Source organism: Yinghuangia sp. YIM S09857, from assembly GCF_051388915.1.
Lineage (GTDB): Bacteria > Actinomycetota > Actinomycetes > Streptomycetales > Streptomycetaceae > Yinghuangia.
In genome coordinates this window covers 1413-59083 of sequence record NZ_JBPKBH010000021.1, presented here as the reverse complement: position 1 = coordinate 59083, position 57671 = coordinate 1413, and the positions used below count along the sequence as shown (strand labels likewise).

The following is a 57671-nucleotide window of genomic DNA, read 5'->3' as shown; positions in this document are numbered from 1 at the left end:
CAAGTCGTCAGCGTCCACGATCTGGTACGCGTACCCCTGCTCGGCCAGGAACCGCTGCCGGTGCGCCGCGAACTCCTGGTCGATCGTGTCCCGCGCCACCACCGAGTAGAACCGCGCCGCCCGGCCGTCGGCCTTCGGCCGCAGCACCCGCCCGAGGCGCTGTGCCTCCTCCTGCCGCGACCCGAACGACCCCGACACCTGGATCGCGACCGCGGCCTCCGGCAGGTCGATCGAGAAGTTCGCGACCTTGCTGACCACCAGCACCGAGATCTCGCCCTGCCGGAACGCCTCGAACAGCCGCTCCCGCTCGGTGTTGCGCGTCTCGCCCTTGATCACCGGAGCGTCCAGGCGCTCGCCCAACTCGTCGAGCTGGTCGATGTACTGCCCGATGACCAGCGTCTGCTCGCCCGCGTGCCGGGCCACCAGCTCCGCGGTGACCCGCGTCTTGGTCTCGGTCGTCGCGCAGAAGCGGTAGCGCTCCTCCGGCTCGGCCGTCGCGTACGCCAGCCGCTCGGCGTCCGTCAGCGTGACGCGCACCTCGACGCAGTCCGCCGGGGCGATGTAGCCCTGGTTCTCGATCTCCTTCCACGGCGCGTCGTAGCGCTTCGGGCCGATGAGCGAGAAGACGTCGCCCTCGCGCCCGTCCTCGCGCACCAGCGTCGCGGTCAGGCCGAGCCGCCGCCGGGCCTGGAGGTCGGCGGTGAAGCGGAAGATCGGGGCGGGCAGCAGGTGGACCTCGTCGTACACGATGAGGCCCCAGTCGCGGGAGTCGAACAGCTCCAGGTGCGGGTAGACGCCCTTCCGCCGCGTCGTCACGACCTGGTACGTGGCGATCGTGACCGGCCGGATCTCCTTGCGCGTGCCGCTGTACTCGCCGATCTCGTCCTCGGTCAGCGAGGTGCGCTTGACCAGCTCCGCCTTCCACTGCCGCGCCGAGACGGTGTTCGTCACCAGGATCAGCGTGGTGGCCTTCGCGGTCGCCATCGCCGCCGCGCCGACCAGCGTCTTGCCCGCGCCGCACGGCAGCACGACGACGCCGGAGCCGCCGTGCCAGAAGCCCTCGACGGCCTCCTTCTGGTACGGCCGCAGCGTCCAGCCGCGCTCCGCGAGCTCGATCGGGTGCGCCTCGCCGTCGACGTACCCGGCCAGGTCCTCCGCGGGCCAGCCCAGCTTGAGCAACACCTGCTTGACCTGGCCGCGCTCGGACGGGTGCACCGCGACGCTGTCCGCGTCGACGCGCGCGCCGACCAGCGGCGCCATCTTCTTGCTGCGCAGCACCTCTTCGAGCACGGCCCGGTCGGTCGTGGTCAGCACGAGGCCGTGCACGGGGTGCTTGGCGAGGGTGAGGCGGCCGTACCGGCCCATCGTCTCGGCCACGTCGACCAGCAGCGCGTGCGGCACCGGGTAGCGCGAGTAGCGCAACAGCACGTCGACGACCTGCTCGGCGTCGTGGCCGGCCGCGCGGGCGTTCCACAGCCCCAGCGGGGTGAGGCGGTACGTGTGCACGTGCTCCGGCGCCCGCTCCAGTTCGGCGAACGGCGCGATCGCGCGCCGGCAGTCGGCCGCGGCCTCGTGGTCGATCTCCAGCAGCAGGGTCTTGTCGGACTGCACGATCAGCGGGCCGGTGGTCGGCTCTGACACGCGGTGCCTCTCTTACGGCGAATGGGGGACTCCCAGTGTGAACCACCCCGGGGACGGCTGTGTTCCGGTCGGTCGGGACGGACCGGACCAACCGGCCGAAAACCGTTCCGCACCGCCGATATTCCCCCGGGGAAGCAGCCCTACGGAACCGTACTGCGCAGGGATGAGCGGCAGTGCCCTCCTTGAGGAGGAACCACGGTTCGGTCCGGCGCTCTTACCCTGATATTCAATGGCCATTTTTCCGCCGCTGCCGGGCGTCCCCGGTGCCTCCGCGGCCTCCGACCCCGGCCCCGCGCTGCGTACGCACGGGCTGACGCGCGACTACGGTCGCGGCACCGGCGTTTTCGGCGTCGGCCTCGCCGTGCCCCGGGGCAGCGTCTACGGCCTGGTCGGGCCGAACGGGGCGGGGAAGACCACGCTGCTCTCGCTGATCAGCGGCATGCGGCGGGCGGACGCAGGCGAGGTGGACTTCGGGGTCCCGCAGGAGCGCATCGCGGTGTGCACCGACGTGCCCGAGTTCGAGCCCTGGCTGAGCGCCGCCGAGGTGGTCGAGCTGGCCGGACGCCTGGTCAACCCGGACCTGCGGCCCGAGTGCGTCAAGACCGCGCTGCACCGCACCGGCCTGGTCGAGGCCGCGGACCGCAAGGCCGGTTCGTTCTCGCGCGGCATGACGCAGCGGCTCGGCCTGGCCGCCGCGCTGGTCGCCGAGCCCGACCTGATGATCCTGGACGAGCCCACCTCGGCGCTCGACCCGCGCGGCCGTGCCGAGGTCCTGGACCTGGTGGCCGGCATGCGCGGCCGGACCACGGTCGTCTTCTCCAGCCACATCCTGGCCGACGTGCAGCGGGTCTGCGACCAGGTCGGGGTGCTGCGCGCCGGCCACCTGATCTACCAGGGGCCGGTGGCCGAACTGGTCACCGAGCACATGCGTCCGACGTGGCTGATCCGGCTGCGCGACGACGGCGCCGCGCTGTGCCGCACGTTCGCGGCCGAGGACTGGGTCGTACGGGTGTCCTCGGTGCGCCCCGGCCTGGTGCGGGTGCAGGCGCGCACGGTCGACGAGGGCGAGCGCAACATCCTCGGCGTGCTGGACCGCAGTGCCGCGCGCGTGATCTCCGTCGGGCCCGAGGAGTCGGACCTGGAGAGCGCGTTCCTGTCGATCACCGGCGCGGCCCGATGAGCGAGCGCGGCGTGGGACGGCTGAGTGCGGCCGGACGCGCGGAGACCGGAGCCGCCGCTGACACGGTCGCGGACCGCGGGCGCGGTCGCGGTCGCGCGGGCGGCGCGGTGCGCGGGCAGGCGAGCGGGGCGGCGCGTACGGCCGAGGCGGCGGGTCAGCGCGTCCGCCGGCCGCTGGGCCTGTGGCGCCTCGAAGTCCTGCGCGTCACCCGCACCCGCCGCTGGCTGCTCCTCCTCATCGCCTATCCGCTGCTCGGTGCCGCGGGGCCGCTCGTAGTCCGGCACCTCGATCGCATCCTGGAGGTCCTCGGCGCGGACGGGGCCGACCCGCCGGACGACATGGGCGCGCCCGAGGGCATGGCCGCGTACGTGGTGGCGTCCGGGCAGATCGGCCTGTTCGTCGCGCTCGGCATCGCCGCGGCGGCCCTCGCCGTCGACCACCGGCCCGGCCTGGCGGCCTTCTACCGCACCCGGACGCGACGCGCCCGGGACCTGGTCGTGCCGCGCTGGACGGTGTGCGCGGCGGCCGTCTGCATCGCGAACGCCGTGGCCACCGCCATCGTGTGGGCCGAACTGCGCTGGCTCTGGGGGCCGGTGCCGACCGACCGGATCCTGTACGGCGCGCTGTTCAACACGCTCTATCTGCTGATGGCGCTGGCGCTGGTCGCGGGCGCGTCGGCCTTCCTGCGGCGACCCGTCGCGCTGTTCGGCGCGGCGCTCGTCGCGCTGGTGCTGTCACCGTTGCCGAGGCTGTGGCGGCCGCTGCGCGGCTGGGAGCCGTCGTCGCTGGGCAGTGCCGGGGTCGAACTGCTGGAGGACGCCACGCCGGGCGAGTTCGTGGGGCCCGCGCTCGTCGCGGTGCTGGTGACGCTGACGATGCTGTCCCTCGCGGTGTGGCGGATCGGCCGCCGCGAGATGTGACGGTCCGACGGCCTCGACGGCCTCCGGGAAGAGACGTCGGTCGGGCCTCCCCGACGAGACGTCAGTCGGCGGGCTCCGCCGCCTCGACGCCGGTGATGCGGTGCAGCGGGTACGTGTGCAGTTCGCCCGCGGTCTGCTCCTGCGCGGTGACGTATCCGCCCTCCAGGCCCAGCGGCACGATGACGCGCTGCGTCGCCCGGCCCTCGCGGGTCACGTAGCCGATCCACACCGGCCGCCGCTCGGCCAGCGCCGATTGCAGCGCGAGCAGTGTCTCGGCCGCCGACGTGCGCGGCAGCTCGGCGGGCGCCTCGCCGTCGCCCGCACCGCGGGGCCGGCTGGCCGCCGCCCGGTCCCCGGCCCGGATCGTGCTGACCGCCGCGGAGATCAGCCCCGCGCTCGGGGCGGGCGGCTCGCCGGTCACGCGCGGCGGCAGCGAACGGGGCGGCGTGCGCCGCGCGTCCGGCCGGGTGACGACGACGTCGCCCGTCGCGGACTCGGCCATCGGCGCGTACCCGAGCGAACGCAGCGCCGACAGCACCGCGTCGGGCGCTCCCTCGGCGGCGAGCACGGTCGGCGCGAGGCGCCGCATGCGCAGCCCCGCGGCCCGGCGGTCGGCGAGCAGTTCGCTCAGCACGGACTCGTCGTCGCAGCGCAGGTACGCCGACGCCGCGCCGACGCGGAGCCGCCCGTGCCGCCGGGCGATGTCGTCCACGAGGTACGTCAGCGGCTGCGGCACGGGCGTGCGCGAGTGCGTCGCGAACAGCCGGTGCAGGTCGGCGGCGGTCCGCCCGGAGTCGAGCGCGCGCCGGATGGACGGCTCGCTGAACCGGTACACGGTGGCGCCGCCGGTCGACTCGACGTCCGCCGCCATGTGGAGCTCCTGGGCCAGTTCGACCACCAGAGGCCCGGGCGCGACGGCGGTCAGGTCCGCCTGGAGCAGCACATGGTCCAGCGGGACCGGGAGCAGCGGCGCGAGGGCCACGGCGGCGGCGTTCAGGTCGCCGGTCAGCAGCGCGCGGCCCGCGGTCGTGACGGCACCGCGGCCGGTGAGGCCCAGCAGCTCGGCCTCGACCAGCGTGCGGTCGGCCAGCTCGGAGCGCAGCCGCGCGGTGCGGACCGGGCGGTGCCACGCGAGGTCGGCGAGCAGGTCGGCGGCCGGCGCGGACGTGCCGGGCGGCAGTTGGGTCAGGCGGCCCAGCAGTGCGTGGCGCACCTCGGGGGCGGCGGTGCGGTCGATGCCGGGGCCGAGGGCGTTGACCGGCCGGTCCTTCTCGTCGCGCGTGCCGACCAGGCCCGGCACGCGCGTGGTCTCCAGCCAGACCCCGGCCAGCGTCGCCCAGCGCTCGGCGACCGGCCGGGCCCGCCACACGTCGTAGGCAGGGGTCGGCAGCCACTGCTCGTCGGCTTCGCCGTCGCCCGCGACCAGCCCCGCGGCGTACGCCAGCTCCAGCCACACCGCGGCCTCGGACTCGGGCACGTCGAGGGCGACCGCGACGCGCTTGAGATCGCGTACGCCCAGACCACCGGCCCGCAGCACGGGCGGCCCGCCGGTGCTCCACAGTTCGAGCAGCTTCTCGACCTGCCGCACGGCGGTGAACCCGGCGCCCGCGCCCGCGGCGTCCACAGCCTGTGGATCACGCGGCGTCGTCGCGATCTCCGGCGGGGTCGGCTCCAGCGTGCGGTGCACGCGGCCGCCGCGCAGCACGAGCGCGAGTTCGCGCGGAAGCACGACGGTCTGCGGGCCCGCGGGCACCAGCAGGCAGCGGGCGAGAAGCCATTCCACCGGGGAGTTCGCCTCGTCGGCGCGGACCGGCCGGTCGGCGCCGCGCACGCTGCCGGTCGGCGGCCCCCAGACCAGCTTGTCCAGGACTTCGAGCGCGGCCGGGGGAGCCTGGTCGAGCAGCGCGGCGACGGCCTTGCGGTCCCCGAACAGGCCGGTCAGCGCGGCGATCGCGCCCACCGCGTCGGCGGTCGGGGGCAGCCCGAGGTCGGCCAGCACCTCCTGCAACCGGGCGGGACCGGTCGCGCCGAGCGCCACGGCCAGCGGCGGTCCGAGCCCTGCGGGGGCCGCACCCGCGAGGTCGCGCACCGTGCGCACCACGCGCAGCGACGACACCGGGCCCCAGAGGAGGGCGCGGACGCGAAGCGCCTCGACGGCGTCCGCGAGCTGCGGTACGTCGTCCCCGACCAGGTCGTGCAGCGCCTCGTACGGGAAGCCGTCCGGCAGCACGACCGCGGCGTCCACAACCTGGAGGGTGAAGCGGTCCAGCCGCTCCAGAACGCGCGCGACCGACGCCCGGGTGGTCGCCCGCGTCGCGAGCTGGGTCAGGTCGACCGGCACCGGCGTGGTGAGATCGGGCCGCGCGCGGAGCAGCAGCGCGAGCTCGTCGTCGCCGCGCCCGCGCAGATCCTCGGCGAGCGTACGCGGCGCCCCGCCCCCACCGGGCGCACCGGCGGGCCCGTCCGAGGGTCTCTGGGTGGACATGGTCATCCCGACAACGTTAGCCGCAAAGCCGAAACCCCCCACCCCCAGAGCCCGCCCGCCCAGGAGAGAGGCCCGCAGCCGCCGACACCGGTCGCACGACGCCGTGGCCGTGCCGCCCCGACTCGACGTCATGCGACGCGATGCCAGGGGATGCGATGCGACCGACCCGACGCGACGGCCGCGCCCCGACGCCGTACGACCGGGCGCAACCGGCTCGACGCGACCGATGCGATGTCATGCGACCAAAGCGATGTCATGCGACCAAAGCGATGCGACGCGACGGCCCCGCCCGGCCCCGATGCAGGGCGACCGGATGCATCGGGCCGGACGCGATGCGACGGACACGATGCGACGCGACCGACCCGCCCACCCGCGCCCCCCAACTCGCCCGGCCCCGACGCGTCCGCCCCAACTCGCCCGCTCCAACTCGCCCGGCTTGCGGTCGGCCGCGCGTTCGGCAGCGTGACCGTCGAGGTTGCGACGCCACTCCGTCCTGCCCTCGGCTGTTCCGTGTGCTGCATCGCGCGGACGCGCGCGGGCGCTCGGGCCGGGTGGCCGGGGCCGCAGGAGGTCCCTCTCGACCTACAGCGCCGCGTGCTTCTCCTGTCGAACGTTCCCCGTACCCCGATCGGGGGAATGGATCGTCTGGCAGCACCCGCGGTTCTAAGCTGGCTGCTGGTCCGTCTGGGGCAACGAGGGCACTTCTTGGGGGCGAAAGGCCGGGCATGGACTTCGAGTGCGACCGTCTGGTCCTCCAATACCTGGGTGAAGTCGGGGACGCCGCGCAGCGCAAGTTGCGGCCCGCCGATCGGGCCCGGCTGGTCGAGCGGCTCCGCGGTGAGATCGAGCAGGAGCGCGAGCGCGGCAACGCCAACACCCCGGCGGGGGTCAAGGGCATCCTGACGCGGCTCGGCTCGCCCGACGCGGTGGTCGCCAACGAGGTCTTCCGGGTGCCGGAGTCCGGGCAGGCCGCGACGGCCGGTGCCGGGATGGACTCGTCGGGCGGTGCCGCGGTGCGCGGTTCGCGGACCGCGACCATCGCCGCGCAGATCGGCTTCCGGCCGGACGCCAGCCCCGTTCCGTCGCAGCGCGACGGCTCGGAGGAGCAGGCGATGAGCGCCACGCCGATGCAGCCGGTGGGCGACGGGCTGATCGGCTGGCCGGCGTACCCGATCGGGATCGCCCCGCCCGGGTCCGCGCAGTGGGAGGGCGTCGAGGAGATCGTCGGGCCGGAGCCGGTGCGCCGGGTGCCGCTGCGGGCCTCGGTGCGCGAGCTCGTCACGATCGTGCTGCTGGTGGTCGGCGCGATGGTCGGGTCCGCGGTCGTCGTGGTGATAGGACTGCTGGTCGCCTTCACCTCGGCACTGTGGTCGCTGGGCGAGAAGCGCATGGCCGGGTTCACGATCCCGCTGGTCACCGTGGCGGCGTTCGGCACCGCGATGTGGCTGCGCGCGACGGACCGCGCCGGGACCGACCTGACGGCCCGTCAAGCCTGGGAGCGCTTCGAGGACTTGCTGCCGACGATGCCGCGCGTCTTCGGTGCCGCTGCGGCGGTGTACCTGCTGGTGGTGCTGTTGCGGAAGCAGGCCGAGTCGGACGAGTAGCCCTGCTCAGGCGGTCAGTTCGTGCAGTTCGGACAGGACGAACTCGTGCGGGTCCGAGACTGTGCCCTGCGAGCACGAGGTGAGTCGCGAGCACCCGCTGCGCGCGGTGCGGACCGTGACGCGCAGCAGCCGCCCGTCCGCGTCGACGTCGACGGTCGCGCCGCCGTCCGCCTGTTCGGTGTGCGTGAGCGGGCGTACCGCGTCGATGGCGACGATGCCGGTGTGGCTGCGGGCGAACCACTCCGCGGCCTGCACCGCGGCCGGCACGCCCATGCGGCCCCGGTAGTGCGCGAGGTCGATCTCGCCGCGCAGGCACGCCGCGCCGACCTCGGCGGCGACCGGCTCGGTGACGAGTCCGTGGTACGTGCCGTGCGGCAGCGCGACCAGGTTGGCCGCGTAGCGGTCGCCGCCGACGTGCGTGGTCTCCCACACCGGGTCGCCGTACGCCGCGTGCAGCGCCCGCACCGTCGGCCGCCCGAACTGCGCGCAGCACGGCTCGCGCTTGCCGTGCGTGCACACCAGCAGCACCGGCTCGTTGTGCGGGGTGCCCCATCCGGGCCGCTCGCCGCGCGACACCGCGCCGAGGTCGAGGTCGAACAACTCGCGCAGGTCCGCCACTTCGCGCTGCTCGGTCCACGGCTCGCCGCCGCGCGAGCCGCCCGAGAAGGCGACGTACACCTGGTGCGGCGGCACCGGGCGGCGGGCCCCGGGGCGGCGGATGAGCTGGGGGCGGATGCGGTACGCCGGGAGGCGGTCGAGGAATTCGGCGACCTCGGGGGACAGCCCGGGCGGCCGGTCGTACGCGGGCCAGGGGCCGGGGTGCTCGACCAGCAGCCACGCGTCACAGGTCTCGGGGGCGCTGCCGAGCACCGATTCGCCCAGCGCGCGGGCGACCACGGCACAGCGGTCGGTGCCGCGTGCGGGCGCGGTCGGGCTCGCGGGAGGATTCAAGGCTGCCACGAGATTAGGTTAGGGTAACCTAACTCGCTACGCAAAGTCACAGCCGCAAATGAGCGTGGCTCGATGGGAGCACGCCGCTTCCGGGCGGCGCGCGACCAGCGTACAAGCCGCCCTCCACGGCGCCCGGAGCGGCACCGCGAGAGGGCCCGTACGCAACGCGGCCGGGGTCAGTCGGGCACGCTGCGTCGCTGTCCGCGCGCCGTCGCGACGACGCCGCCGATCAGGACGGCGAGGCCGACCGGCATCAGCACGCTCAGCAGGTAGACCGCCCGGGGCAGCGCGTCTGCGCCGATCAGGAACGGTGTCAGGGTCGCCAGAGTGGCCACGGCGCCGACGGCGAACACGATCGCGCCGACACGGACCGCGACGTCGGCGCGGCCCGCCTCGCGGGGCGCCGTGCGGGAGGAATCGATGGTGCTCACCACCCCACGGTACTTGGCGCGCGCGGCCGTTCCCGCTCGGGTATCCCCGTATGCCGCGTCGGTCGCGACCGTTAGCCTGGGTGGGTGAACGGGGGCGTCTTGGCGTACCCCGTTGCGGCATCACCCTGTTCTGCTCCGGTCCCGACCGTCCAGATGGCGACGTCCCGACACAGGCGAGGTCCTCCGTGCCTACCGGCAAGGTCAAGTGGTTCGACACCGAGAAGGGCTTCGGCTTCCTCTCCCGCGACGACGGCGGCGACGTCTTCGTCCACTCCTCCGCGCTGCCGCAGGGTGTCGACTCGCTCAAGCCCGGCATGCGGGTCGAGTTCGGCATCGTCGAAGGCCGCCGCGGCGAGCAGGCGCTGTCCGTGCGCGTGCTGGACCCGCGTCCGTCGGTGGTCGCCGCGACGCGCAAGAAGCCCGACGAGATGACCGTCATAGTCGAGGACGTCATCAAGGTCCTCGACAGCGTGTCCAACACCCTGCGCCGGGGCCGCTACCCGGACAAGGCGACCGCGCACAAGGTCGCCGAGCTGCTGCGTGCGGTCGCGGACCAGATAGAGAGCTGACCCCGCGTCCGCCGGTGCCACGCGGCGCCGGGTGGGCGAGAAGTCCTCGTGCCGTGGATCGGCGCGGGGACTTCGGATTACGGGGACGTCGGATTACGTGGCGGCGGGGCGGGCTCGGCGGTGGTGCCGGTTCCGGAACGGGTGTCCGGGCCCCGCTGTGCCCTCCGGGCGTCCTCAGCGCCCCGGGAACGCCAGCAGATCGTCGGCCACCGGCGGGACCAGCCCCGCGTCGGCCGCGCGCCCGAGAAGGCCGCGTACGGCCGCGTAGCCCTCGTCGCCGAGGTCGCGCGTGAACTCGTTGACGTACAGGCCGATATGGCGCTCCTGCACGGACGGGCTCATCTCCTGCGCGTGCTCCTGGACGTACGCACGCGACGCCGACGGGTCCGTCCACGCGTGCTCGACCGACGCGCGCGCCGCCGACGCCAGCGCCGCCAGGTCCAGCGACCGCCGTGCGACGATCGCGCCCAGCGGGATCGGCAGGCCGGTGTCGGCCTCCCACGCCTCGCCCATGTCGGCGAGGCAGGTCAGGCCGTACTGCTGGTACGTGAACCGCGCCTCGTGGATCACCAGCCCCGCGTCCACCGCGCCATCGCGCACCGCGGGCATGATCTCGTGGAACGGCATGACCCGGATCTCGCCCACCCCGCCCGGCACCGCCCGCGCCGCCCACAGGCGGAACAGCAGGTAGGCGGTGGACCGTTCGCTCGGCACCGCCACGACGCGGCCCGCCAGGTCGGACGGGGCGTGCGCCTCGCGGGCCAGCACGAGCGGCCCGCAGCCGCGCCCGAGTGCGCCGCCGCAGGGCAGCAGGGCGTACTCGCCGAGGACCCAGGGGAGGGCGGCGTACGAGATCTTCAGGATGTCCAGGCCGCCGCGCTCGGCGAGGCCGTTGGTGATGTCGATGTCCGCGTACGTGACCGCGACCTCGGGCGCGTCCGGCACCAGCCCGTGCGCCCAGGCGTGGAAGGCGAACGTGTCGTTGGGGCACGGCGAGTAGGCCAGCGACAGGGCCTCGGCTGTCATGTGCGCTCCTCCATGTCCGCTCCTGTCCGTTCCCCGCCCAGCACAGGCAGCACCGCCGACGTGGCGGCGCCGAGTGCGCGCAGGGCGTCGGGTATGCGCCACGCGTCGCGGTCGCGCGGGCCCACGAGGTTGGAGATCGTGCGCAGTTCGCAGTACGGCACTCCCGCCGCCGCGGCGGCGGTGGCGACGCCAAAGCCCTCCATCGCCTCGGCGGCGGCGTCCGGGTGGCGGCCCACCAGCGCGGCGGCGCGGGCGGCCGTGCCGGTGACCGTCGCGACGGTCAGCACCTCGCCGACGCGGACGTCTTCCAGCACGCCGCGGGCCGCCTCCGCCGCCCCTTCGACCAGGTCGGGAGCGACGTCGAACACACTTCTGCCGAAGCCGAGTTCGTCGACCGACAGGAACCCGTCGGCGGTCTCCGCACCGAGGTCTGCGGCCACGATGCGGCTCGCGACCACCAGCGACCCGACGGGCGCGGCCCCGGCGAAGCCGCCGCCGATGCCCGCGCTGACGACCAGGTCGTACGGGGTGCGCGCGAGTGCGGCGGCCGTCCCGGCGGCCGCCGCCGCGGGGCCGACCCCGGCGGCCACCACGTCCGTGACCGGCGCCGCGCGGCCGCCGTTCCCGGTGCCCGGGCGAGCGCCGGGAACAACCCCGAGCACGGCGTCGCGCTCGGCGGGGACGGCGGTGACGACGAGGATCCGCATGGGGGCGGGGCTAGTCCTTTTCGAGCGTGAAGGCCCAGGCACCCACGCGGTCGCCGGACTTGTCGACCTTGTAGACCGCGACGGCGATCTGTTTCTCGTCCTCGAACGCGTCGTCGGGGACGGTGAAGATGTTCTGGAAAGTCTTGTCCTTGATGACGTCGCTCTTGCCGTCGCCGATCTCCACCTGCCAGCCGGAGTCCGCAAGTTCCTTGTCGACGCCGATGCGCAGCGTGGTGCCCGTGGTCACCTTGAGGACTTTGCTGTCCTTGGCGCACTTCTCGAGCTTCACGGGGTCGGCAAGGTCGGATTTCGAGCAGCTCTCCTCGGAGGAGACCGAGTTGCTGCCGTTGACCAGCGTCACGATGGGAGTCGGCTTCTCACAGCCCGTCAGAGCGAAGGCCCCGAGGACCACTGCGCCCGCGACGGCGGCATGGCGGCGGATCATCATGATCCGAAGGTTACCGGGCGCCGCGCAGCCGGAAGCCGGGGGACCGTGCGGGGCGCGATCGGCGCGTCGTGAGGCGGCGTCCGGTCAGCACCAGCGCCATGACGAGCACGCCCGCCGCGATACCCATGCCGAGCGTGCCGTTCAGCGGCAGCACGATGCCCACGCCGCCGCCGACCACCCACGCGAGTTGCAGCGCGGTCTCGCTGCGCGCGAAGGCGGAGGTACGCACCTCCTCCGGGATGTCGCGCTGGATCATCGCGTCCAGCGACAGCTTGCCGAGCGCCTGGGCGAGCCCGGCGACCGCCGCGACCGCGAGCACGGTCGTCAGGCCGTAGAAGGACGCGGCCGCGACCGCGGAGCCCGCCGCGGTCAGCACCACGCCGACGATGATCGCCTCCGGCGCCTTCGACTTGAACCACGCGCCGAGCCCGGTGCCGACGGCGTTGCCGACCGCCGCCGCGACCACGACCGCGCCGAGGGCCTGCTTGTTGTCGAGCCCCGCGACGGGCTCCTCGCGCAGCAGGAAGCCCAGGAACATCACCAGGAAGCCGGAGAACCAGCGCAGCGACGCGTTCGCCCACAAGGCCAGTACGACGAGGGGGCCGACGCTGCGGAGGCGTCTGGTGGCCTTCGCGGGGGACTTGGCCGCGGACTTGGCGTCGGTCTTGGTATCGCTTTTCGCGTCGGCTTTGGCTGCGGCCTTGGTTGCGGCTTTGGCCTCCGCCTTGGCCGCAGCCTTGGCCTCGGCACGGGCGCGCCGCGGGTGCGGGAAGTGGCTTTCGTGGTCGGCACCAGGCGCCTCGCGCGTGAAGGACGCCTTGTCCTCCCCCTCCGGTGAGTCGACCTTCGCGGGCAGGGCGAACGACAGCCCGGCGCCGAAGACGAAGACGACCACCGCGGCGTACATGATCCACGGCGTCCCGGCCGTCACCTTCAGCAGCCCGGCGACCGGGGCCGCGAGCAGGGTGCCGACCAGGCCGAACATCGTGATCCGCGAGTTCACCTTCACCAGCGACATCGAGCGCGGCTGGAGCCGGGGCACGACCGCGCTGCGGGACACGCCGTACGCCTTCGAGGTCATCAGGACCGCGAACGCCTCGGGGTAGAGCTCCAGGCCGCCGTTCTCCACCGCCCCGGCCATCATGAACGCCAGCACCGCGCGCACCAGCATCGTCACGGCCATCGCCACCCGGCGGCCGCGCCGCAGCCGGTCCAGAAGCGGGCCGATCACCGGGGCCATCAGCGCGAACGGCGCCATGGTGATCAGCAGGTACAGGGCCACCCGGTCGCGCGCCTCGCCGGTCGGCACCGAGAAGAAGACCGTGGTCGCGAGCGCGATCGTGACGAGGGCGTCGCCCGCGTTGTTGATCGCGTGCAGCTCGATCAGCTTGCCGAGGCCGCTCTCCTTGGCGCCCTTCGAGTCGGCCGCGCGGCGGAACCGTCCGCCGGCCGCCTTGGGGAGGCCGCCGAACCAGGACACGCCGCGCCGGAACCGCCCGGTGCCGGCGGCGCTGCTGCCGCGTACCCGCACCGCGCCGGTCCGGATCTCAGTTCGTGTCCGCAAGGCTCCCACCCCTTGAATCCTGCCCTTCTTCACCGGGGATACGTGTATTGGTGACACGCCGAAGGGGCGCGCCGGTTGCGCGCTCCGTACAGGATTCCGTGCCTCTTGAGGGTAGCCCTCGCCATCGCGCCCGGAGGTTGAGAGAGAATCACTCTCGTGAGTGCCCCGATCCGTAGTCGAATCCCCGATCGCCTGTGTGCGGAGGCGGTCGAACTTGCCCTTGCCGCCGCCGAGGATGTCGCTGGCCCGGGCAGGGTCGGCGAGCATCTCGGAGTGGCGGTGGACGGCGATCGCGTCGTCACCCATCTCTTCGCGTGCCGTGAGGACGCGTACCAGGGCTGGCGGTGGGCCGTGACCGTTGCCAGGGCCCCGCGCGCCAAGCTGGTCACCGTCGACGAGACCGTGCTCGTGCCCGGCCCCGACGCCCTGCTCGCACCCGAATGGGTGCCGTGGAGCGACCGCCTGCGTCCCGGCGACCTCGGCGTCGGCGACCTGCTGCCGACCAAGGAGGACGACGAGCGCCTCGAACCCGGATACGCCGACGTGGACGCGGAGACGGCCGAGGAGCCGGTGGGCTTCGGCCCCGGCGCGGTGGCGTACGAACTGGGCCTCGGCCGCGCGCGCGTGCTGTCGCCGCTCGGCCTCGGCCTGGCCGCGGACCGCTGGGAGGAGCACTTCGGCGTCCGTACGCCGATGGCGCAGGCCGCGCCCGCGCACTGCGTCTCGTGCGGCTTCCTGGTCAAGATCGGCGGCCCCCTCGGCCAGGCCTTCGGCGTCTGCGCGAACGAGTACGCCCCGGCCGACGGCCACATGGTCTCCCTGGCCTTCGGCTGCGGCGGCCACTCCGAAGCCGCCGTGATGCCCGCCGTCCCTCAGGTCGCCGACCCCGTGGTCGACGACTACGACGTCGAACCGGTCCGCGTCCACCACGACGCGGGATCGGTGGACGACAAGGAGCCGGGAGAAGACCTGGGCCACTCCTAGGCGGAGGGCCCCGGGCCCCAACGGGCGACGGCGCGGCCGACGGGCGTGGCCACGTGTTCTCGGCGATCGTCGCCCCGCGGCGGGTCGCCGTGGGCCGGCCCGCGAAGGAGCCGAACTCCGGCCGCTCGCCGCAACGCGCGGCGCGACCGGGGGATGGCCGGCCCGGGCGCACCCGACTCCGCCGAGTTCACCGCGCCCACGGGGCCGACGCGCCGGGCGGAGTCCCACCGGTGGACGCGGCCTGCGTGCGCTGACGCACTCGTCGACCTCCTGCAGTGGGCGCGATCGGTCGCGTGGTCGACCGGATCGCTTCGGGGCGGTTCCGACTGACGTGGACTTCGGCGCGCGGCGCCCAGCGGCGAGCGGCGCGACCGGGGGGGATGGCTGGTGTGCGCCGTTGGGCGCAACCTGCGTTACACGGGCGGAGCGTGGGCTGGGGACGGCGGCTGCTGGGCTCGCGGCGCTGGGTGCTGTGCGACGCGGCTGGGCTGGGTGGCGGTTTGGGTGGTCCGATCACCGTCGCTCCCCCTCATCTCCACCCGCCTTGCGTGCGGTGATCGCCGGTGCCTTGCACGCTCCCGGGCCTGCTCTGCCGCGCAGCGGCTCGGTGGCTGGATCTGGGCTGGGTTTTGTCGGGTGTACGGGGGTTCGGGGGCGGGCTGGGGGGCAGGATTTGCCAAGCGGGGTGGGGTTGCGGGGAAAGTTGTGGGCATGGGCACCGAGGACATCTTCGCGACGGCTGGGCTCCGGCGGGCGGTTCTGGATGCGTGGGCCGCACAGCCCGCGCGATTTCGGGAGGACGCCAATGCCGAGGAGGAGCTGGCCCTCGGCGGGTACCGCGACCGGTTGGTCGTGGAGTTGGCGCAGAACGCCGCGGACGCGGCGGCGCGTACCGGGGTTCCCGGGCGGCTGCGGCTGACGTTGCGCGACGGCGTCCTCACCGCCGCGAACACCGGTGAGCCGCTGCACGCGGACGGCGTCCTCGCGCTGTCGACGCTGCGCGCGTCCGCGAAGCGCGACGAAGGACCCGGCACGGTCGGCCGGTTCGGGGTCGGCTTCGCCGCAGTGCTGGCGGTGTCCGACGAGCCCTCGGTGCTCTCCCGCACCGGCGGCGTCCGGTGGTCGCTGCGCGAGGCGCGCGAGCTCGCGGCAAGCGTGCCCGGGATCGCCGACGAGGTCGCGCGGCGCGACGGTGCCGTTCCCATACTGCGGCTGCCGATGCCCGCCGAGGGCACGCCGCCCGAGGGCTACGACACCGCCGTGGTGCTGCCGCTGCGCGACGGTGCCGCGACCGATCTGACCGCGCGCCTGCTCGCCGAGATCGACGACGCGCTGCTGCTCACCCTGTCCGGGCTCGGCGAGATCGTCGTCGAGACCGCGCAGGGCGTCCGCACGCTGTCCCGTCGGGACGACCAGGGGACCGTCGTGGTCGCCGACCGGGGGCAGGAGACGCGCTGGCGCGTCAGTTCGGCCGTCGGTTCGCTGGACGCCCGCCTGCTGGCCGACCGCCCCACCGAGGAGCGCCTGCGCGGTACGTGGTCGGTGCTGTGGGCGGTGCCGGTCGACGCGGCCGGGGCCCCACTGCCCCTGCACGGCGGCGGAGCCGAATGGCGGGCGGGCGGGCCGCCGTTGAGCCTCGACGCGGCGAACGACGACGGCACGCCGCGCGGTTCCGTGCCGGTACGCCCCGTCCTGCACGCCCCCACCCCCTCGGACGAAGCGCTCGGCCTGCCCGCCCTGCTCGTCGCCTCGTTCCCGCTGGACAGCACACGGCGGCACGTCGCGCCGGGAGCCCTCCGCGACTTCCTGGTGGAGCGCGCCGCGGACAGTTACGCCGCGATGGTGCGCGACTGGCCGACGCCGTTCACGCGGGCGATGCTGAGCCTCGTGCCCAACACGGCGCCGGACGGCGAGTTGGACGCGCTGATGCGTCGCGCCGTCCTGGCTCGTCTCGCCGAAACGCCTTTCCTGCCCGCGGCGTTCGCGGACGCCGGTGCCGGTATCGGTGCAGACGGCGCGGCGAACGCCGTTGGTACCGAGGCGGCCTCGGCCGTCGCCGCCCCGCAGGACGGCGAGTCGTCCACCTCCCGCGGCGTCCGGCCGCGGGACGCGGTGGTTCTGGACGGTGCGTCCCCGGGACTGGTCGCCGCGCTCGCGCCCGTCCTGCCCGGTCTGATCCCGGCGGGGCTGGACAAGTCCCCCGCGCTGCGCGCGCTGTCCGTGCGCCGCCTCCCGCTCGCCGAGGTGGTCGACCAACTCGCCGCCCTGGAACGCGAACCCGAGTGGTGGCACGGCCTGTACGCGGCCCTCGACCCCGCGGACCGCGACGCGCTCGGCGCGCTCCCGGTGCCGCTCGTGGACGGCCGCCTCGTGCGCGGCCCGCGACACCTGCTGCTGCCGGGCCCGGACACCCCCAAGCCCGCCGTCCTGGAGCCGCTGGACCTGCGCATCGTGCACCCCGACGCGGTGCACCCGCTGCTGGAGCGATTGGGCGCGCTCCCGGCCGCGCCGCGCACGGTCCTCGCGGATCCCGCGGTCCGGGCCGGGGTCGCCGCCGCCGACGACCACGACGACCCGGACGCCTTCACCGACGCCGTCCTCGAACTCGTGCGCGCCGCACACCTCGCCCCCGGCGAGGAGCCCTGGCTCGCCGAACTGCCGCTGCCCGACGACCAGGGCGACCTGCTCGCGGCCGGCGAACTCATGTTGCCCGGAAGCGCGTTGACCGCGCTGGTCGAACCCGGCACGCTCGGCGTCGCGGACGCGGAGCTGGTCGAGCGCTGGGGGCCCGACGTGCTGCGCGCGGTCGGCGTACTCGACACGTTCGGCCTGGTCGCGGAGGAGGACGTGGTCCTCGACCACGACGCCTGCGACCACGACCTGGACCTGGAGGAAGACTGGCTGGACGATGTCCTCGACCACCTCCCGGACCCCGAAGTGCCGCCCGTACTCGCGTCGTTCAGCGCGGTCCGCGACCTCGACCTGGTGGCCGACGACGCGTGGGAGGACGCGCTCGACCTGCTCGCCGTCCCGCCGCTGCGGGCCGCTGTGGTCGAGCCGGCGCGCGTCCTGCTGCCGGACGGGGGACGCGCCGAGATCCCGTCGTACACCGCGTGGTGGCTGCGCGGACACCCGGTGCTCGACGGCCGCCCGCCCGCCGGTCTGCTCGCGGCGGGCGCCGATCCCGCGCTGCACGGCCTGTACGACGAGGTCGACTCGCACCTCGACGACGTGTTCCTGCGCGCGCTGGGGGTGCGCACCACGCTCGCCGCGCTGCTCGCCGAACCCGGCGGCCCCGACGAGCTGCTGGACCGGCTCGCGAAGCGCTCCAACGACGTCGGCCGCGACCAGCTCCGGCTGCTCTACACGGCGTTGGCCGACGTCGACATGGACCGGGTGGACGCTCCGCACGAGGTGCGTGCGGTCGTCGCGGGCCGCCTGACCGTCGTGGACGCCAGCTCGGCCGCCGTCGCCGACGCGCCGGACCTGGCCGCGCTGTTGGCCGAGGCTCCGGCATGGGCGCTGCTCCCGGTGCGTCCCGACCGCGCGACCGCGCTCGCCGAGCTGCTGCAACTGCCCCTGGTTTCCGAGGTGGTGCCGGGCACGGTGCTGTCCGAGGGCACGCGCAACCCCGTCCCGGAAGCCGTCCTCGCCGCCCTCGCCGGCGCGCCGACCGAGTACGTCGAGCACGGCGAACTGCTCGTGGCGGGCCCGGACGGCGCCGAACTCGAAGCGGAGTGGCGGTTCGTCGACGGCGAGGTGCACGCGACGACGTTCGAGGGCCTGGCCCGCGGGCTCGCCTGGGCCGCCGGCGAGTGGCACCGCCGCTTCGAGGTCGCGCAATTGCTCGCCGACCCGTCGCTGGCCCATGTCCTGGACGCCGAACGGGACTTCGACAACCCGCTGTAGGTCAGGCTCCCTTTGCGGTCCCGGCCGGGGCACCGGGGTGGTGCGCGGTGCCCGGGTGTCTGCGTTGCAGCCACCCGGACACGTGCCAGCCGAACTCCAGGATCGCCATCCCGGCGACGCCGATCCCCACCGCGATACCCCAGTTGGGCAGGTTGTCCGGGTAGAGCGCGAAGAAGTCGGCGAGGAACGGCACGAACATCGCCAGCAGGTAGCCGCCGCCCATCGCCGCGATGAGGACGACCTTCCACCACGCCAGCGGCCGCGCGACGATCGCCAGGATCCACATGGCCACCAGGAACAGCGTGATGGTCGCGCCGGTGCGGTCCTGCGCCAGGCTGGAGCCGTGGTTGAGGCGGGCCAGCGAGTAGGTCAGGAACGTGGCCCCCGCAGCCACCACGCCCGCGGGCACCGCGAAGCGCAGCACCCGCGGCACGAACCCCGGACGGGCGCGCTCGGTGTTGGGCCCGAGCGCGAGGAAGAACGCGGGCGTCCCGATCGTGAGCGTGCCGATCAGCGTCAGGTGCCGGGGCAGGAACGGGAACGGCAGGCCGGCCACGCCGGTCAGCAGAGACAGCAGCAGCGCGTACACGGTCTTCGACAGGAACAGGTTGGCGACCCGCTCGATGTTGCCGATGACCCGGCGGCCCTCCGCGACCACCGACGGCAGTGTCGCGAACTTGTCGTCCAGCAGCACGATTTGGGCCACCGACCGGCTCGCCGCGCTGCCGGAGCCCATGGCCACGCCGATGTCGGCGTCCTTGAGGGCGAGGACGTCGTTGACGCCGTCGCCGGTCATCGCGACCGTGTGGTCCCGGGACTGGAGGCCGGCCACCATCGCGCGCTTCTGCTGCGGGGTGACGCGTCCGAAGACGGTGTTGCCCTCCAAGGCCTGGGCGAGTTCGGCGCGGTCCTCGGGCAGGTCGCGGGCGTCCACCGCGTGTTCGGCTCCGGCCAGGCCGAGCTTCCCCGCGACCGCGCCCACCGACAGCGCGTTGTCGCCGGAGATGACCTTCGCGGCCACGTCCTGGCTCGCGAAGTACCGCAGGGTGTCGGCCGCATCGGGGCGCAGCCGCTGCTCCAGGACCACCAGCGCGGCGGGCGTCGCGGTCTCGCCCGCCCGGTCGCCCAGCGGGCCGTCCGCCTTGGCCAGCAGCAGGACGCGCAGTCCCTGCGCGCCGAGTTCGTCGACCTCGCGCAGTACCGGGTCGCCCTGCGGCAGCAGGACGTCCGGTGCGCCGAGCAGCCACGAGCCCTCGCCCGCGAACGTCGCGCCGCTCCATTTGCGGGCCGACGAGAACGGCTCGACGCCGGTGACCCGCCAACCGTCGCCCTCGGGCGCCGGGTGCGCGTCGATGATCGCCTGGAGGCTCGCGTTCGGCCGGGGGTCGGAGGTACCGAGCGCGCCGAGGGCTTCCTTGACCGGTAATCCGCTTGCCAGCGTGCGGACTTCGCCGACGTCCATGCCGCCCTCGGTGAGCGTGCCGGTCTTGTCCAGGCACACCACGTCGACGCGGGCCAGCCCCTCGATCGCGGGCAACTCCTGGACGAGGCACTGCTTGCGGCCCAGGCGTACCACACCGACCGCGAACGCGACCGAGGTGAGCAGCATCAGGCCCTCGGGGACCATCGTGACGACGCCGGCCACCATGCCGGTCATCGCGCCCGAGAAGTCGTCCTTGTTGCTGCGGAGTTGGCTGATCAGCAGGAGGACGCCGACCGGCACCATGAGCCAGGTGACGTACTTGAGGATCACGTCGAGGCCCGCCCGGAGTTCGGAGCGGGTGAGGGTGAAGCGGCTGGCCTCCTCGGCGAGTCGCGCGGCGTAGGCGTCCCGGCCCACCTTGGTGGCGCGGAAGGCGCCGTTGCCCGCCGCGACGAAGCTGCCGGACATCACCGGGTCGCCGGGACGCTTGTGCACCGGGTCGGACTCGCCGGTCAGCAGCGACTCGTCCAGCTCCAGCCCGTCCGCCTCGACCACCACGCCGTCGACCACGATCTGCTCGCCCGCGCCGATGTCGCACACGTCGTCGAGGACAAGTTCGCGCGGGGTGACCTCGGTGGTCCGGCCGTCACGGCGGACCCGGGGCTTGGCCTCGCCGACCACGGCGAGGGTGTCCAGGGTCTTCTTGGCGCGCAGCTCCTGGATGATGCCGATCGCGGTGTTGGCGACGATCACCAGGCCGAAGAGGCCGTCCTGCGGTGAGCCGAACACCAGGATGACGACGAACAGCGTGCCGATGATGGCGTTGAAGCGGGTGAAGACGTTGGCCCGGACGATCTCGCGGGCGCTGCGGCTGGAGCGGGCCGGGACGTTGTTGACGGCGCCGCGCGCGGCGCGTTCGGCGACCTCGGCCGAGGTGAGGCCTTGGGCGGACGTCTCGGCGGGCGGCGAGGCCTCGGCGTCGATCATGGATCGACGTTACGTCATGAAATGTCGGATTATGTGGTGGCTTGGCGAGTGGCGGCGGGGCTTCGCCGGTGCGGTGGAGCAGCCTTGGCCGCCCCCTCGGTAGCGGCCGCCGCGGTCCGCGGGTGCCCCGGTCAGCGGGCCTGGTCCTGATGGCGGGCCTGGTCCTGGCGGCGGCGGATCGCGTCGCGGCGGCGCCGGACGTACCAGAGGCCCAGCAGCCCGAGCCCCGCGCCGGCCAGTGCGCACCACGGCCACCACTCGCGGCCGTCGCGCTCCAGGGTGTCGCGGAACGGGAGGGACAGGAGGAAGAGGCCGAACCAGACCAGCGTGCCGATGCCGACGATCTTGACGTCGTCGGCCTCCAGCGGCTCGGGGTCCGGACGGCGGACCCGGCCGGACGCGGCGGGCGGTGGCTCATCGGAGGCGTTCTCGCCGGTGCGCGCGACCGGGGCGGGGCCCGAGCCGCCGTCGCCGGAGCCGGTACCGGAATCGAAGCCGGAATCGGAGCCGGACCCGGGCCCGGAGCCGGCGCCGGAACCGACGCCGCCGCCGGGCGTACCGCCCCCGTACACGCCCCCGCCGCTCTCCGCGCGCGCCGCGAACGCCTCGGCGCCGTCGTAGGAGCCCGTGTCGTACGCGCCCGTGTCGTACTCGTCCTCGGGCGACACACGCCGTCGCTTCCCGTGCCTGCTCACAAAGGGCAAGGCTACTGGCCCTCCCACCGCACTAGCCGCAGGCCCCGTCGCCCCCGCGGCGGCCGCCGCTCCCGTCCTCTCGGGTGAGTTCCGGGGAGTTTCCGCCGAGTACCGGGAGTTGCGCCCGGATACGGCCGGGCGGTCGGTGTAAGGAGTGATCAGCGGGACCGTGCCCGGTCCCGCCGCCCGTACCCCCGAACGCACCCCGAGGGGGCCGCCATGACCGCCGATGCCCCCGCACCCGCCGACCCCCGCGCCGCGCCACCCGGCCGCGGGCCCGCCGCCGTGCTCGACCGCTTCTTCGCGGTCTCGGCGCGCGGGTCGTCGCTGCTCCAGGAGACCCGCGGCGGCATCGCCACCTTCTTCACGATGGCGTACATCGTCGTCCTGAACCCGATCATCCTCAGCGGGGCCACCGACAAGTACGGCGAGCACCTGTCGCACGGCCAACTCGTCACCGCGACCTGCCTGGTGGCCGGGGTCATGACGGTGATCATGGGTGTCGCGGGCAACATCCCGCTCGCCATCGCCGCCGGGCTCGGCCTCAACGGCGTCGTGGCCTTCCAGATCGCCCCCGAGATGTCGTGGCCGGACGCCATGGGCCTTGTGGTGTGGTCAGGCCTCGCCATCGTCGTGCTGGTCGTCACCGGCCTGCGCGAGCTGATCATGGACGCCATCCCGATGGCCCTCAAGCAGGCGATCAGCGTCGGCATCGGGCTGTTCATCGCGTTCCTCGGACTGGTCGACGCGGGCTTCGTCACCCGCACCCCGGACTCCGCCGGATCGACGGTGCCGGTCACCCTCGGACCCGACGGGCAGTTGCAGGGCTGGCCGACCCTGGTCTTCTGCGTCGGCGTCCTGCTGACGTTCGTGCTGCTGATCCGCCGGGTCCGCGGCGCGATCCTGATCGGCATCGTGTCGATGACCGTGCTCGCAATGGCGGTCAACGCGGCGGCGGGCGTACCCGACGCGGAATGGGGGCTGATCACCCCGGACCTGCCGGACGGGGTCGTCGGCACCCCCGACTTCGGCCTCGTGGGGGACTTCAGCCTGCTCGGCGCCTTCGCCGAGGCCGGGGTGCTGACCGCGGTGATCTTCATCTTCACGCTGATGCTGTCCGACTTCTTCGACGCGATGGGCACGATCATCGGCGTCACCAACGAGGCCGGGCTGCTGGACGCGGACGGCAGGCTGCCCGGCATCGGCCGCGTCCTCCTCGTGGACGGGTTCGCGGCGGTCGGAGGCGGCGCGGCGTCCTGCTCGTCCAACACGTGCTTCGTGGAGTCGACGGCGGGGGTCGGCGAAGGGGCCAGGACGGGCTTCGCCAACCTGGTCACCGGCGGGCTGTTCCTCGGGGCGCTGTTCCTGACCCCGCTGGCCACGGTCGTGCCGTACCAGGCGGCCACCCCGGCGCTCGTGGTGGTGGGCTTCCTGCTCATGACCCAGGTCAAGGACATCGACTGGACCGACTGGGGGCTCGCGGTCCCGGCGTTCCTGACGATCGTGCTGATGCCGTTCACCTTCAGCATCACCAACGGCATCGGCGCCGGGTTCCTCGCGTACGTCGTCATCCGGGCCGCCACCGGGCGTGCCCGCGAAGTGCCGTGGCTGCTCTGGGTCGTCGCCGCGTTCTTCCTGGTGCACTTCGGCATCGATCCGGTCGAGCAGGTGCTCGGCGTCGAGTAACCGCCGGTACGCCCGCCCCCCGGCGGGGGCCGGGCGGGGGCGTACCGGCGGTTGCCCGACGCCGGGCGAACGGTGCGGTCGGATCCCGGACGGGTCTTGTGTCGTCGCGTCGCCGACGCCAGGATCGGCCGCGTGGGCATGGAGCGCGGGACCATCGACGACGTTCCCCTCGCGGCGCTGTTCCCCGGCGCGCCGACACACGACCTGGACCACGTGCGCCGGGTCGCCGCGGCCGTCGACACGTTGCGGCTCGCGGCCGAGCCGCCCGAATGGGAGTGGTTCCGCGACCACGCGGCATGCCCCGAACCCCTGCCGGAGGGCATCACGCCGCTCGTGCTGACCACGACCGTCGCGCTCGTCCACGAGGAGACGGGCGTCGACTGGCTCGAACTCGAACTCGACGTCGCGTGGATCCGCCCGCACACCCTGGCCGCGCTCGCGGCGGTCAGCGTCGCGTGCTGGTGCGACATCGACCACAACACGCACTACCCGGTCGAGACGGTCGTCGACGTCGGGAGCGCGCTCCCGCTGGGGGATGCGTTCGAGCACGCCGCGAGCCGCCTGCCCGCCTGGCTCGCCTGCCCGCGCGACCCGGAGTACTGGCGGGCCCAGGCGGCGCTTCCCGCCCGCCCGAAACTGCTGCCGCGGCTGCGGCCGGAGTAGCCGGGGACGACTCGGGGGAGCCGCTCGTCCGGCCCTTTCGCGGCCTGTCGTGCCCCCCGGCGTGACCCTGTCGTGATCCCGTGCATGACCCCGTGCGTGACCGCTGTCGCGACCCCTGCGTGACCCCTGTCGTGGCCTTGTCGTGGTCCCGTGCGCGAGCGACCGCCTGCGGAATATCCGCCGCCGGGCAAACCGTTACCGTTAGCGAAAGTAATGATCTAAGCTAACGAAGGTGTCCTTGTCCGATGCCGACCGCGCCGCGGTCGCCGTGCTCCGTGCGTCCGTGCTCAAGCTGGCCCGCCGCCTGCGCAATCAGCGTGCCGACGAGACCTTGAGCCCCACGCAACTGTCGGTGCTGACCATCCTGGTCGCACGTGGCGCCATGACGCCGGGCGAGCTCGCCCGGCACGAAAAGGTGCAGCCGCCGTCGATGACCCGCGTCATCGCCGGGCTGGAGGAACGCGGGCTGGTCCGCCGCGACCCGCACCCCGAGGACCGGCGCCAGATCACCGTCACCGCGACGGAGCCGGCCGCCGAGGTCGTCGCCGAGAGCCGCCGGCTCGGGAACGCGTGGCTCGCCGCGCACCTGGAGGGGCTGACCGCCGAGGAGTTGGCGGCCCTGCGCGCCGCGGTGCCGGTGCTGGAACGGCTCGCGCAACTCTGACCGCCCCGCGGGCGGAGGTCGGACAAGGGACGGCGGGATCGACTCGCGCCGCTCCCGCACACCCGACCAACCGCTCGATGAAAGGGGCGTCTTGACGGCCACCGCGCAACCGGCCACTGCCCGAACCTCGATGTTCTCCTCGCTGCACAACCGCAACTACCGTCTGTTCGCCGCGGGGCAGATGGTCTCCAACACTGGTACGTGGATGCAGCGCCTGGCGCAGGACTGGCTGGTCCTCAAGCTCACCGGCAGCGCCATGGCGCTCGGCATCACGACCGGCCTCCAGTTCCTGCCGATGCTGCTCTTCGGCCTGTGGGGCGGCGCCGTCGCCGACCGCTACCGCAAGCGCCGCCTGCTCATCGCGACGCAGGCAGCGATGGGGATGCTGGCCGCGATCCTCGCCGTACTCGACCTCGCCGGCGTCGTGGACGTGTGGCATGTGTGGGTGCTGGCGCTGGGCCTCGGCTTCGCCACCGCGATCGACAACCCGACCCGCCAGACCTTCGTCGTGGAGATGGTCGGCCGCCGCGACCTGCCCAACGCGATCAGCCTGAATTCGGCCAACTTCCAGCTCGCCCGGATCACCGGTCCCGCCGTCGCGGGCCTGCTCATCGCGGCGATCGGCACGGGCTGGGTGTTCGCCGTCAACGCGGTGTCGTACGTCGCCGTCATCCTCGGCCTGCTCGCCATGCGCGAGCGCGAGCTGACCCCGACCACACCGGTCAAGCGCGAGCCGGGGCAGCTCCGGGAGGCGCTGCGGTACGTCCGGGCCCGTCCGGACCTGCTCGCCGTCTTCGCCCTCGTCGGGTTCGTCGGCACCTTCGGCTTCAACTTCGCGGTCACCCTCGGCGGCTTCGCGAACCAGGTCTTCCACGCCGGTCCGGGGGCGTTCGGCCTGCTCAACACGGTCTTCGCGCTCGGCTCCCTCGGCGGCGCGCTGCTCGCCGCGCGGCGCGGGCGGTCGCGCATGACCATGCTGATCGGCGCGGCGTTCGCCTTCGGCGCGTTGAGCATGTTGGCAGCGGTCATGCCCGCGTACTGGAGCTTCGCCGTCGCGCTGGTGCCGATCGGCATCGCCGGGATCACCTTCAACACGGCCGCGAACTCCACGGTGCAGCTCGGCGTCGACGCGGAGCTGCGGGGGCGTGTCATGGGCCTCTACATGCTGGTGTTCATGGGCGGCACGCCGCTCGGCGGACCGCTCGTCGGCTGGATCGCGGAGGCGTACGGCCCGCGCGTGGCCCTGCTCTTCGGCGGCTTCGTCTCGGCGCTGACGGCGGTGGCCGTGGGCCTGATCCTGGCCCGCCGCACCGGCAAGCGGCTGCGGGTCTCGGTCCGGCCGCACCCGGCCCTGCGCGTCGTGGACCGGGTGCCCGCGGCCCGTCCCGATCCGGTTGCGGTGTGATGCGGAACGCTTCGCTCAACATCTGACACGGCGTCAAAATCGTTGCAGGGAACGGCAAATGTTTCGCCGTCAAGGATCCGTTCGGGTGACGGAAATCATCGACACCGGTCGTTCCGGGCTGGAACGATTGATTCATGGACTATGCGAGATTCCAGGATTTTGTCCGGGCGGAGGGGCTGCGCCTGGGGGAATCGGCGGCGGCGGGCCTGGACAACCCGGTCCCGTCCTGCCCGGGATGGACGGTCGCGGACGTCGTGGGGCACACCGGATCGGTGTACCTGACGGCGGCCGAGTGGCTGCGGCTCGGCCGCCGCCCGGAAGCCCCCGAGACCGGTGCCCCGAAGGGCGACGTACTGGCGTGGTACGGCGACGCGCTGGCCGAACTGCGCGCCGAACTCGCGCGCCGCGGCCCCGGTCACCCGGTCGGCGAGGACGACGGCGACGGCGCGGTCGGCTTCTGGTACCGGCGGCTGGCCCACGAGGCGGCGATGCACCGCACCGACGTCGAGATGGCGGTGGGCGAGCCCGAGCCCATCGACCTCGACCTCGCGATCGACGGCATCGACGAGGCCCTGCGGGTGCTGCTGCCGCTGCGGTACGACGGAGGCGGGCCGGACGCCGCGGTCGGCCGCACCGTCGGCGTGCACTGCCACCACCACAACTGGCGGCTCACCCTGCACCGCGACGCGGTGGAGGTGTCCCGCGCACCCGGCTTCACCGACGCCGCCGTCCGCGGTGAGCCTGCCGAGCTGCTGCTGTACCTGTGGGGACGGCGCCCGGGGACGGTCGTCTCCCGCACCGGCGACACCACGGTCCTGGCGGCCTTCCGGCGCCGGCTGGCGCTGTCGATGATCTGAGAAGGGGAATCGGCGGGACCGTAAGGCGGGGTCGGTGGGTGGGTGAGTGCGCGTGTGTGTTGTTCGCCTGCCGGCTCGTACGCCCGCGCGGCCACCTCGCGGCGCCGTGGCCGCGCTTCGCGCCGGTGCGTTCGGCCCCAACCGTGGTGTGTGCCGTCGCCCGGTCCGCCCGAGGGTCGGGGCACCGGGCGGCGCGGGTTAGGTTGGTGGGGTGAACCCGCGTACCCGTACCCGCATCGTTTCCGCGGCGCTTGTCATCCTGCTGATCGCCGTGGCGGTCGGTGCCGCGCTGAGCTGAGCTCCTGCCCACGTCGTGCTCGCCCGGACCGCGCCGGGCGGCGCGTCGGCGACAGCTGTCGTTCCCGGCTGTGGTTCCCAAGCTGGTTCCGGCTGCGTGCCCGGGATCCGGGTCCGGCTGCCCGCCCGGGATCCGGCGGTGCGTTCGCACTTTGGCTCGGCTTGACCAGTTCGTGATGCAACCGTGCGTCGCGCCCGTCGGTAGACCGGGTGGGTGGATGAACGACGGACCCGGGACACCGCGTCCCCGGGCGCGGCGCGGAGGTGGACACGAGTGGTGGCACGTACGGCCGGACCGGGCCCGACGGCGGCCGGCGAAGCTGTGGGATCATCGGTTCTTTGGCCGACCGCTCGGCCGTCCCGCGATGCCGACCACCCTGCGGCGGATGTCGAAACCGTCGTCGAGACGGTCCACGGCCCGGGCCGGTCGCCCGACAGCGAGGGATCCGAGATGACCGAGGAGGAGTTCGACGCGTTCTACCAAGCGTCGTTCTCCCGCCTGGTCCATCAGCTCTACGCGCTGACCGGCGACTTCTCCGAGGCCCAGGACGTCGTGCAGGAGGCGTTCGTCCGCGCGTGGGACCGCCGCGCGCAGTTCTTCGCCGCCGAGGCGCCGGAGGCGTGGATCCGCACGGTCGCCTGGCGGCTCGCGGTCAGCCGGTGGCGCCGCGCCCGGCGCGGATGGGAGCTGCTGCGCCGCAACCACGTCGAGCAGCCGGTCGCCGGTCCCGACCCGAACCACGCCGCACTCGTCGCCGCTCTGCGGAAGCTTCCCGAGGCCCAGCGGCAGGCCGTCGTGCTGCACCACCTGTGCGACATGACGGTCGATCAGATAGCCGTGGAGACCGACGTGCCCAGCGGCACCGTCAAGGCCCGTCTCGCGCGCGGCCGCGCGACACTCGCCAAGATCCTCGCCGACCGCGAGGGGGAGGGGGAGGAACACCGTGCGCATTCGTGACGGGTCGCGCGGCGGGCGCGGTGCGGGGGGGCGCGCAGGGGTGCGTGCGGGGCTTGGCGCGCGGCGCCGCCTTGTTCTCGTCCCGCTCCGTGCCCCTGTCGTTCCCGTCCCCGGCGTTGCCGCCCCCCTCGCGTCCGCGGCACGGGGAGGAGGGGAACGCCTTGCCCACGCCTGACGACCACCTCCAGGACCCGCAGCTCGCGCGCGCGTTGCGGAACCTCGACCTGCCGGGGCCCGTCACGCCGTCCCTCACCGCGCAGGAGGTACGCCGCAGAGGAGCGCGCCGCCGTACTCGAAGGCACGCGGCGTGGGCGGGTTCCGGGCTGGTCGCGGCGGCGATCGCCGGTGCACTCGTCGTGGGGCCGTTGACCCCGGACCGCAGCGGCCGGGGCCCTACCTCGGCGGCCGTTTCCTCCGGGCCGGCCGCCCCACCCGTGACCACGGCGCCGCCCGGGAGCCCTGGGACTTCTGAGCCGACGGGCGAGGGCACGGAGGAACCGCGCCGATCGCCCGTGGCGACGCTCGACCTCGGCGCCAGGCGCCTGAACATGCGCGGCGACGACGGTGCCGAGGACGGTCGCTGGTTCGACGTCTACATCAGCGGTGCGGCGTTCGACCAACTGGCCAAGAACCCGCTGACACTCCAGATCACCGGTCGGCACCGGACCCTGGACATGGACGGCTACGGGGCGGAACTGGGCAAGGACACCGCCGTGGCGGTGCCGTGGGTGATCACCGCGACGGCCCCGGACGGCACCGAGCTCTACATAGGTTCGCCGCCCAGGTGCCTGCCGACCGCGGAGCAGTGCCCCGCGGACCCGGGCCGCCAGGGCCTGATCGGCTTGTTCGGGGAGGACCGGGCCAGGGAGTTCTACGATTCCGTCGGGTTCGGCGGCCGTATCGAGGTGGTGGGCTCGTACGACGAAGGCCCCGTCACCACCAGGGACGTCGGCGCGCCTGTCAGGGTCGAGCCACGGGCGACCACTCCGCCCGCCTCCTCGGGCGGCGGCGTGTCGGCCGTGCCGTCGGCGACGCCGTCGGCACGGCCCACCGAGTCCCGGGTACCGGCATCGGCCACCTCGCCCGAGCCGTCCAGGACCGCGAGCTGACCCGTGGTCCGGGCGGAATGTCCGGTCTGTCCGGACGCCCGCCTACCGAATTCCACCGCGCGCCCCCGACTCCTGGCACTGTTTCCGCTATGAAGTTCCGCGCATCACCGCTGGTCGCCCTCGTCGCGGCGGCGCTGCTGGCGTCGGCCGCGGCGCCGCCGGCCACCGCCGCACCGGCCGCGCAGGACCCCGACGTGGTGACGATCCAGGACGACCGCATCACCGAGTCCAGCGGGCTGGTCGCGAGCGCGCAGCACCCCGGCGTCTACTGGACCCACAACGACAGCGGCGACGAGCCGCGGATCTTCGCGGTCGGCGCGGACGGGGCGACCAAGGCCGTGCTGACCCTCCAGGGCGTCACGCCGCGCGACTGGGAGGCCGTCTCGATCGGTAAGGACGAGGCCGGACGTCCCGCGCTGTTCATCGGCGACATCGGCGACAACCTCAAGGGCAAGTGGTCCGAGGTGTGGATCTACCGGATCCCGGAACCGGCGGAACTCAAGGACGCCACCGTGAAGGCGGTGAAGTACCGGCTGACGTACGAGGACGGCCCGCGCGACGCCGAGGCGTTGCTTGTGGACCCGCGTACCAACAGGATCTTCATCGCCAGCAAGGAGAACGAGGGTGGCCTGTACGAGCAGCCCGCCACGCTGTCGACGACCGCCGTGAACGTCTTCACGCGCGTCGGGTCCGCCCCCGCGACGGTCACCGACGGGGCGTTCTCGCCGGACGGGACCCGGTTCGTGCTGCGCGGCTACATGGTCGCGATGATGTTCTCGGCGCCGGGCAAGGAGGTCGACAGCGTGTACGTGCCGGTGCAACTGGGCGGCCTGCAAGGCGAGTCCGTGACTTTCTCGGCGGACGGGCGGTCCGTCCTGTTCGGTCACGAGGGGGCGGACAGCACCATCAGCCGGGTCGAACTCAACGGCCGCAACCGGCCGGAGTCGGTCGCGGCGGCCCCCGACGCGAAGCCGGGCGGCACGCAGGGTGCGCAGGGCGACGCGGCCCCTCTGGGCGGCGGGGATCCGGACGGGGACGCGGGCAAGGAGAAGAACGAGGCGTACGGCCCGGGTTTCCTGGCGGTCCTGTTGATCGTGGTGACGGTGTACGGCTACATCAAGTTCCGGGGGCGGCGGTCGGATTCGTCGTGACGGGGGGTGGCGTGGGGGTGGGGTCGCCGGCCGTCGAATCGCCGCTGCTGTCCGTGCCCTCTGCGGTATCCGTGCTCTCTGTGCTCTCTGTAGTGTCCGTGCTGTCCGTGGCGGCGTTGTCGGCGCCGGTGCCGCCGCCGCTGAGCACCAGGGCGGGGACGGCCAGCACGAGGAACACCGGGACCAGCCCGAACGCCCGCCACGTGTCCAAGGTGTCGGCGAGCAGGCCGAGCAGGAACGGGGCGCCTCCGGCGGCGAGTGCGGTGGCCAGGGCGCTGCGGGACGCGGCCAGGTCGGAGCGTCCCTCGGACGCCGCGATCGAACGGGCCATCGCCAGCGGGAACTGCACCGACATGCCGAGACCGGCCACGAACAGGCCGGTGAAGGACAGCCAGGCGGTCGTACTCAGCCAGAGCGCGGCGAAGCCCGCGGCGTTGACGGCGAGGGCCACGGCGTAGAGGCGGCCGTGCGGGTGGCGGAGGGCGAGGCGCCCGCCGACGATGCGGCCGACGCACAGGCCCGCGACGACGGCCGTCATCGCGGTCGCGGCGGCCCCCTCGGACAGTCCGGCGCGGGCTTCGAGCAGGTCGGACGCCCAGAGCGACAGCGAGAACTCGACCGCGACGAGGCAGACGAGAAGCAGCCAGGCCCACCAGTAGCGGGCGGGGAGGCGGTTGGGGCCAGGCTGTGCCTGTCGGATCTCTGCGCCACTCACGGCCCCTGGAACCGCGCTTCGCGGCGTTGCCGGCGCAGGAGGGCCGTCAGGGCCCGGCGGGCAAGGGTGACCGAGTGCGAGTGTCGGGCCCGCGCCTCGCGATGCACGGCGCCGGAGAGTGTGGGTGCGTTGCGCGGGGATGCCGGGTTGGGGTTCGGGCGCGGTGTGTGCGGGAGTTCCGGATGGGGTGCGTGCCGGGGCCGGCGTGTCCGTTGGGGTGTCTCCGGCCGACGGGGATGGCGTACGCGTCGGCTCCGGGCCGTGCGGGGGCGGTGAGTTCGTGGTGGTCCGGCGGTCGGGGCCGGGTATTCGGACGCGGCGGAACACCGCGTACAGGAGTGCCGTCAGGACGGGCGCGGCCAGGAGGCCGTAGCGCCAGCCGAGGCCCGACGCCTGGGCGCCGCCGATCGCCAGCGGGGCGGCCATGCCGACCGCGGCGCCGATGCCGTGCGCCTCGCTCAGCGCCCCCGGTCCGGCGACCTTGCCGTGGTGGTCCATGATCGCCGCGGCGGCCAGGTTGACGGCCGCGAATCCGCCGAGGCCGCAGAGGAGGGCGCCGACGAGGGAGAGTGCGAGCCACGGGCTGAGGGCGTACACGAGCACGCCTGCGGCGAGCAGCGCGAACCCGCCCCACAGCGCGGGGCCGCGCCCCCACCACACGACCGGGCGGCTGCCGAGGACGCCGACGACGGCCCCGCCGACGGCGTAGGCCGTGCTGTGCAGGCCCGCGACGGCCTTGCTGACGACGAGGTCGTCGCCGAGCAGCGGGACGGACGGCCCGAAGCCGTAGAGGAAGTACGCGAACACGGCGGTCTGAAGGTAGAGCAACCGGGTCGCCTGGTCTCGGACGAGGCGGATTCCCTCGGCAGGGGCCGTCGCCGACGGCGGAACGGCCGCTTCGTGGGGATTCACCCGAAGAGGTTACCCAGCAGACACAGCGGAGCCCTCCCCGTCGGGGGAGGGCTCCGTCGTCGCCGGTGTGCGGAGTCGGTTTCCGGACCGGTGTGTGGTGTGCCTTGGGGCTGGACGGGTGTGGCGCCTTCGTCATTCCGGGATGTTCCGGACAGTGCGGGGTGGAGTGGCGATTGCGCCTGGTTCCCGCCCCGTCCGGGCGGGGCCGGGGTGTCAGGCCAGCTTCTCCACGACATAGTCGATGCACGCGGTCAGGGCCTCGACGTCGGCCGGGTCGACGGCCGGGAACATCGCGACGCGGAGCTGGTTGCGGCCCAGCTTGCGGTACGGCTCGGTGTCGACGATGCCGTTGGCGCGCAGCACCTTGGCGATCGCGGCGGCGTCGATGCCTTCGGCGAAGTCGATCGTGCCGATGACCTGCGAGCGCTGCGCCGGGTCGGTGACGAACGGCGTCGCGTACGCGGACTTCTCGGCCCAGTTGTACAGCCGCGAGGACGAGTCGGCCGTACGCGCGACCGACCACTCCAGGCCGCCCTGCCCGTTGATCCACTCCAGTTGCTCGGCGAGCAGGAAGAGGGTCGCGAGGGCGGGGGTGTTGTAGGTCTGGTCCTTGGACGAGTTGTCGATCGCCGTCGGCAGGCTGAAGAACGGCGGGATGTAGCGGTCGGTCGCGGCGATGCGCGCGGCGCGGTCGAGCGCGGCGGGGGAGAAAGCCGCGATCCACAGGCCGCCGTCCGCGGCGAAACACTTCTGCGGGGCGAAGTAGTAGACGTCGAACTCGCGCGGGTCCACGGGAAGGCCGCCCGCGCCGGAGGTCGCGTCGACCACGACGAGGGAGCCTTCGTCGGCACCCTCGACCCGCTTGATCGGCATCGCGACGCCGGTCGAGGTCTCGTTGTGCGTGAGGCCGTACACGTCCACACCGGCCTCGGCGACGGGCAGCGGGTGGGTGCCCGGCTCGGACTTGACGACGCTCGGCTCGTCCAGCCACGGCGCCGCCTTGACCGACGACGCGAACTTGGCGGAGAACTCGCCGAACGACAGGTGCTGCGACTTGCGTTCGACCAGTCCGAACGCGGCGATGTCCCAGAACGCGGTGGAACCGCCGTTGCCGAGCACCACCTCGTAGTCGCCGGGGAGGCGGAACAGGTCGCGGACACCCTGGCGGACCCGGCGCACCACGTTCTTCACGGGTGCCTGCCGGTGCGAGGTGCCGAGCAGGGAAGTACCGGTCGCCGCGAGGGCGCTCAGCGCCTCGGGGCGCACCTTGGACGGGCCCGCGCCGAACCGGCCGTCGACGGGCTTGAGCTCTTCGGGAATCTGGATCTCGGCCACCCGGCGAGCGTAGCCCGGGGCCGGTCATGGGAACGTCAAAATCCACCAAGTGAGACGATCCGGACCACATACCGGTCGCGCGCATGACAGTAGGTGAGACGACGGCAGGTGGGACACCCGGCGCCGACGCCCGTCCTCCGCCGTGGCGGTCCCGTCGTCGACGCCGGTGGTTGCGAGACTTGCCTGCGTGTCTGAACTCGATCCGAGCGCCGACCCCGCGGCCGGTGCGTTTGTGCGCGACGAGCGCCTTCGTGACGCACTGGCCCGTGACCTGCGGTCGCGCGTCCGCGGCGGGGTGCGCTTTGACGCGCAGGCTCGCGCGCTGCACTCGATGGACGCCTCCAACCACCGGCACGTGCCGCCCGGCGTGGTCGTTCCGGCCGATGTCGAGGACCTGGTCGCGGCCGTCGCGGTGTGCCACGAGCACGGCGCGCCCGTCACCCCGCGCGGCGGCGGCACCAGCATCGCCGGGCAGGCGACCGGCACCGGCGTCGTGCTCGACACGTCCCGTCACCTCACCGCCATCGAGGCCGTCGACCCGGACACCCGTCTCGCGGTGGTCCAGCCCGGTGTCGTCCTCGACGACCTCCGCGCCGCCGCCGCGCCGTTCGGGCTGACGTTCGGCCCCGACCCTTCGACGCACAGCCGCTGCACCCTCGGCGGGATGATCGGCAACGACGCGTGCGGGGCGCACTCCGTCGCGTGGGGGCGCACCTCCGCCAACGTCGAGTGGCTGGACGTGCTGACCCCGGACGGCGTCCGGCTCCGCGTCGGCCCCGGGGACGCCGTCGTCTCCGAACCCGGCTCCGAGGTCGGTGCCGAGCGCATCCGCGCCGACCTGCACGCCCTCGCCGACGACCATCTCGCGCTGATCCGAAGGGGTTTCGCGCCGCTCCCGCGCCGTGTGTCCGGATACGCGCTCGACCGCCTCCTCCCCGAGAACGGCCGCGACCTCGCCCGCGCGCTCGTCGGCACGGAGGGCACCTGCGCCGTCGTGCTGCGCGCCGGGGTCCGCCTCGTCGAGGCGCCGCGTGCCCGCGCGCTCGCGGTCCTCGGATTCGCCGACGACATCGCCTCGGCGGAGGCCGCTCCCGCACTGCTGCCGTACGGGCCGCTCACCGTGGAGAGCCTGAGCGCCGGACTCGCCGCGCTCGCCCGGTCCGCGCGCGGCGTGCGCCTCCCGGATGGCGGCGCCTGGCTGTTCGTCGAGACCGGCGGCGCCACCGCGGACGAGGCGGCGGAACGCGCGCACCGGCTCGCCGCCGAGGTGGCCCCGCGGGCGTTCCGGGTGGTGTCGGACCCGGCCGAGCAGCGTGCGCTGTGGCGCATCCGCGAGGAGGCGTCCGGGACGGCGACCCGCATGGCGGACGGGTCGGAGGCGTGGCCCGGTTGGGAGGACACCGCCGTTCCGCCCGCGCGTCTTGGCGAATATCTGCGCGAACTCCACGCCCTCATGGGCCGGTTCACGCTGCGCGGCCTGCCGTACGGGCACTTCGGCGAGGGTTGCGTGCACATCCGCCTCGACTTCGACCTGCTGGGCCCTGAGGGCATCGCCGAGTTCCGCTCGTTCTCCGCCGAACTCGCTGATCTCGTGGTCGGCTTCGGCGGCTCGCTGTCCGGTGAACACGGCGACGGCCAGGCCCGCGCCGAACTGCTTCCGCGGATGTACGGTGACGAACTCGTCGGTCTGTTCGGCCGTTTCAAGGCGGTCTGGGATCCGCGCGGCCGCATGAACCCCGGCATGCTCGTCCGGCCCCGTCCCCTGGACGCCGACCTCCGCTTCACCGGCATGCCCCGGCAACCCGTCCCCGTCGCCTTCGGCTACCCGCACGACCAAGGAGACTTCGCGGCAGCCGTCCGCCGCTGCGTCGGCGTCGGCAAGTGCCGGGAGACGTCGGCGAATTCGTCGGCCGGCGTGATGTGCCCGTCGTTCCGCGCGACCGGCGAGGAGAAGGACTCGACACGCGGCCGGGCCCGGCTCCTGCACGAGATGCTGATCGGCGACGTCGTCCGCGACGGCTGGCGCTCAGAGGAGGTACGCGACGCCCTCGACCTGTGCCTGTCCTGCAAGGGCTGCCGCAGCGACTGCCCGGTCGGCGTCGATGTGGCCACGTACAAAGCCGAGTTCCTGCACCACCACTACGCGGGACGCCTCCGCCCCAGAGCGCACTACGCCCTCGGCGCGCTGCCGGTGTGGTCGGCCCTCGTGACCACCGTCCCGGGCGCGGCCGCAGCGGTCGACGGCGTCGCCACTCGCCCCGTCCTGACGCGCGCCGCCCTCCGCGCCGCCGGTCTGGAACCGGGCCGCACGCTCCCGCAGTTCGCCGCCGCATCCTTCACCCGGGCCTGGCGTACGCGACGCTCCCGCACCCATCGGCGCGCGGAACTCGCCGCCGGACGACCGCGCGTGGTCCTGTGGCCCGACACGTTCACCAACCGCTTCGCCCCGCAGATCGCGTGGTCGGCGGTACGCGTCCTCGAAGCCGCGGGCCTCACGGTCCTCGTACCGCCGAAGCCCGTGTGCTGCGGTCTCACGTGGGTGTCCACCGGACAACTCGACACCGCCCGCCGGGTGATGCGCCGCACGCTCGACACGCTGCGCCCGGCGCTCGACGCGGGGCTCCCCGTCGTCGGGCTGGAACCGTCCTGCACCGCGGCGCTGCGCACCGACGTCCCCGAACTCCTCGGCGCGGAGGCCGCCGCGCTGCCGGGCGCGGTGAAGACGTTCGCCCAAGCCCTCGAAGACCTCGCCCCCGACTGGACCCCGCCGCGTGCCGACCGCCCGGTCGTCGGCCAACTCCACTGCCACCAGCACGCCGTGCTGGGTGACGGCCCCGACCGGCGCCTCCGCGAAAAGGCAGGGCTCGCAGGTGACTTGGTGAGCGGCTGCTGTGGCCTGGCCGGAAACTTCGGCTACGAGCCGGGGCATGACGAGGTGTCACGCCGCATCGCCGCGGAGCGCCTCCTGCCCGCGCTCCGCGACGCACCCCCCGAGGCCCTCGCACTCGCCGACGGCTTCAGTTGCCGCACCCAGATTGCCCACCTCACCGGGAAGCAGCCGCGGCACCTTGCCGAAGTCCTCGCCGAGGGCTTGGCGGACGGCGGCGCCGGGGACTGACCGAAGACAACGGGGGGCTCACTGTGCCGCGCTTGAGGCCACGAGCCGCCTCACGAAACGGACTTCGTCCCGATTACCACCGTCGCGTCCAGTTCCTCGCAGACGTGGAGCTCGGCGGCGAGTCCGTGCCCCGCGAACACCTCTGCGGTGTGGGGCGCTTGGCGTTCACTCGTCTCCACGAGCAGGCGCCCGCCCGGGGCCAGCCAGGCAAGTGCGGCCCCCGCGACGCGGCGCTGGACGTCAAGGCCGTCCGTGCCGCCGTCGAGTGCCGCGAGTGGCTCGTACTCGCGGGCCTCGGGCGGCAGGAGCCCTATCGCACCGGTCGGGACGTACGGCGCATTGGCCACGAGAACGTCGACGCGCCCCCGCAAGTCGCCGGGCAGTGCGGCGTACAGGTCGCCCCGGTAAACGCGCCCGCCCACGGGGGCGAGCGTGCGCCGCGCGCAGCGCACCGCCGCCGGGTCGATGTCGGACGCGTACAACTCGGCGTCCGCCACCAGCACCGCCAATGCCGCCGCGACCGCGCCTGATCCGCAGCACAGGTCGACCACGACAGTTCGTCCGGCCCCTGGCGCGCGGGTGCCCTCGTACGCGAGGACCGCCGCGAGGTGGACCAGGAACTCCGTACGCCGGCGCGGCACGAACACACCCGGCTCGACGGCCACGCGCAGCCCGCAGAACTCGGCCCAGCCGAGGACGTGTTCGAGGGGGTGACCGGCGATCCGACGGGCCGTCAGGGCGGCGAGTTCGTCGGGCGTGCGCGCCGCGGCGGCGAGGAGGCGCGCTTCGTCCTCGGCGAACACGCACCCGGCGGTCCGCAGGGCGGCCACCAGATCGGACAAATCGGTCAGGGGGAGTGCGGAGACCTGCTGAATGTGCGGTGTGACCGGCATGAGGGCCTTTCGGAGTGCCGAAGGGCGCCCTCGCCGTCGCGCCGTCAGAACGCGGCGTCGGCGGTTCCTTGAGGTGAGGACACCCAGCCTGCTGAAGCGGAAATGGGTCTCACCTCCTCGGTCGATCCACGCGTCCGGTCGATCCGGACGCCGCAACATTACCGCAGTGCCGGTCAGCCGCAGCCGTAGACGCGGGAGATGTCGATGACCGTCCCCTTCGGCACCCGGGCGCCCTCCCCCGGGGTGAACTCCCAGACCCGGCAGTACCTGAAGGGGCCGCCCTCGCCGTACCGGGCGTCGTAGTAGTGCGGTTCGAGCACGAGACCTGCCTGCTTCACGGCCGCCTGCGCCTCGCTCACCAACAGGCCGTACAGCTTCGGCACCACCGTCGTGCCGTCGTCCGTCTTCGTGGGTTTCGACGTGGGGCTCGGCGGCGGTGGAGCGGGCTTGTCGGGCGGGGGCGTCGTGGTCGCCGGGGGCGGCGTCGCGCTCGTCGCCCTGGGCCGCGTGGTCGAAGGAGCCGCTGTGGTGGGCTTCGTGGTCGTCCGCGTCGCCGAAGGGGTCGCGGAGCTCGTTTCGGACGCCTTCGCCGTGGACGCGGACGGCTCTCCCTCCGACGCCGTCGCGCCACCCGACGGATCCTCGGCCCCGTCGGACGTGGACGTCGGTCCCGCCGACCCCGACGCGGCGGACGACCCGCCGGCCGCCACCGGGGCCCGCTCCCCGCCGTCGTCTTCGTCGGAACCGGCCATGGCAAAACCCGCGATCACGGCCAGCACGACCGCGCACGCCACGCCGGCCGCGACACCGATCCGGCGCTTCCCGCCGCCGCGCCGACCTCTGCTTCCGCGCTCGTCCGCGCCGTACGCCGCCGCGCCACCCGCAAACCCCGGCGCCGCAACGGCCCCCGCGAAGCCCCCGGGCACCTGGAGCGAGAACACCGCACGTGCGGTGATCCGCGGGTCCGCCGCCGACACGACGTCCACCTCGACGTCATGCCACTCGGTGTCGTCCGAAGCATCCGCATCGCCGTGGGGGCCGGCGCCCTCCACGCCGCCCGCGTCCTCCGGCACCGTGTACACGAGCGTCCACACGCGCTCCTCGCCCGGCAGCACATCACCGGTGCCCGGCCGGTCCAGACCGGTGCGCCGAGCGGTCTCGGGCGCGAGACCGGGCTCGCAACGGTCGGGAAGGGCACCCGAGTTGCGCAGCGTGAGGGTCACCACGACGGTCTCCCCGGGCTCGGCCGCCGCCTCGCGCGGCTCGCACCACGCCTGCACCGCGTATGACGCGTCGCCGTACCGCTGCCCGTCCAGACCGGCGCCGCAACGGGGGCCGGGGCAATGGGTGTCGGTCTCCGCATACGGAGAACCGCAAAGCACACACAGCATGTTCCTGATCTCCCTCATCCGCCGCGGACCGAGAGTCCTGCGGGTGGGGAGTCCGAACGTCCGCGCCAGGAACCGTCGGCCCGACGACGCTGCTCGGTCCGGCCCGCTCGGCTCGCCGGTCCGTCCCCGTCGCGCGTCGCCCGCGCAAGCGTAGGCGCATGCCCGGATCCGAGCCGGGTGGAACGACCGATTGCGAGGTGCGGCAGCCGAATCGCGCGAGGGCGCCGCCCTTTTCGGGGGTGTCAGCTCTTGTCGGGCACGTGGCGCCGGGCGCGCAGGGCGAAGCGGAGGTTGAGCACGGTCTCGGGGTCGTCGAGGTCCGTGCCCAGGAGTTGGCCGATGCGGGCCAGGCGGTCGTACAGAGTCTGCCGGTTCAGGTGCAGGTCCCGCGCGGTCTCCGCCTTGCGGCCGGCGTGCGTGAGGTACGCCTCCAGCGTCGGCAGCAGTGGCTGCCGTGCCGCGCGGTCGTGTTCCAGCAAGGGGCCGACCGCCCGGCCCACGAAAGCGGCGAGGTCCGCGTGCTCACGCATGCGCCACAGCAGCAGTTCGATGTCGAGGCGGCGGGCGTCGTACCACGGTTGTTCGGCGAGCCCCCGGGCCGCCGACGCCGCCTCGGCGGCGTGCCGCAGCCCCGGTCCGGCCGCCGCCCACGGCCCGGCGGCGCCGACCACCACGACAGGCGGATGCGGGCCCGGCGCCAGTCCGGCACGGTCCAGACCCGCGCGCAAGGCGGCCGCGACGCGGTCCGCCACGGCGACGCGTTCGCCGACCGTGCGCAACCCGAGCAGCAGCGCGAGCCGGCCTTCCACGGGCCGCACGCCGAGCAGTACCGGCAGGCCCAGTGCGGAGAGTTCCTCCTGGACCGCACGGGCGATCGGGGCCCAGTCCGCGCCCCCGACGGCCCCCGTGCCGCCGACGGCTCCCATGCCGCCCATGCCTCCGATTCCCCCGAGGACCCCCAGGCCACCCGTGGCGCCGCCGCCCACACCGCCATCGGTGCGGCCGTCCGTCCCGAGGCGCACCACGACGGGCAGCAGCGGCCCCGCGTCGTGGCCGAACCCCAGCACGCGTGCCTGGCGTGCGGCGTCCTCCTCCGCCACCCGACCCTCGGCCAGATCGCTCAGGAAGTCACCGCGTCCGCGCGCCGCCAACTCCTCCTCGTGACGGGCCTGTCGCAGAGCGACCGCGAGCAGCCCGGCGGCGTGGTCGACGACGATGCGGCCGACGGCCGGCAGCGGCGCGTGCACCGGCAGGACGACGAGTCGGCCGCGTACCGCCTGCTCGGAGGCGCCGCCCTGGGCCGCGCTCCCGGCCGGTACGTCGACGATGAGTGCGGACCCGGGGGTGAGCGCGGAGGCCCGGGGGTAGCCCGCGCCGCCGTGTGGGCCGGCCGGCGTGCGTCCGCCGCGCAGCCCGGCCCACGCGTCGATCGGGTCGGTGTCGCCGGGGCCGGCCGCGCCGCGCTGCGCGTACAGCAGCCTCCCGTCGGCGTCCTCCAGGTAGACGGGGTTGCCGACGTGCTCGGCGAGCAGGGCCAGCACCTCCGGTACGCCGCCCCCGCCGAGCAGGATCTCGGTGCAGCGCCGGTGCACCTCCTCACCCTGCCGCAGCAGCGCGTAGTGGCCGTTGACGATTTCGGTGTGGATCGCCTCGGTCACCGCTACGAAAGGAACTTCTCGGTGCAATTGGATCAGCGGGAGGTTGCGGGTGCGGGCGGCCTCCACCATCGCCGCCGGCAGGACGTCGAAGCGCTGGCCCAGTTCGACCACCAGGGCGGCGATGCCGCGGTCGGCGAGCTGGGCGACGAAGCGGCGCTGGTCGGCCGGCCGGGGACCGATTCCCAGGCCGGTGGTGAGCAGCAGTTCGGCGCCGCGCAGCAGCGACGCGATGTTGGGCACCTCGCCGGTGTGCACCCAGCGGATCGGCCGGTCCAGGCCGTCCGGCGCGGCGACCACGTCGGGCAGCCCGCGGCGCAGGGGCGGCAGTTCGAGCGCCTGGCGCACGGTTATGCCGGCCACGGGTGACGGTCCGCCCGCGGAATCCCGGGCGGTCGCCGGGGTCGCGGCGGCCCCCGCGGGTGCCGCGTTCCCCGCGGCCGCGCCCGCGCCGCGGACGCTCACGAGCCTGGCGCTGGTGTCCATTCGCGGCACGCTACCGCCCGGTCGCGGCATTGGGGATCACGACGGGGTTTCGGACCCCGCACATCGTCGCCGTGCCCCGACACTCCGTCGACTCGGCGCCCGGAACGCCTGACCGGCTGTCGGTTGTCGGAGGACGTGTCCCGCATCGAAGCTGACGGCCCGTCGGCACGGGGTTGCCCTCCGCGCTCCCGTCCGCGTCGTCCCATAGCGCCTGTTCCGGCGCATTTCCCTGCGAAGGAGGTGGCATGACCACGGTCAGCACCGACGCACCGTCGGCCGAGGGTTCCGGCGAGGTCAACAGGCTCAAGGCGAACTCGGTCGGCCTCGTCGGCGTCGTCTTCATGGCGGTCGCCACGGCGGCTCCGATCACCGCGATGACGGGCAACCTGCCGGTGATCGCGAGCAACGACGGCAACGGCCTCGGCGCACCCGCCGCGTACATCATCGCGACCGTGGTCCTGACCGTCTTCTCCGTCGGCTACGTGACGATGGCCAAGCACATCACCGCGGCCGGGGCCTTCTACGGCTTCATCTCGCACGGCCTCGGTCGCGTGGTGGGCATGGCCGCGGGCCTGCTCGCGGTGATGGCGTACATCGTCTTCGAAGCGTCGATCCTGGGCTTCTTCGCGAACGCCCTGCACGACCTGGTCGACGAGCAGTTCAACGTGAACATCCACTGGGGCGTCTTCGCGTTCGTCGGCATCGTCGCCATCGGCTGCCTCGGCTACTTCGACATCCACCTCACCGCCAAAGTGCTCGGCGTCGCCCTGATCCTGGAGATCGCGGTGCTCGGCGCGGTGTCGCTCGCGGTGCTGTTCACCGGCGGCGGCCCGGACGGCTTCCTGGCCGGCGAGGCCCTCAACCCGGTCAACGGCATCCAGGGCGCCGACGGAACGATCGGCGCGGCGGCCGGCTTCGGCCTGTTCTTCGCCTTCTGGTCGTGGGTCGGCTTCGAGTCCACCGCCATGTACGGCGAGGAGTCCCGCGACCCGAAGCGCGTCGTGCCGCGCGCGACGCTGATCTCGGTCGTCGGCGTCGGCCTCTTCTACGTCTTCGTGTCCTGGATGATGGTCTCCGCGGAAGGCCGCGGCGTCGTGGACGACGGCGGCGGCCTGTTCTTCAACCCGCTGGGCGACCACTTCGGAGACTGGGCGGTCAAGGTCTTCCAGTGGCTCATCGTCACCGGCTCGTTCGCCTGTGCCATGGCGTTCCACCAGTGCGCGTCGCGCTACCTGTACGCGATCGGCCGCGAGGGCTTCATCCACCGCTCCCTCGGCAGGACGCACCCTTCGTACGGCTCGCCGCACGTCGCGTCGACAGTGCAGACCTGCCTGACGATCGCCATCGTCAGCGGCTTCCTGCTTGCCGACAAGGACCCCGTGGTCCACATGTACGGCCTGCTCGCGCTGCTCGGCACGATGGCGATCCTGATCGTCCAGACGCTGTGCTCGTTCGCGACCGTGGGCTACTTCCACGTGCAGGGCAAGCACCCGGAGACCAGGCACCCGGTCAAGACGCTGATCGCGCCGATCGTCGCCGGTATCGCCATGATCGGCGTGGTGTTCCTGCTGGTGACCAACCTGGAGGACGCCGCGGGGGACGCGTCGGGCAGCCTGCTGTTCGACCTCATCCCGTGGATCGTCGGCCTGCTGTTCGCCGGCGGCATCGGCCTGGCGCTCCACATGAAGAACGCGCGCCCGGACGCGTTCGAGCGCATGGGCCGCATCATCCTGGAGGACGCCGGCGAGCGCGACGCCCGGCCCGCGGTGCCCGCCCAGGGCGGCGTCGGCGCCAAGGCGGATCCCTCCCGAGCCGACCGGTGAACGGAACGAACACCCCGGAAAGAACCGGCGCCTGACCGTACGTCAGGTCCCGTGTCCCGCCTACCGTCGTCGAAAGGACCCGCCGTGGCCCGCACCAACCCCATGCACGCGCTGCGCCGCATCATGGCCGACCACGCCTCGGCCGCCCGACTCGGCGTGCCGGTCGACGAGTTGCGGGACATGCGGACCGAAGCCGCCGCCGACCCCGGCGGCCCGACGCGCCGCGCGTTGGTGCGCCGCGCGGCGGCCGTCGGCATCGGGATCGGCGTCGGGGGTGCGGCGACGATCCGCCCCGCCGCCGCGTCGGCGACCACGCGGCCGGTCCGTACCGACGCCCGGATCGCGATCGTCGGTGCGGGGGTTTCCGGCCTCTCGGCCGCTCTGACGCTGGCCGACTCGGGCGTCCGGGCCACCGTCTACGAGGCTAACCCGACCCGTGTCGGCGGCCGCATGTACACACAGCGCACCTACTGGGGCGGTGGCCAGACGTCCGAGATCGGCGGCGAGCTGATCGACACCGGGCACAAGAAGATGTTGGAGCTGTGCCGCCGCTTCGGGCTGGCCACCGTGGACTTCGCCGCCGCGGGACCGGCCGGCGCCGTCGAGACGCTCTGGTTCGACGGCGGCTACTACGCGCGGACGCAGGCCGACGAGGACTTCAAGGCGATGTACCAGGCGGTCCGCCGGGACTACCAGGAGGCCGGCGACGTCAAGTGGAACAGCGCGACGCCGACCGGCGTGGCGTTGTCCGACATGGACCTGCGCAGCTGGATCGAGTCGCGGGTGCCGGGCGGATACGCGTCCGAGCTCGGCCAGTTCATCGATGTCGCGTACAACGTCGAGTACGGAGCGGACACCGTCGACCAGTCGGCCTTCGCCGCGGTCTGCATGCTCGGCTGGCAGAGCAACCCGGGGCACTTCAACATCTGGGGTGGTTCCAACGAGCGTTACCACGTGGTCGGCGGCAACGACCAGGTGACGCAGGCGATGGCGGCCGCGTTGCCGTCGGGCTCGATCCGGATGGACCACCGGCTGGTCGCGGTGCGGGCGAACTCCGACGGCACCCAGACGCTGACGTTCGACAACGGCGGAACGACCAGGACGGTCACGGCCGATCACACGATCCTGACGGTTCCGCTGCCGATCCTCCAGGGCCTGGACCTGTCGCGCGCAGGCTTCGACCCGCTGATGACGAACCTGCTGCGCGACGCGCGCATGGGCTATGTCACCAAGTTGAACATGAAGTTCACCGGCCGTCCGTGGCGCGGCACGGGCCCGTGGCCGGGGGTCGCGGCCGGCGACTGCTTCACCGACCTGCCCTTCCAGCAGACCTGGGACACGACGAAGGCGCAGGCCGGGACGGGCGGCGTGCTGATCCAGTACGGCGGTGGCAGCCTGGCGCGCGGACTCGATCCCGCCGGGCCGTTCAACACCGAGAGCGACCCGGTTGTGCGGTCGACCGCCGAGACCTACCTGGCGCAGATCGACCGGGTCTTCCCCGGCACGCGGGCTGCCTGGACGGGCAGGGCGCAGCTGTCCGCATGGCACAAGAACCCGTATTCACTGGGGGCTTACTCGTATTGGCCGGTCTCGTACCTGCACCGCTACGCGGGCTACGAGGGCACGCGCCAGGGCAACGTGCACATCGGCGGCGAGCACACGTCGTACGACTTCCAGGGCTTCATGAACGGCGGTGCGGTGGAAGGCGAGCGCGCGGCGAACGAGGTTCTGGCGGACCTGCGCTGACAATCTGATTTGTGTGCGCCCCGGCCCCGACTGCGCGGTTTGCAGTCGGGGCCGATGGGCATCCATGGGCGGGTACGGCGATCCGGTGAACCCAACTTGACTGATAGGTAAGGATCTGTCAGTAATAATGCCAGATGTCCGATATTTCGTAGGGTAGTTAACGGATGCCACCGGGTCTGTCAAGGCCCAAGAAAGGTGCATTGTCGGTCAGTTCGTGAGGGAACGCGCCGATGAAACCGGGGTTATCCGGTCATCTCATGACAGATGAGTATTCTTCAATCTAGATCTGGACCGGCCCGACGCCACCGAACCGCGAGCCACGCGGGCGGAAGTGCAGGTCGGTCAGGCGGAACAAAGGGCAGTCTGATGAAACGTCAGACGGCTCATAGCTCAACCGGTCGTGGCCTGCCGCACTGACCAGCACCCGCCCTCCCACCTGCCAGGGGAGGGCGGTCGGCTTTTCCGCCCCGCCTGCAACCCCCGTCCCGTCGGTCGAGCCGAAGCACACACGCCGCGGCGTGCCGACCGCGGCAACGGCAGCACGATGCCGCCGCGGGTTCGGGGGAACGAGACCGGAACAGCCGATCCGCTCGCCCGCTCACGGGACTTCGCGTCGTCACGGGCCGTCCTCATCGGCGTCTCGGCCTACGGCAGGAGACCTTCCGCGACGTGTCGGCCGTGCTCCGCAGTCTCCACGCGCTGTACCACGCGCGGGAGTTGCGGAGAGCCGGTGCCGGACCCCGACCCCTTCCGCGCGTCGTGCGGGCTCGACTTGTCCGAGTCCGAAGCCAGTTCGGGGTGACGTGGCGGCCGGGACGACGGCCGCGCGTTCCACTGCTGTCGCGAGGTGGAACGGCGACGGCCCGCCTTCCTTGTGGGAGGCGGGCCGTCCGCTGCTCGGATGCGGGTCGAGAATCCGTACCGGGCAGGTGCTGCGGGTGGTGCGGTCTTTCGTACTTGCTGCTACTGCTACTGCTACTGCTTGGCCGCCACCGTGTCGTCGTACCCGGCGACGTCGGTGATCGGGCGCGAGCCCGGGCCGATGTAACGGGCGGACGGGCGGACCAGGCGCGAGGTGCGCTTGTGCTCCAGAATGTGCGCGCTCCACCCGGCGGTCCGGGCGCAGGTGAACATCGAGGTGAACATGTTGGCCGGGACCTCGGCGAAGTCCAGGACCACCGCGGCCCAGAACTCCACGTTGGTGGCCAGCACGCGGTCCGGGCGCCGGGCGTGCAGCTCGTACAGCGCGGCCTGCTCCAGCGCCGCCGCGACCTCGTAGCGCGGCGCGCCGAGCTCCTTGGCGGTACGCCGCAGCACGCGCGCACGCGGGTCCTCCGCGCGGTACACGCGGTGGCCGAAGCCCATCAGGCGCTCGCCGCGGTCCAGCACGCTCTTGACGTACTGGGTCGCGTCCCCGGTGCGCTCGATCTCCTCGATCATGTGCAGGACGCGCGACGGGGCGCCGCCGTGCAGCGGGCCCGACATGGCGCCGACCGCACCCGACAGGCACGCCGCGACGTCCGCGCCGGTTCCGGCGATGACGCGGGCGGTGAACGTGGAGGCGTTCATGCCGTGCTCGGCGGCCGACGTCCAGTAGGCGTCGACGGCGCGGACGTGCTTGGGGTCCGGCTCGCCGCGCCAGCGGATCATGAACCGCTCGACGATCGTCTCGGCCTTGTCGACCTCGCGCTGCGGCACCATCGGCTTGTCGAGGCCGCGGGCCGACTGGGCGACGTACGAGAGCGCCATGACGGCGGCCCGGGCCAGGTCGTCGCGGGCCTGCGCGTCGTCGATGTCGTGCAGCGGTTTCAATCCCCACACCGGGGCGAGCATGGCCAGCGCGCTCTGCACGTCCACGCGGATGTCGCCGGAGTGGATGGGGATCGGGAAGGACTCCGCGGGCGGGAGGCCGGGGTTGAAGGCGCCGTCGACCAGGAGTCCCCAGACGTTGCCGAAGGAGACGCGCCCGACGAGATCCTCGATGTCCACGCCGCGGTAGCGGAGTGCGCCGCCCTCCTTGTCGGGTTCGGCGATCTCCGTCTCGAACGCTATGACTCCTTCGAGCCCGGGTACGAAGTCGGACATCAGGCGGCTCCTCATGCGATCTCGACTGACTTGTGGTGACTTGTGGCCGGGTCCTTCATACCCCGCGTTACCACAACCTGTCTTCCCCCGGACAGGCCCGGAAACGCGGCGCAAGATCGTTACTGCGCGGGCTCCCGGACGCCCCCGGAAGGCGGCGAATCGGTGGTCCGGCGAAGCGCGCGAGTTGTGGCTTCGCCTGTGAAGTTGTGGGCGACGGTTGTCGACAGGCAACAATATCTCTTGATGTCGAGATGACCTAGACGAGGCGGGTGGCGGCCGCGTGAACTCCGGCACATCCCGCTTCGCGAACCCGTCGATTCGCACGAATGGGTGTCACTCGTTCGGAGTCGGACCCCCGCGGTTTCGGTCCGCCCGGGCACGGGGGTGCGGCCGCAGTGCCACCGGAGCGCTTCCGGAGTGCCACCGGAGTGCTACCAAGGAACCGTGGACCTCGACGACCTCATGGCGATGCGCCGCCAATACCGCAACGAAGGCATCGACGAAGCCTCGCTGACGCCCGCGCCCATGCCGCTGTTCGCCCGCTGGCTCGCCGAGATCGCGGCCGCGGAGCTGCCGGAGCCCAACGCCATGGTGGTGGCGACCGCGTCACCGGACGGGCGGCCGAGCACGCGGACGGTGCTGCTCAAGGAGTACGGGGAGGACGGGTTCGTCTTCTACACGAACTACGAGTCCCGCAAGGGCCGCGAGTTGACCGCGAACCCGGCGGTCAGCCTGCTCTTCCCGTGGCACGCGATGGACCGGCAGGTGATCGTGACCGGGACGGCCGAGCGGGTGCCGCCGGAGCGCACCGCCGCGTACTTCCGCTCCCGGCCGTACGGCTCCCGTATCGGGGCGTGGGCCAGCGCGCAGTCCAGCGTCGTCGCCTCGCGTGAGGACCTGGAGAAGCGGTACGCCGAGCTGGCGGCCCGTCATCCGGAGGGCTCGGAGGTCCCGGTGCCGCCGTTCTGGGGCGGGGTGTGCGTGGTGCCGGACGCGGTCGAGTTCTGGCAGGGGCGCGAGAACCGCCTGCACGACCGGCTGCGGTACCGGCGGGAGGGCGGGGGCTGGGTGGTTGAGCGGCTGAGCCCTTGAGGTCGTTTCCCTGGAGCCGTGCTCCAGGGGTCACCCTCAGTGCTCCCGGTGCACTTTGTGCTGCGCCGCCTGCGCGAGCGGACGCAGCACCATCAGGTCCACGTTCACGTGCGCGGGCCGGGTGACCGCCCAGACCACCGCGTCGGCCACGTCCTCGGCGGTCAGCGGCGCCGCGACGCCCGCGTACACCGCCGCGGCCCGGCCGGCGTCCCCGCGCATGCGGTTCACCGAGAACTCGTCCGTCCGCACCATGCCGGGCGCCAGCTCGATGACGCGCACCGGGCGGCCGTTCAGCTCCAGGCGCAGGGTCGCGGCGATCGCGTGGGTGCCGTGCTTGGCCGCGACGTACCCGCCGCCGCCCTCGTACGCCTGGTGCCCGGCCGTCGACGACATCACCACGACCGTCCCCGCCCCCGACGCGATCAGCGCCGGCAGCAGCGCCTGCGTGGTGTGCAGCGTGCCGAGCACGTTGACCTGGTACATCGCGAGCCAGTCCGCGGGGTCGCCGGTCTCCACCGGATCCGCGCCGTACGCCGCGCCCGCATTGGCCACCAGCACGTCGCACCGCTCCAGCGATCCGGCGAAGGCGTTCACCGACGCGCGGTCGGTGACGTCGAGCGGGTGCGCCGACGCCGTGTACCCGGCGTCCCGCAGCTCCTCGGCGATCGCCTCGATCCGCTCCGCGCGGCGGGCGGTCAGGACGACGGCGTACCCCGCCGCGGCCAGCCCCCGGGCACTCGCGGCACCGATGCCGCTGCTCGCACCGGTGACGACCGCGACGCGCTGATCCTTGGCGTTCATGCCGTGGAGCAAACAGCACCCCGCCGAATCGGCGCAACTCCGGCGGCACCGCACCGCCTGCACGGCCCGGAAGCACCGCCTGCACGGCCCGGAAAACGCAGCGACCCGCGGGCTTTCCTCCGTGGGGAGGGTCCGAGGAGGCGGTTCGGCGAAGGGCTCGCGTTCCTGTGCGTCGAGCCGCTGCTGCTGACCGTCATCGTGATGCTCGGCGTCACCAACCTCCTGGACATGGCGTTCTCCGCGGTCCTCCTGCCGGTCTGGGGCGTCCTCGGACGCCTGCGGGCCGGGTGTCTGCCCGGTACCACCGGGGTGTCAGGGCGTTGTGTCCGCGGGGCCTCCCGCCGGGGCGCCCGTCCGCGAGGCCGTGCCGTCGTCCGCATTCGCGGTGCGGTCGGCCGCGAGGTAGACGGTGTCGATTCCGGCGGCCCGGGCGTCCTTGAGGCGGAGGACGGTGGTGAACCCGAGGCGGTCGAGGAGTTCGAGGTGGCCGGTGTTGGTGGACCACGTCCGCAGCACGATCCACGCGGGCAGGGAGGCCGGGACGCCGAAGAGTTCCCGGTAGAGGGCGCGTGCGATGCCGTGCCGCCGATGGCTGTGGCGTACGGCGACGGTGCTCACGTACAGGCAGGGCGACAGGTCGGCGTAGCGCGGGTCCTGGTGGTGGCTCCGAAAGGACAGGAATCCGACGACCCGGTCTCCGTGCCGGGATACGACGACGTCCTGTCGGAGCATCTCCGTCAAATAGTCCTGCCCGGGGGCGGTGGCCTCCGGGGCACGGTCGCGCAGGTCGGACTGGGTGGTACTCCCGCGTGAGGTGAGCGGAGGGACGAAATCGTCCGAGACTTCCTCGAACACGTCCGTCAGCCCGCGCAGTTCGGCGGTGGGTATCGCTCCTGGCCGGTACCACCGCGTACTGATCTCGCTCACGCCACTCCTCGGCCGAGTCCGGTTCTCATCGACGCTGAGACTGGAACGCACATCAAGCGGGCCGGCTGATCGCCTTTTGAGTCGGCCCGTCCGGGCACCGTGCGGTCCTGAGGTGAGCGGACGGCCCGCTCGGATCGTCGGCGGCTGGTCGATCAGTCGCCGGATATGCAGCGACCCGCAGGCTCTCCTCCGTGGGGAGGGTCCGAGGGGACGTCCTCGGAAGCCTGCGGGTCGGGTGTCTGCCTGGTATTCGCCGACCGCCTGACGCTTTCCGCCGCGGTGCACTCGCGGCGGGTCAGACTACGGTCGGGAGACCGGAGTGGCGGCTAGCGGGCAGCCACCTCACGCGTCCGATACGTACTCAAGATCGAACCACCTCCTTTCCCGTGTACCGCAGAAGGTAGATCCACGGCGGCGGGGCCGCAACGGGATTTACGGGTGCGGGTTCTCACGTCCTCGACGGGAATAGGGCGAGGGGGCGTGCGGGCTGTCCCCGGCGGGCGCTCCGACCCGGCGAGGACGCCGCGTTCGGAGGGGCGCGAGCGAACGATCAGGGCGTCACGAGCGGGACGTTCGGGTCGAAGTCGTCGAGGAGCGACGCGAGGGTCTGGAGCGCGGATTCGTCGCCGGTCAGGTGGACCGCGGCGAAGTCGAAGAGGATGTCGAGCGGCATCGCCTGGACGGTGTCGGGGCCGGCGGTGGCGAACGCGGCGGGGACGACGCCTTCCCGCAGCTCCTTCGCGGCGGTGAGGAAGATGCCGCGCCACCGGCGCCCTCGGCGTACCCGCTCGGCGTGGGGGATCTCACGGCCTACCGGAGAGGCGCAACCCGGCATCAGGGCGCTTGGATTCCGGAGTGCCCCCATCTCCCGCCCCGGCGCGGGGACGGATCCGCCGTTTCGCGCGGGCCGTCTTCGCCGACACGACCCCGCTGCGCATATCCCGCGACTACCGGCGCCTGTGGTTCGGCGGTGCCGTGAGCATGCTCGGCCAGCAGATGACCTCGCTCGCGGTCGCCGTGCAGGTGTACCACCTGACCGGGTCGAACTTCGCGGTCGGACTGGTGGGTCTTTTCTCGCTCGCGCCGCTGATCGTGTTCGGCCTCCTCGGCGGCGCGATCGCGGACAGCATGGACCGGCGCAGGCTCGGGCTCATCGCGTCCACCGGCCTGGCCGCCATGAGCCTGGTTCTCGCCGCGCAGGCGGTGCTCGACCTTGGGCAAGTGTGGCTTCTGTACGGGGTGGTGGCCGCGCAGTCGGCGTTCTTCGCGGTCAACAGCCCGACGCGGACGGCCATGATCCCGCGTCTGCTCGGCCCCGAACACCTGCCCGCCGCCAACGCGTTGGCGATGCTGAGCATGACGCTCGGCATGACCGTCGGGCCGTTGCTCGGCGGGCTGGTCATCGGCGTGTGGAACACCCAGACCGTGTACGTCGTCGACGCCCTCGCCTTCGGCGCGGCGCTCTACGGGATGTGGCGCCTGCCCGCGATGCCGCCGGAGCGGGCGAACAGCGGGGCGGGCGACGGGAAACGGCAACGGGCTTCGGTGGCCGAGGGGTTCCGGTTCCTGCGAACGCGTCCCAACGTGCGCATGACCTTTCTCGCGGACATCGCCGCCATGGTGTTCGGCATGCCGCGCGCGCTGTTTCCGGCGATCGCGGCGTCGTGGTACGGCGGAGGCTCGCGTACCGTCGGCCTGCTCACCGCGGCGCCGGCGATCGGCGCGTTCGCGGGCGCGCTGTTCTCCGGATGGCTGGGGCGCGTGCGCTACCAGGGTCGCGCGGTCATCCTGTCGATCGTCGCGTGGGGCTTGGCGATCACCGCGTTCGGCGCCACGAACTGGCTGTGGCTGGGCGTGTTCTTCCTCGCCGTCGCGGGCTGCGCGGACACCATCAGCGGCGTTTTCCGCAACACGATCCTCCAGGTGGCGACCCCGGACGAACTCCGGGGCCGGCTCGCGGGCGTCTTCATCGTCGTGGTGGCGGGCGGCCCGCGCCTCGGCGACTTCGAGTCGGGCAGCGTGGCCGCGCTCAGCACGGAGCGGATCTCCGTGGTGAGCGGCGGACTCGCGTGTGTGGTGGTCGTGTTGGCCCTCGCCGCCCGCTGGCGCGGGTTCTGGCGGTACGACGCGGAGAACCCGGTGCCGTGAGGACGAGGCTCAGGCGCGGCCGCGGGCGGTGCGGCGGTGGGCGTACAGGAGCGAACCGGCACCGACGGCCAGGACGGCCGCGGCGGTTCCGGCGAGCAGGGGTACGGAGTCCTCGGATCCGCTGCCGGTCCGGGCGAGTTCCACCGAGGTGTCCCCGGCGGCGGGCGCTTCGCCGCCGTCACTCGGGGCGGACGCGTCGGCTGCGGCGGCCGGGGCGGTGGAGGCGGCGGAACCTGCGGGCGCGGCGGGGGAGTTCGTCGGCCGCGCCGGAGCCGCGGGAGTCCCGGGCGCGGGAGCGCCGTGGCCGCTGTGGTCCTCGCCGCCGCCGGATCCGGGCGTCGTCGGCTCGGCCGCGTTGCCACTCCCGCCGCTACCGCCGTTGCCATCGCCCGCCCCCGTCGGGGGAGTTGCCGGGTTCGTCGCCGGGGGACGGGAGTTGCCGCTGGCGTCGAACGCGACGTCGGAGCACGAGTAGAACGCCTCCGGGCTGTCCGACCTCTGCCACACGACATAGATGAGGTGGCGGCCCGTCCGTTTCGGCAGCTTGCCACTGATGACGTAGGCACCGTTCTCCAAGACAGGGTCGACCGCTGTGGCGATCGGCGCCGCCTCCAGGTCCGACCACTTCAGCGGCTTCGTGACGTCGAAGCCTTCCTTGGTGATGTAGTACTCGAACTTGCCTTTGTGCGGAGCGGTGGCTTTGAAACGGAACGTGTACGCCGCGCCCGACGGGAGGTTCGTGGTCGGCCAGTCGGTGCGGGGCAGGTCGAGCCCGGCGTACTGCGCGTTGCCGGCACTGCACAGTTTGCCGTCCGGGATGATCTCGCGGTGCCGCCCGGCCGCGGCGGCGATGTTGACCGCGTTCGGGTCGTAGAACGGCGCGGCGCTGTTGCCGACCGCCGCCTTCGCGGCCTTGCACGCGGAGAGCCTGAAGTTCTCCGGGTTCTCGCCGCCCTGCGTCGAGCACAGCTGGATGCGGCTCGGCGGGTTCTGCGACGTGCCGTGCGCGTGCGCGGTCCCGGAGCCCAAGGCCCCGATCGCGAGCGGGAACGCGGCGGCGGTGGCGACGGCGGCGGAGCGGCGGATCTTCATCAGACGGCACATCCTCGACTGTCCGGAAACCTTGCGTCGCGAGGGACGCTAGCGCCGTCGGAAGCGGGGAAACGCCTGATCAGAGGCTATGCGGCGATCCTTATGCGGCTCTTAGGGGTGGGATCGGCGGCGGTTAAGACAGCGGGAGCGAGGGGTTCCGGTCAGTGCGTGCCGTCCGGTCGGTGCGCGAGCCGTGCCGCCCGTCACTGCGCGCGCGGCGCGATCCAGACTGCCTCGGCGTGCGCCGCGACGCGCCCGTCCCCGTCGTACAGCGTGGTGGCCGTACGCAGCTTGCGGCCCTGCTGCCCGAGCAGGCGCCCCATCACCACGCACCGGTCGCCGACGTACGGCAGCGCGTCGATGCGGGCCGTCATGCGGCCGAGCAGCAGCACCGGTTCGCGGGTGGCGAGTGCCGTCCAGCCGCCCGGGCAGTCGAGCGCGGCCCATACGAACTCCGGCCGTACGTAAGCCTCGTCGCCGTCGGTCAGCGACGCGTCCGGCACCCACGGGCAAGCGGTGGTGCCCGGCCGCTGCGGCAACAGCCCCGGGAACAGCCGCAGCCCGTCGCCCTCCGCGCGGTCGGTGCCGCACACGAAGCAGGTGGGATACGGGTTCCCCGCCCCCCGGCCCGGGAAGAACGCCGCGGACGACTCGGTGGCCAGGTCGAACGACACCGGGTCCACCGGTTCGAACGCCTCGACCAGAGCCTCCTCGGCCGCCACCGCCTCCGCCACCAGGGCGTCGCCGTCGTACAGCCCCAGGCCGCCGGCCGCTCCGCCGGAGGTCGGGCCGACCAGTTTCAAAGCGTGCTCCAGCGGCGGCGGTTGGCGCAGCGTGACGGTCGCGCAGCCGCCGCCCGGCCGCTCCGGCGACCGCGCGGCGAGCAGCCCCGTCAGCCGCTCCGCGAGCAGCCCCGAGACGTACCCCCCGTTCCCGGACTCCGGCGGGCCGTTGAAGCGCGCGGACACACTGAGCACGTCGGGACTGCTGGAACCACCGTCGACACCGGCCATGCGGACCACCGTACCCAGGCTGCGGATCTCCGACGCGCACCCCCGTACCCGCGTGCCCGGCAGGTGGCGGACGCTCCCGCGACCGGGCCCGCCCACGCCCCGGCCGCCGAGCCGCCGACCCCTTGCCGCCGGCCCCCGGTCCCCGGCCTGGGCCCGATTACCGCAAGTAGAAGATCCGGTCGGCGTTCTCCGCGAGGAGCCGTTCGTTCCAGGCCGCCCCGCCCTCGATGTTCGCCGACATGAAGATCGGCGGCTCGACCCCGAGCGCGACCAGGCGGCCGATGACGCTCACCATCAGCGTCTGCATCAGCGCCGAGCAGACCACCCCGGAGGTCGGTCCGACGCGTTGCGGCACGCCTTCGACGTCGAGGGCCGCGTCCCCGGTCGGGACCCCCGCGTCCAGCACGACGTCGCAGTTGTCGAGGAGCCGCGTGCCGGACGGGTGCCGCGGCGGCTCGGCCATGCTCGCCGTGACGGACGTGACGCCCACGACCAGCGCGCCGCGCTCGCGGCTCTGCCGGGCCATCTCGATCGGCAGTCCGTTGCGCCCGGACAGCGACAGGACGACCAGGACGTCGCCGGTGCGGATCCCGGCGCCGTCCAGCACCGGCGCGGCCAGCTCGGGCAGCTTCTCGACGGCGCTGCTGGTGGTGATGGGACGCACCGACAGATCGTTGCCCGGGGCGATCAGCGGGTTGGCCAGGATGAGGCCGCCCGCGCGGTAGACCACGTCGTACGCGTTCAGCGCCGAGTGCCCGCCGCCGAACACGAAAAGACGGCCGCCCGCGGCGAGCGACAGCGCGATGCGCTCGGCGGCGTCGTCGACGGCCGGCAGTTCCTTGTCGCGCAGCCTTTCCAGCAGTGCGATCGCGGCGTCGAGGTAGCGCGCGCCCAGCTCGGCCATGGGCAGTCCTTCGGTTCGTCGGAACAAGTGTCGGGGCGGAACAGGTTGGAGCCGGTGGAGCGGGGTGGAACAACTTGGAACACGTCGGAACGGTTCGGACCGGCCCGGAACACGTCGGACCGGGCCGGAACACGCGGGAACGCGCCCCGCACCGCCGCCGGGCCCGCGAATGCGGGAACCCCGCGGCCGACGGAGCCGTTTGGTACAGACCACGCACGGTGCGTGGTCGGAGGGGCCCCTGTCAACCTGCCCCGGCCGAGTGCGTGCTTGGAGGTACGTCCAGCAGACGCTGCGGCCCGGACCGGCTTAGCGTCGGCACTGTCGCGGCATCCGATCTCCCCGGCCCGAGCACGACAGGCCGGGATGACGACACAATGTCGGGACGTTGTGTCTGTGCGGCGCGCCGGAGCGGGCGGCGTACGCGCCGGGAGTGAATCCGGCGGCGATACGCCCGGCGCGTCGAACCCGTTGGCGTGGACGGTCCCGGCCGCCCCGCCGGTGGGACAGAATTGGAGGCAGGACCACGAAGAAACGGAGCTGGCGGTCGTGAGTGCACTCATCGACACCACGGAGATGTACCTCCGGACCATTTTCGAGCTGGAAGAGGAGGGCGTGGTCCCGCTGCGCGCCCGTATCGCCGAACGGCTCGGGCAGAGCGGACCGACCGTCAGCCAGACCGTCGCGCGCATGGAGCGCGACGGGCTGCTCACGGTCGAGGGCGACCGTCATCTGGAGCTGACCGACGAGGGCCGATCCCTGGCCACGCGTGTCATGCGCAAGCACCGGCTCGCCGAGTGCCTGCTCGTGGACGTCATCGGGCTGCCCTGGGAGCAGGTCCACGCGGAGGCATGCCGCTGGGAGCATGTGATGAGCGAACAGGTCGAGCGGCGCCTGCTCGAACTGCTTCGCCACCCGAAGGAGTCGCCGTACGGCAACCCGATCCCCGGCCTGGAGGAGCTCGACCGCGACCTGCACGCGGACGACTTCATGGAGGGCCTGGGCACGCTGCTGGACGTCGCGGGGCCCGAGGGCAAGAACGTGGTGGTGCGCCGCATCGGCGAGCCGCTGCAAACCGACGCGCAACTCATGTACACGCTGCGGCGCGCGGGTGTGCGTCCCGGCGCGGTGGTGAGCGTGCACGAGTCGGCGGGCGGGGTCATGGCGGGCAGCGGCGGCGAGGCCGCCGAACTGTCCCCGGAGATCGCCGCCCACGTGTTCGTCGCCGTGCGCTAGAAGTTCCGTCCGGCGCGGTGCGCCGACGCGCGTCCCCGCGCACGGGCGGAGTCGACAAGACGGGCGGGTCGGGAGTGCGATTACGCGTGCTCCCGGCCCGCCCGTTTCGGCTGCCCGTTTCGCCACCCGATTTCGACCGCTGTTTTCTCACGCCGCGCCCCACCGGCCATGAACGGAATGTTTCCTCGGGCGCAACGGCGTGACGTTCCGGGGAAACACAGGCTTGGCACCGTCGCAGGCATCCCGACAGCTCGATGCTCCGCCAGGGGCACGCGACGGAGGAGCCTCCATGGCCACCGCCACCTCACAGGCCGACGCCGCCGACCGACCCAGACTGCGTGCGCTGCTCTCGTTCCGCGGGCGCTACCGCATGCTGCACCTGGCGACGCTCGCATTCCTCGCCAGCTTCGTGCTGTGGTTCGACATGGCGCCGTTCATCGACGACATCGGCGAGGAGTTCGGTCTCACGGCGGGCCAGAAGGCCACCCTCGCGCTGTGCAACATCGCCCTCACGATCCCGGCGCGCACCCTGATCGGGCTGCTGGTCGACCGGTACGGCCCGCGCCGCGTCTACGGCGCCCTGCTCATCTTCGCGGCGGTACCGAACACCGTCTTCGCGCTGGCGCAGTCGTACGAGATGCTCGTCGTCAGCCGCCTCATGGTCAGCATCGTCGGTGCGGGCTTCGTGGTGGGCATCCGGCTGGTCGCCGAGTGGTTCCCGAGGCGCGAACTGGGCACCGCGGAAGGCTTCTACGGCGGCTGGGGCAACTTCGGCTCCGCCGCCGCCGCGCTGACGCTGCCGGTGTTCGTCGCGGCGATCGCGGACGGCGAGGGCGCGTGGCGCTGGGGGGTCGGCGTCGCGGGCGTGCTGGCCGCGGCGTACGGCGTGTTCTTCCTGCTGATGGCGCGGGACGTGCCGGAGGGCAAGACATACCAGCGGGCCGCGCGCAAGCCCGGGCTCCAGGTCACCAGCAGGCCCGCGGTGTTCGGCCTCATGGCCCTTCAAGTGCCGCTCGCCGTCGCGCTGGGCTTCGTCGTCTACCGCCTCAACGCCGACTTCACGGCGAGCACGCCCACCGGCCGGAAGACCTTCGACGGGGTGATCGCGGACGGTACGGCGGCGGTCCTGTACGCGCTGGTCACGCTGTGGCTCGCGTACCAGGTTTACGCGGTGGTCAAGACGAACCGCGGGGTACTGCGCGGCGAGAAGCCGGAGATGGAGGACTACCGGCTGTCGGCCGTGGGGCTGCTGTCGGTGGCGTACCTGGTGACATTCGGGGCCGAACTGACCATGGCGGCCTGGCTGCCGAACTTCTTCCGCACGCTGTTCGACATGGACACCACGACCGCGGCGACGGCTGCGGCGTGCTTCGCGGGCACCAACCTGGTCACCCGGCCGTTCGGCGGCTGGCTGTCGGACCGCACGGGACGCCGCAAGCTCACGCTGCTGGGCCTGCTCGCCGGTTCGTTCCTCAGCTACCTGGTGCTGTGGCGCATCGACGCCGACTGGCCGGTGTGGCAGAGCGTCGGACTGCTGGCGTTGGCCTCGGTGTTCATCCAGGGCGGCAACGGGGCGGTCTACGCGATCGTGCCGCAGATCCAGCACCGGCAGTCGGGGCAGATCTCCGGACTGGTCGGCGCGTACGGCAACGTCGGCGGCGTGCTGTTCACCAGCCTGATCTTCCTCCAGGTGGTGCCGCAGACGGTGTTCCTGGTGATCGGCATCGCGGCGCTGGCGGCGGGGTTGTGCTGCCTTCTGCTGCCGGGCGTCGGCGAGGTGCGGCGCGGGGACGGTACGCCGGCGTCCGCCGGGGACACGACGGCGCCGGTTCCGGTGGTCACCGGCTGACCGGTTGACCGGCGGACCGTGAGGCCGACTGACCGTGAGACCGGCTGACGGCATCGAGCCACGGACGCGGGCGAGTTCGGGTCCATCCGGCAGGATTTGCCCATCGGGCAACCGGGGCCCCGACCGAATATCGGTCGGG

At 73.0% G+C, this 57671-nt stretch carries 43 protein-coding genes (1 of these 43 only partly in view); 21 read left to right on the top strand and 22 right to left on the bottom strand.

Features of this window, described 5'->3' with window-relative positions; all coding sequences use genetic code 11:
• Nucleotides 1-1641, bottom strand: partial view of a DNA repair helicase XPB gene (locus ACRX5S_RS32805; RefSeq protein ID WP_436776826.1) — the 5' portion only. It extends 9 nt beyond the left edge of the window; only the first 1641 of its 1650 coding nucleotides appear in the window; its start codon is at nt 1639-1641; its stop codon lies off the left edge, out of view.
• 229 nt (nt 1642-1870) lie between these two features.
• Between ACRX5S_RS32805 and ACRX5S_RS32800 the strand changes: the two genes are divergently transcribed.
• Both ACRX5S_RS32800 and ACRX5S_RS32795 read left to right on the top strand, forming a co-directional pair.
• Complete coding sequence (locus tag ACRX5S_RS32800; RefSeq protein WP_436776825.1) at nt 1871-2821, top strand: ABC transporter ATP-binding protein; 951 nt, start codon at nt 1871-1873, stop codon at nt 2819-2821.
• 11 nt (nt 2822-2832) lie between these two features.
• Complete coding sequence (locus ACRX5S_RS32795) at nt 2833-3741, top strand: hypothetical protein (RefSeq protein ID WP_436776824.1); 909 nt, start codon at nt 2833-2835, stop codon at nt 3739-3741.
• A gap of 61 nt (nt 3742-3802) precedes the next feature.
• Here the strand turns inward: ACRX5S_RS32795 and ACRX5S_RS32790 are convergent, their stop codons facing one another.
• A complete protein-coding gene (locus ACRX5S_RS32790) occupies nt 3803-6226 on the bottom strand; it encodes a helicase-associated domain-containing protein (protein WP_436776823.1) in 2424 nt (807 codons plus the stop codon).
• Between the two features lie 725 nt (nt 6227-6951).
• Here ACRX5S_RS32790 and ACRX5S_RS32785 point away from each other — a divergent pair.
• Nucleotides 6952-7830, top strand: a complete 879-nt coding sequence (locus ACRX5S_RS32785) for a hypothetical protein (RefSeq protein WP_436776822.1) — start codon at nt 6952-6954, stop codon at nt 7828-7830.
• A 6-nt stretch (nt 7831-7836) separates the two neighbouring features.
• On the opposite strand, the gene ACRX5S_RS32780 is transcribed toward ACRX5S_RS32785, so the two are convergent.
• A complete protein-coding gene (locus ACRX5S_RS32780) occupies nt 7837-8790 on the bottom strand; it encodes a sucrase ferredoxin (protein ID WP_436776821.1) in 954 nt (317 codons plus the stop codon).
• 167 nt (nt 8791-8957) lie between these two features.
• Entirely contained in the window at nt 8958-9212 is a 255-nt protein-coding gene (locus ACRX5S_RS32775; protein ID WP_436776820.1) for a hypothetical protein, read from the bottom strand.
• A gap of 185 nt (nt 9213-9397) precedes the next feature.
• On the opposite strand from ACRX5S_RS32775, the gene ACRX5S_RS32770 reads away from it, so the two are divergent.
• Nucleotides 9398-9781 carry a cold-shock protein gene (locus tag ACRX5S_RS32770; protein WP_436776819.1) on the top strand — a complete coding sequence of 128 codons (384 nt, stop codon included), beginning with the start codon at nt 9398-9400 and terminating at the stop codon, nt 9779-9781.
• 174 nt (nt 9782-9955) lie between these two features.
• On the opposite strand, the gene ACRX5S_RS32765 is transcribed toward ACRX5S_RS32770, so the two are convergent.
• The 4 genes from ACRX5S_RS32765 to ACRX5S_RS32750 are packed head-to-tail and all read right to left on the bottom strand — an operon-like array spanning nt 9956 to nt 13526.
• On the bottom strand, nt 9956-10807 hold the full coding sequence (locus tag ACRX5S_RS32765; RefSeq protein WP_436776818.1) for a 1,4-dihydroxy-6-naphthoate synthase: 852 nt from the start codon (nt 10805-10807) through the stop codon (nt 9956-9958).
• Nucleotides 10804-11514 carry a futalosine hydrolase gene (locus ACRX5S_RS32760; protein WP_436776817.1) on the bottom strand — a complete coding sequence of 237 codons (711 nt, stop codon included), beginning with the start codon at nt 11512-11514 and terminating at the stop codon, nt 10804-10806. The genes ACRX5S_RS32765 and ACRX5S_RS32760 overlap by 4 nt, the downstream gene beginning before the upstream one ends.
• A gap of 10 nt (nt 11515-11524) precedes the next feature.
• Nucleotides 11525-11962 carry a hypothetical protein gene (locus ACRX5S_RS32755; RefSeq protein WP_436776816.1) on the bottom strand — a complete coding sequence of 146 codons (438 nt, stop codon included), beginning with the start codon at nt 11960-11962 and terminating at the stop codon, nt 11525-11527.
• 10 nt (nt 11963-11972) lie between these two features.
• Nucleotides 11973-13526: an MFS transporter gene (locus ACRX5S_RS32750; RefSeq protein WP_436776815.1), complete on the bottom strand. Its 1554-nt coding sequence runs from the start codon at nt 13524-13526 to the stop codon at nt 11973-11975.
• Nucleotides 13527-13694: 168 nt separating this feature from the next.
• Here ACRX5S_RS32750 and ACRX5S_RS32745 point away from each other — a divergent pair, with 168 nt between their 5' ends.
• Complete coding sequence (locus tag ACRX5S_RS32745) at nt 13695-14510, top strand: DUF3027 domain-containing protein (RefSeq protein WP_436776930.1); 816 nt, start codon at nt 13695-13697, stop codon at nt 14508-14510.
• Nucleotides 14511-15221: 711 nt separating this feature from the next.
• A complete protein-coding gene (locus tag ACRX5S_RS32740) occupies nt 15222-18419 on the top strand; it encodes a sacsin N-terminal ATP-binding-like domain-containing protein (protein ID WP_436776814.1) in 3198 nt (1065 codons plus the stop codon).
• 1 nt (nt 18420) lies between these two features.
• Here the strand turns inward: ACRX5S_RS32740 and ACRX5S_RS32735 are convergent, their stop codons facing one another.
• Entirely contained in the window at nt 18421-20829 is a 2409-nt protein-coding gene (locus tag ACRX5S_RS32735) for a cation-translocating P-type ATPase (RefSeq protein WP_436776813.1), read from the bottom strand.
• A 131-nt stretch (nt 20830-20960) separates the two neighbouring features.
• Entirely contained in the window at nt 20961-21524 is a 564-nt protein-coding gene (locus tag ACRX5S_RS32730) for a hypothetical protein (RefSeq protein ID WP_436776812.1), read from the bottom strand.
• Nucleotides 21525-21743: 219 nt separating this feature from the next.
• Between ACRX5S_RS32730 and ACRX5S_RS32725 the strand changes: the two genes are divergently transcribed.
• The 8 genes from ACRX5S_RS32725 to ACRX5S_RS32690 all read left to right on the top strand — a co-directional run bounded on the left by ACRX5S_RS32725 (nt 21744) and on the right by ACRX5S_RS32690 (nt 30314).
• The gene (locus ACRX5S_RS32725) at nt 21744-23210 is read left to right on the top strand and encodes an NCS2 family permease (protein ID WP_436776811.1); all 1467 of its coding nucleotides are present in this window, start codon (nt 21744-21746) and stop codon (nt 23208-23210) included.
• Between the two features lie 132 nt (nt 23211-23342).
• A complete protein-coding gene (locus tag ACRX5S_RS32720) occupies nt 23343-23873 on the top strand; it encodes a hypothetical protein (RefSeq protein ID WP_436776810.1) in 531 nt (176 codons plus the stop codon).
• A gap of 232 nt (nt 23874-24105) precedes the next feature.
• On the top strand, nt 24106-24537 hold the full coding sequence (locus ACRX5S_RS32715; RefSeq protein WP_436776809.1) for a MarR family transcriptional regulator: 432 nt from the start codon (nt 24106-24108) through the stop codon (nt 24535-24537).
• A 130-nt stretch (nt 24538-24667) separates the two neighbouring features.
• Nucleotides 24668-25942 carry an MFS transporter gene (locus ACRX5S_RS32710; protein ID WP_436776929.1) on the top strand — a complete coding sequence of 425 codons (1275 nt, stop codon included), beginning with the start codon at nt 24668-24670 and terminating at the stop codon, nt 25940-25942.
• Between the two features lie 134 nt (nt 25943-26076).
• Nucleotides 26077-26799 carry a maleylpyruvate isomerase family mycothiol-dependent enzyme gene (locus ACRX5S_RS32705; RefSeq protein WP_436776808.1) on the top strand — a complete coding sequence of 241 codons (723 nt, stop codon included), beginning with the start codon at nt 26077-26079 and terminating at the stop codon, nt 26797-26799.
• Nucleotides 26800-27547: 748 nt separating this feature from the next.
• Nucleotides 27548-28054 (top strand): SigE family RNA polymerase sigma factor, encoded by a 507-nt coding sequence (locus tag ACRX5S_RS32700; RefSeq protein WP_436776807.1) that lies wholly within the window; start codon nt 27548-27550, stop codon nt 28052-28054.
• Between the two features lie 161 nt (nt 28055-28215).
• Nucleotides 28216-29163 (top strand): hypothetical protein, encoded by a 948-nt coding sequence (locus tag ACRX5S_RS32695; RefSeq protein WP_436776806.1) that lies wholly within the window; start codon nt 28216-28218, stop codon nt 29161-29163.
• A gap of 89 nt (nt 29164-29252) precedes the next feature.
• Nucleotides 29253-30314, top strand: coding sequence for a hypothetical protein (locus ACRX5S_RS32690; protein ID WP_436776805.1), 1062 nt, complete (start codon nt 29253-29255; stop codon nt 30312-30314).
• Here the strand turns inward: ACRX5S_RS32690 and ACRX5S_RS32685 are convergent.
• Both ACRX5S_RS32685 and serC read right to left on the bottom strand, forming a co-directional pair.
• Nucleotides 30280-31941 (bottom strand): MFS transporter, encoded by a 1662-nt coding sequence (locus ACRX5S_RS32685; RefSeq protein WP_436776804.1) that lies wholly within the window; start codon nt 31939-31941, stop codon nt 30280-30282. The genes ACRX5S_RS32690 and ACRX5S_RS32685 overlap by 35 nt on opposite strands.
• 213 nt (nt 31942-32154) lie before the next feature.
• Complete coding sequence (serC, locus tag ACRX5S_RS32680; RefSeq protein ID WP_436776803.1) at nt 32155-33276, bottom strand: phosphoserine transaminase; 1122 nt, start codon at nt 33274-33276, stop codon at nt 32155-32157.
• 232 nt (nt 33277-33508) lie between these two features.
• On the opposite strand from serC, the gene ACRX5S_RS32675 reads away from it, so the two are divergent.
• The gene (locus ACRX5S_RS32675) at nt 33509-36394 is read left to right on the top strand and encodes an FAD-binding and (Fe-S)-binding domain-containing protein (protein WP_436776928.1); all 2886 of its coding nucleotides are present in this window, start codon (nt 33509-33511) and stop codon (nt 36392-36394) included.
• A gap of 50 nt (nt 36395-36444) precedes the next feature.
• Here the strand turns inward: ACRX5S_RS32675 and ACRX5S_RS32670 are convergent, their stop codons facing one another.
• The 3 genes from ACRX5S_RS32670 to ACRX5S_RS32660 all read right to left on the bottom strand — a co-directional run bounded on the left by ACRX5S_RS32670 (nt 36445) and on the right by ACRX5S_RS32660 (nt 40819).
• Nucleotides 36445-37287, bottom strand: a complete 843-nt coding sequence (locus ACRX5S_RS32670) for a putative protein N(5)-glutamine methyltransferase (protein WP_436776802.1) — start codon at nt 37285-37287, stop codon at nt 36445-36447.
• A 173-nt stretch (nt 37288-37460) separates the two neighbouring features.
• The gene (locus ACRX5S_RS32665) at nt 37461-38678 is read right to left on the bottom strand and encodes a PASTA domain-containing protein (protein ID WP_436776801.1); all 1218 of its coding nucleotides are present in this window, start codon (nt 38676-38678) and stop codon (nt 37461-37463) included.
• A 242-nt stretch (nt 38679-38920) separates the two neighbouring features.
• On the bottom strand, nt 38921-40819 hold the full coding sequence (locus ACRX5S_RS32660; RefSeq protein WP_436776800.1) for a PucR family transcriptional regulator: 1899 nt from the start codon (nt 40817-40819) through the stop codon (nt 38921-38923).
• Nucleotides 40820-41064: 245 nt separating this feature from the next.
• Here ACRX5S_RS32660 and ACRX5S_RS32655 point away from each other — a divergent pair, with 245 nt between their 5' ends.
• A complete protein-coding gene (locus ACRX5S_RS32655; protein ID WP_436776799.1) occupies nt 41065-42642 on the top strand; it encodes an APC family permease in 1578 nt (525 codons plus the stop codon).
• Between the two features lie 84 nt (nt 42643-42726).
• Complete coding sequence (locus ACRX5S_RS32650; RefSeq protein WP_436776798.1) at nt 42727-44388, top strand: flavin monoamine oxidase family protein; 1662 nt, start codon at nt 42727-42729, stop codon at nt 44386-44388.
• A gap of 975 nt (nt 44389-45363) precedes the next feature.
• Here ACRX5S_RS32650 and ACRX5S_RS32645 read toward each other — a convergent pair.
• A complete protein-coding gene (locus tag ACRX5S_RS32645) occupies nt 45364-46473 on the bottom strand; it encodes a citrate synthase 2 (RefSeq protein WP_436776797.1) in 1110 nt (369 codons plus the stop codon).
• A gap of 462 nt (nt 46474-46935) precedes the next feature.
• On the opposite strand from ACRX5S_RS32645, the gene pdxH reads away from it, so the two are divergent.
• Nucleotides 46936-47565, top strand: coding sequence for a pyridoxamine 5'-phosphate oxidase (gene pdxH / locus ACRX5S_RS32640; protein WP_436776927.1), 630 nt, complete (start codon nt 46936-46938; stop codon nt 47563-47565).
• Nucleotides 47566-47601: 36 nt separating this feature from the next.
• Here the strand turns inward: pdxH and ACRX5S_RS32635 are convergent, their stop codons facing one another.
• From ACRX5S_RS32635 to ACRX5S_RS32625, 3 genes are all read right to left on the bottom strand, one after another.
• Complete coding sequence (locus tag ACRX5S_RS32635) at nt 47602-48366, bottom strand: SDR family NAD(P)-dependent oxidoreductase (RefSeq protein ID WP_436776796.1); 765 nt, start codon at nt 48364-48366, stop codon at nt 47602-47604.
• Between the two features lie 312 nt (nt 48367-48678).
• Nucleotides 48679-49293 (bottom strand): N-acetyltransferase family protein, encoded by a 615-nt coding sequence (locus tag ACRX5S_RS32630; RefSeq protein ID WP_436776795.1) that lies wholly within the window; start codon nt 49291-49293, stop codon nt 48679-48681.
• Nucleotides 49294-49843: 550 nt separating this feature from the next.
• A complete protein-coding gene (locus ACRX5S_RS32625) occupies nt 49844-50128 on the bottom strand; it encodes a hypothetical protein (RefSeq protein WP_436776794.1) in 285 nt (94 codons plus the stop codon).
• A gap of 20 nt (nt 50129-50148) precedes the next feature.
• Here ACRX5S_RS32625 and ACRX5S_RS32620 point away from each other — a divergent pair, with 20 nt between their 5' ends.
• A complete protein-coding gene (locus tag ACRX5S_RS32620) occupies nt 50149-51441 on the top strand; it encodes an MFS transporter (protein WP_436776793.1) in 1293 nt (430 codons plus the stop codon).
• A 9-nt stretch (nt 51442-51450) separates the two neighbouring features.
• On the opposite strand, the gene ACRX5S_RS32615 is transcribed toward ACRX5S_RS32620, so the two are convergent.
• The 3 genes from ACRX5S_RS32615 to ACRX5S_RS32605 form a co-directional block, all read right to left on the bottom strand.
• The gene (locus tag ACRX5S_RS32615) at nt 51451-52533 is read right to left on the bottom strand and encodes a lytic polysaccharide monooxygenase auxiliary activity family 9 protein (protein WP_436776792.1); all 1083 of its coding nucleotides are present in this window, start codon (nt 52531-52533) and stop codon (nt 51451-51453) included.
• 203 nt (nt 52534-52736) lie between these two features.
• Nucleotides 52737-53546, bottom strand: a complete 810-nt coding sequence (locus ACRX5S_RS32610; protein WP_436776791.1) for a hypothetical protein — start codon at nt 53544-53546, stop codon at nt 52737-52739.
• A gap of 157 nt (nt 53547-53703) precedes the next feature.
• Complete coding sequence (locus ACRX5S_RS32605; protein WP_436776790.1) at nt 53704-54450, bottom strand: sugar isomerase domain-containing protein; 747 nt, start codon at nt 54448-54450, stop codon at nt 53704-53706.
• Nucleotides 54451-54996: 546 nt separating this feature from the next.
• On the opposite strand from ACRX5S_RS32605, the gene ACRX5S_RS32600 reads away from it, so the two are divergent.
• Nucleotides 54997-55683, top strand: a complete 687-nt coding sequence (locus ACRX5S_RS32600) for a metal-dependent transcriptional regulator (protein ID WP_358352983.1) — start codon at nt 54997-54999, stop codon at nt 55681-55683.
• A gap of 289 nt (nt 55684-55972) precedes the next feature.
• Nucleotides 55973-57532, top strand: coding sequence for an MFS transporter (locus tag ACRX5S_RS32595; RefSeq protein ID WP_436776789.1), 1560 nt, complete (start codon nt 55973-55975; stop codon nt 57530-57532).
• Nucleotides 57533-57671 lie beyond the last annotated feature (139 nt).

What these genes read in the sequence shown, in the direction of transcription:
- ACRX5S_RS32800 (WP_436776825.1), top strand. Translation starts at nt 1,871, where the DNA reads ATGGCCATTTTTCCGCCGCTGCCGGGCGTCCCCGGTGCCTCCGCGGCC.
- ACRX5S_RS32790 (WP_436776823.1), bottom strand. Translation starts at nt 6,226, where the DNA reads ATGTCCACCCAGAGACCCTCGGACGGGCCCGCCGGTGCGCCCGGTGGG.
- ACRX5S_RS32785 (WP_436776822.1), top strand. Translation starts at nt 6,952, where the DNA reads ATGGACTTCGAGTGCGACCGTCTGGTCCTCCAATACCTGGGTGAAGTC.
- ACRX5S_RS32765 (WP_436776818.1), bottom strand. Translation starts at nt 10,807, where the DNA reads ATGACAGCCGAGGCCCTGTCGCTGGCCTACTCGCCGTGCCCCAACGAC.
- ACRX5S_RS32760 (WP_436776817.1), bottom strand. Translation starts at nt 11,514, where the DNA reads ATGCGGATCCTCGTCGTCACCGCCGTCCCCGCCGAGCGCGACGCCGTG.
- ACRX5S_RS32755 (WP_436776816.1), bottom strand. Translation starts at nt 11,962, where the DNA reads ATGATGATCCGCCGCCATGCCGCCGTCGCGGGCGCAGTGGTCCTCGGG.
- ACRX5S_RS32740 (WP_436776814.1), top strand. Translation starts at nt 15,222, where the DNA reads ATGGGCACCGAGGACATCTTCGCGACGGCTGGGCTCCGGCGGGCGGTT.
- ACRX5S_RS32735 (WP_436776813.1), bottom strand. Translation starts at nt 20,829, where the DNA reads ATGATCGACGCCGAGGCCTCGCCGCCCGCCGAGACGTCCGCCCAAGGC.
- ACRX5S_RS32725 (WP_436776811.1), top strand. Translation starts at nt 21,744, where the DNA reads ATGACCGCCGATGCCCCCGCACCCGCCGACCCCCGCGCCGCGCCACCC.
- ACRX5S_RS32710 (WP_436776929.1), top strand. Translation starts at nt 24,668, where the DNA reads ATGTTCTCCTCGCTGCACAACCGCAACTACCGTCTGTTCGCCGCGGGG.
- ACRX5S_RS32705 (WP_436776808.1), top strand. Translation starts at nt 26,077, where the DNA reads ATGGACTATGCGAGATTCCAGGATTTTGTCCGGGCGGAGGGGCTGCGC.
- ACRX5S_RS32700 (WP_436776807.1), top strand. Translation starts at nt 27,548, where the DNA reads ATGACCGAGGAGGAGTTCGACGCGTTCTACCAAGCGTCGTTCTCCCGC.
- ACRX5S_RS32690 (WP_436776805.1), top strand. Translation starts at nt 29,253, where the DNA reads ATGAAGTTCCGCGCATCACCGCTGGTCGCCCTCGTCGCGGCGGCGCTG.
- ACRX5S_RS32670 (WP_436776802.1), bottom strand. Translation starts at nt 37,287, where the DNA reads ATGCCGGTCACACCGCACATTCAGCAGGTCTCCGCACTCCCCCTGACC.
- ACRX5S_RS32665 (WP_436776801.1), bottom strand. Translation starts at nt 38,678, where the DNA reads ATGCTGTGTGTGCTTTGCGGTTCTCCGTATGCGGAGACCGACACCCAT.
- ACRX5S_RS32660 (WP_436776800.1), bottom strand. Translation starts at nt 40,819, where the DNA reads ATGGACACCAGCGCCAGGCTCGTGAGCGTCCGCGGCGCGGGCGCGGCC.
- ACRX5S_RS32655 (WP_436776799.1), top strand. Translation starts at nt 41,065, where the DNA reads ATGACCACGGTCAGCACCGACGCACCGTCGGCCGAGGGTTCCGGCGAG.
- ACRX5S_RS32645 (WP_436776797.1), bottom strand. Translation starts at nt 46,473, where the DNA reads ATGTCCGACTTCGTACCCGGGCTCGAAGGAGTCATAGCGTTCGAGACG.
- pdxH (WP_436776927.1), top strand. Translation starts at nt 46,936, where the DNA reads ATGGCGATGCGCCGCCAATACCGCAACGAAGGCATCGACGAAGCCTCG.
- ACRX5S_RS32635 (WP_436776796.1), bottom strand. Translation starts at nt 48,366, where the DNA reads ATGAACGCCAAGGATCAGCGCGTCGCGGTCGTCACCGGTGCGAGCAGC.
- ACRX5S_RS32625 (WP_436776794.1), bottom strand. Translation starts at nt 50,128, where the DNA reads ATGCCGGGTTGCGCCTCTCCGGTAGGCCGTGAGATCCCCCACGCCGAG.
- ACRX5S_RS32615 (WP_436776792.1), bottom strand. Translation starts at nt 52,533, where the DNA reads ATGAAGATCCGCCGCTCCGCCGCCGTCGCCACCGCCGCCGCGTTCCCG.
- ACRX5S_RS32610 (WP_436776791.1), bottom strand. Translation starts at nt 53,546, where the DNA reads ATGGCCGGTGTCGACGGTGGTTCCAGCAGTCCCGACGTGCTCAGTGTG.
- ACRX5S_RS32605 (WP_436776790.1), bottom strand. Translation starts at nt 54,450, where the DNA reads ATGGCCGAGCTGGGCGCGCGCTACCTCGACGCCGCGATCGCACTGCTG.
- ACRX5S_RS32595 (WP_436776789.1), top strand. Translation starts at nt 55,973, where the DNA reads ATGGCCACCGCCACCTCACAGGCCGACGCCGCCGACCGACCCAGACTG.